At 68.2% G+C, this 54,513-nt stretch carries 57 protein-coding genes, 1 tRNA gene and 1 pseudogene (1 of these 59 only partly in view); 40 read left to right on the top strand and 19 right to left on the bottom strand.

Going from position 1 to position 54,513, the window contains the following annotated elements; all coding sequences use genetic code 11:
• Positions 1–348: 348 nt before the first annotated feature.
• Positions 349–1,296: an integron integrase gene (locus tag AAIL17_RS12415; RefSeq protein ID WP_424683160.1), complete on the top strand. Its 948-nt coding sequence runs from the start codon at positions 349–351 to the stop codon at positions 1,294–1,296.
• An 80-nt stretch (positions 1,297–1,376) separates the two neighbouring features.
• On the opposite strand, the gene mfd is transcribed toward AAIL17_RS12415, so the two are convergent.
• The 5 genes from mfd to AAIL17_RS12440 all read right to left on the bottom strand — a co-directional run bounded on the left by mfd (position 1,377) and on the right by AAIL17_RS12440 (position 8,386).
• Positions 1,377–4,832: a transcription-repair coupling factor gene (gene mfd, locus AAIL17_RS12420; protein WP_424683227.1), complete on the bottom strand. Its 3,456-nt coding sequence runs from the start codon at positions 4,830–4,832 to the stop codon at positions 1,377–1,379.
• A 91-nt stretch (positions 4,833–4,923) separates the two neighbouring features.
• Positions 4,924–5,526, bottom strand: coding sequence for an N-acetyltransferase family protein (locus tag AAIL17_RS12425; RefSeq protein WP_424683228.1), 603 nt, complete (start codon positions 5,524–5,526; stop codon positions 4,924–4,926).
• A gap of 200 nt (positions 5,527–5,726) precedes the next feature.
• Complete coding sequence (locus tag AAIL17_RS12430; RefSeq protein WP_424683161.1) at positions 5,727–7,109, bottom strand: PhoH family protein; 1,383 nt, start codon at positions 7,107–7,109, stop codon at positions 5,727–5,729.
• A 121-nt stretch (positions 7,110–7,230) separates the two neighbouring features.
• Complete coding sequence (locus AAIL17_RS12435) at positions 7,231–7,692, bottom strand: peroxiredoxin (RefSeq protein WP_424683162.1); 462 nt, start codon at positions 7,690–7,692, stop codon at positions 7,231–7,233.
• 136 nt (positions 7,693–7,828) lie between these two features.
• On the bottom strand, positions 7,829–8,386 hold the full coding sequence (locus AAIL17_RS12440; protein WP_424683163.1) for a glycine cleavage system protein R: 558 nt from the start codon (positions 8,384–8,386) through the stop codon (positions 7,829–7,831).
• A 133-nt stretch (positions 8,387–8,519) separates the two neighbouring features.
• On the opposite strand from AAIL17_RS12440, the gene dapA reads away from it, so the two are divergent.
• Both dapA and AAIL17_RS12450 read left to right on the top strand, forming a co-directional pair.
• Positions 8,520–9,413 carry a 4-hydroxy-tetrahydrodipicolinate synthase gene (dapA, locus tag AAIL17_RS12445; RefSeq protein ID WP_424683164.1) on the top strand — a complete coding sequence of 298 codons (894 nt, stop codon included), beginning with the start codon at positions 8,520–8,522 and terminating at the stop codon, positions 9,411–9,413.
• A gap of 41 nt (positions 9,414–9,454) precedes the next feature.
• Positions 9,455–10,033, top strand: a complete 579-nt coding sequence (locus AAIL17_RS12450; protein ID WP_424683165.1) for a hypothetical protein — start codon at positions 9,455–9,457, stop codon at positions 10,031–10,033.
• A gap of 182 nt (positions 10,034–10,215) precedes the next feature.
• On the opposite strand, the gene fdxA is transcribed toward AAIL17_RS12450, so the two are convergent.
• Together fdxA and AAIL17_RS12460 are read right to left on the bottom strand one after the other, a co-directional pair.
• Entirely contained in the window at positions 10,216–10,539 is a 324-nt protein-coding gene (fdxA, locus tag AAIL17_RS12455) for a ferredoxin FdxA (protein ID WP_424683166.1), read from the bottom strand.
• 179 nt (positions 10,540–10,718) lie between these two features.
• Positions 10,719–10,794 (bottom strand) — tRNA-Glu (locus tag AAIL17_RS12460).
• 178 nt (positions 10,795–10,972) lie between these two features.
• Between AAIL17_RS12460 and pcnB the strand changes: the two genes are divergently transcribed.
• From pcnB to panC, 4 genes are all read left to right on the top strand, one after another.
• Positions 10,973–12,316, top strand: a complete 1,344-nt coding sequence (gene pcnB, locus AAIL17_RS12465) for a polynucleotide adenylyltransferase PcnB (RefSeq protein WP_424683167.1) — start codon at positions 10,973–10,975, stop codon at positions 12,314–12,316.
• A gap of 124 nt (positions 12,317–12,440) precedes the next feature.
• On the top strand, positions 12,441–12,923 hold the full coding sequence (folK, locus tag AAIL17_RS12470) for a 2-amino-4-hydroxy-6-hydroxymethyldihydropteridine diphosphokinase (RefSeq protein ID WP_424683168.1): 483 nt from the start codon (positions 12,441–12,443) through the stop codon (positions 12,921–12,923).
• A gap of 136 nt (positions 12,924–13,059) precedes the next feature.
• A complete protein-coding gene (panB, locus tag AAIL17_RS12475) occupies positions 13,060–13,890 on the top strand; it encodes a 3-methyl-2-oxobutanoate hydroxymethyltransferase (protein WP_424683169.1) in 831 nt (276 codons plus the stop codon).
• Positions 13,891–13,913: 23 nt separating this feature from the next.
• Positions 13,914–14,759: a pantoate--beta-alanine ligase gene (gene panC, locus AAIL17_RS12480; RefSeq protein ID WP_424683170.1), complete on the top strand. Its 846-nt coding sequence runs from the start codon at positions 13,914–13,916 to the stop codon at positions 14,757–14,759.
• Between the two features lie 52 nt (positions 14,760–14,811).
• Here panC and AAIL17_RS12485 read toward each other — a convergent pair whose 3' ends face one another.
• The gene (locus AAIL17_RS12485) at positions 14,812–15,258 is read right to left on the bottom strand and encodes a DUF2147 domain-containing protein (protein ID WP_424683171.1); all 447 of its coding nucleotides are present in this window, start codon (positions 15,256–15,258) and stop codon (positions 14,812–14,814) included.
• 156 nt (positions 15,259–15,414) lie between these two features.
• On the opposite strand from AAIL17_RS12485, the gene apbC reads away from it, so the two are divergent.
• The 4 genes from apbC to AAIL17_RS12505 all read left to right on the top strand — a co-directional run bounded on the left by apbC (position 15,415) and on the right by AAIL17_RS12505 (position 18,345).
• A complete protein-coding gene (apbC, locus tag AAIL17_RS12490) occupies positions 15,415–16,509 on the top strand; it encodes an iron-sulfur cluster carrier protein ApbC (RefSeq protein ID WP_424683172.1) in 1,095 nt (364 codons plus the stop codon).
• Positions 16,506–17,048: an NADPH-dependent FMN reductase gene (locus AAIL17_RS12495; protein WP_424683173.1), complete on the top strand. Its 543-nt coding sequence runs from the start codon at positions 16,506–16,508 to the stop codon at positions 17,046–17,048. Before apbC ends, AAIL17_RS12495 begins: the two co-directional genes overlap by 4 nt.
• Positions 17,049–17,191: 143 nt before the next feature.
• Positions 17,192–17,758, top strand: coding sequence for a dCTP deaminase (gene dcd, locus AAIL17_RS12500; RefSeq protein WP_424683174.1), 567 nt, complete (start codon positions 17,192–17,194; stop codon positions 17,756–17,758).
• Positions 17,759–17,853: 95 nt separating this feature from the next.
• A complete protein-coding gene (locus tag AAIL17_RS12505; protein WP_424683175.1) occupies positions 17,854–18,345 on the top strand; it encodes a hypothetical protein in 492 nt (163 codons plus the stop codon).
• A gap of 32 nt (positions 18,346–18,377) precedes the next feature.
• Here the strand turns inward: AAIL17_RS12505 and AAIL17_RS12510 are convergent, their stop codons facing one another.
• Entirely contained in the window at positions 18,378–18,797 is a 420-nt protein-coding gene (locus tag AAIL17_RS12510; protein ID WP_424683176.1) for an HIT domain-containing protein, read from the bottom strand.
• Positions 18,794–19,462 (bottom strand): dienelactone hydrolase family protein, encoded by a 669-nt coding sequence (locus tag AAIL17_RS12515; RefSeq protein ID WP_424683177.1) that lies wholly within the window; start codon positions 19,460–19,462, stop codon positions 18,794–18,796. Before AAIL17_RS12515 ends, AAIL17_RS12510 begins: the two co-directional genes overlap by 4 nt.
• A gap of 134 nt (positions 19,463–19,596) precedes the next feature.
• Between AAIL17_RS12515 and rimO the strand changes: the two genes are divergently transcribed.
• The 3 genes from rimO to AAIL17_RS12530 are packed head-to-tail and all read left to right on the top strand — an operon-like array spanning position 19,597 to position 22,228.
• Complete coding sequence (gene rimO / locus AAIL17_RS12520) at positions 19,597–20,934, top strand: 30S ribosomal protein S12 methylthiotransferase RimO (protein WP_424683178.1); 1,338 nt, start codon at positions 19,597–19,599, stop codon at positions 20,932–20,934.
• Positions 20,935–20,940: 6 nt separating this feature from the next.
• Positions 20,941–21,774, top strand: coding sequence for a DUF3025 domain-containing protein (locus AAIL17_RS12525; RefSeq protein ID WP_424683179.1), 834 nt, complete (start codon positions 20,941–20,943; stop codon positions 21,772–21,774).
• Positions 21,775–21,820: 46 nt separating this feature from the next.
• The gene (locus tag AAIL17_RS12530) at positions 21,821–22,228 is read left to right on the top strand and encodes a YidH family protein (RefSeq protein ID WP_424683180.1); all 408 of its coding nucleotides are present in this window, start codon (positions 21,821–21,823) and stop codon (positions 22,226–22,228) included.
• On the opposite strand, the gene greB is transcribed toward AAIL17_RS12530, so the two are convergent.
• Both greB and AAIL17_RS12540 read right to left on the bottom strand, forming a co-directional pair.
• Entirely contained in the window at positions 22,210–22,731 is a 522-nt protein-coding gene (gene greB, locus AAIL17_RS12535; RefSeq protein ID WP_424683181.1) for a transcription elongation factor GreB, read from the bottom strand. The two genes, AAIL17_RS12530 and greB, sit on opposite strands and share 19 nt — an antisense overlap.
• Positions 22,728–24,224: a helicase HerA-like domain-containing protein gene (locus AAIL17_RS12540; RefSeq protein ID WP_424683182.1), complete on the bottom strand. Its 1,497-nt coding sequence runs from the start codon at positions 24,222–24,224 to the stop codon at positions 22,728–22,730. Before AAIL17_RS12540 ends, greB begins: the two co-directional genes overlap by 4 nt.
• Before the next feature lie 140 nt (positions 24,225–24,364).
• Here AAIL17_RS12540 and AAIL17_RS12545 point away from each other — a divergent pair, with 140 nt between their 5' ends.
• Positions 24,365–25,864, top strand: a complete 1,500-nt coding sequence (locus tag AAIL17_RS12545; protein ID WP_424683183.1) for a transglycosylase SLT domain-containing protein — start codon at positions 24,365–24,367, stop codon at positions 25,862–25,864.
• Positions 25,865–25,945: 81 nt separating this feature from the next.
• Here the strand turns inward: AAIL17_RS12545 and AAIL17_RS12550 are convergent, their stop codons facing one another.
• The 3 genes from AAIL17_RS12550 to AAIL17_RS12560 all read right to left on the bottom strand — a co-directional run bounded on the left by AAIL17_RS12550 (position 25,946) and on the right by AAIL17_RS12560 (position 28,518).
• Positions 25,946–26,398, bottom strand: coding sequence for a hypothetical protein (locus tag AAIL17_RS12550; RefSeq protein WP_424683184.1), 453 nt, complete (start codon positions 26,396–26,398; stop codon positions 25,946–25,948).
• A gap of 89 nt (positions 26,399–26,487) precedes the next feature.
• A complete protein-coding gene (asd, locus tag AAIL17_RS12555) occupies positions 26,488–27,339 on the bottom strand; it encodes an archaetidylserine decarboxylase (protein WP_424683185.1) in 852 nt (283 codons plus the stop codon).
• A gap of 99 nt (positions 27,340–27,438) precedes the next feature.
• Complete coding sequence (locus AAIL17_RS12560; RefSeq protein ID WP_424683186.1) at positions 27,439–28,518, bottom strand: FG-GAP repeat domain-containing protein; 1,080 nt, start codon at positions 28,516–28,518, stop codon at positions 27,439–27,441.
• 145 nt (positions 28,519–28,663) lie between these two features.
• Here AAIL17_RS12560 and prmB point away from each other — a divergent pair, with 145 nt between their 5' ends.
• The 9 genes from prmB (at position 28,664) to AAIL17_RS12605 (ending at position 37,781) form a co-directional block, all read left to right on the top strand.
• Complete coding sequence (gene prmB / locus AAIL17_RS12565; protein ID WP_424683187.1) at positions 28,664–29,584, top strand: 50S ribosomal protein L3 N(5)-glutamine methyltransferase; 921 nt, start codon at positions 28,664–28,666, stop codon at positions 29,582–29,584.
• Positions 29,585–29,606: 22 nt separating this feature from the next.
• Positions 29,607–30,149 carry a GNAT family N-acetyltransferase gene (locus tag AAIL17_RS12570; RefSeq protein ID WP_424683188.1) on the top strand — a complete coding sequence of 181 codons (543 nt, stop codon included), beginning with the start codon at positions 29,607–29,609 and terminating at the stop codon, positions 30,147–30,149.
• Between the two features lie 130 nt (positions 30,150–30,279).
• Entirely contained in the window at positions 30,280–31,368 is a 1,089-nt protein-coding gene (gene aroC / locus AAIL17_RS12575; protein WP_424683189.1) for a chorismate synthase, read from the top strand.
• Positions 31,369–31,390: 22 nt separating this feature from the next.
• The gene (locus AAIL17_RS12580; protein ID WP_424683190.1) at positions 31,391–32,398 is read left to right on the top strand and encodes a 2-hydroxyacid dehydrogenase; all 1,008 of its coding nucleotides are present in this window, start codon (positions 31,391–31,393) and stop codon (positions 32,396–32,398) included.
• Positions 32,399–32,427: 29 nt separating this feature from the next.
• Positions 32,428–33,459 (top strand): aspartate-semialdehyde dehydrogenase, encoded by a 1,032-nt coding sequence (locus AAIL17_RS12585; RefSeq protein WP_424683191.1) that lies wholly within the window; start codon positions 32,428–32,430, stop codon positions 33,457–33,459.
• Complete coding sequence (locus AAIL17_RS12590) at positions 33,459–33,761, top strand: hypothetical protein (RefSeq protein ID WP_424683192.1); 303 nt, start codon at positions 33,459–33,461, stop codon at positions 33,759–33,761. Before AAIL17_RS12585 ends, AAIL17_RS12590 begins: the two co-directional genes overlap by 1 nt.
• 161 nt (positions 33,762–33,922) lie before the next feature.
• Positions 33,923–36,184 (top strand): FimV/HubP family polar landmark protein, encoded by a 2,262-nt coding sequence (locus tag AAIL17_RS12595; protein ID WP_424683193.1) that lies wholly within the window; start codon positions 33,923–33,925, stop codon positions 36,182–36,184.
• 203 nt (positions 36,185–36,387) lie between these two features.
• A complete protein-coding gene (gene truA, locus AAIL17_RS12600; protein ID WP_424683194.1) occupies positions 36,388–37,155 on the top strand; it encodes a tRNA pseudouridine(38-40) synthase TruA in 768 nt (255 codons plus the stop codon).
• A complete protein-coding gene (locus AAIL17_RS12605) occupies positions 37,152–37,781 on the top strand; it encodes a phosphoribosylanthranilate isomerase (protein ID WP_424683195.1) in 630 nt (209 codons plus the stop codon). The genes truA and AAIL17_RS12605 overlap by 4 nt, the downstream gene beginning before the upstream one ends.
• Before the next feature lie 112 nt (positions 37,782–37,893).
• Here the strand turns inward: AAIL17_RS12605 and AAIL17_RS12610 are convergent, their stop codons facing one another.
• Entirely contained in the window at positions 37,894–38,778 is an 885-nt protein-coding gene (locus AAIL17_RS12610; RefSeq protein WP_424683196.1) for a LysR family transcriptional regulator, read from the bottom strand.
• A 104-nt stretch (positions 38,779–38,882) separates the two neighbouring features.
• On the opposite strand from AAIL17_RS12610, the gene trpB reads away from it, so the two are divergent.
• The 3 genes from trpB to accD all read left to right on the top strand — a co-directional run bounded on the left by trpB (position 38,883) and on the right by accD (position 41,846).
• Positions 38,883–40,094, top strand: a complete 1,212-nt coding sequence (gene trpB, locus AAIL17_RS12615) for a tryptophan synthase subunit beta (protein ID WP_424683197.1) — start codon at positions 38,883–38,885, stop codon at positions 40,092–40,094.
• Entirely contained in the window at positions 40,091–40,891 is an 801-nt protein-coding gene (trpA, locus tag AAIL17_RS12620; RefSeq protein WP_424683198.1) for a tryptophan synthase subunit alpha, read from the top strand. The genes trpB and trpA overlap by 4 nt, the downstream gene beginning before the upstream one ends.
• A gap of 82 nt (positions 40,892–40,973) precedes the next feature.
• Positions 40,974–41,846: an acetyl-CoA carboxylase, carboxyltransferase subunit beta gene (accD, locus tag AAIL17_RS12625; protein WP_424683199.1), complete on the top strand. Its 873-nt coding sequence runs from the start codon at positions 40,974–40,976 to the stop codon at positions 41,844–41,846.
• Between the two features lie 300 nt (positions 41,847–42,146).
• Here accD and AAIL17_RS12630 read toward each other — a convergent pair whose 3' ends face one another.
• Both AAIL17_RS12630 and AAIL17_RS12635 read right to left on the bottom strand, forming a co-directional pair.
• Positions 42,147–42,698, bottom strand: a complete 552-nt coding sequence (locus AAIL17_RS12630; protein WP_424683200.1) for a phosphatase PAP2 family protein — start codon at positions 42,696–42,698, stop codon at positions 42,147–42,149.
• Positions 42,673–43,833: a glycosyltransferase family 4 protein gene (locus AAIL17_RS12635; RefSeq protein WP_424683201.1), complete on the bottom strand. Its 1,161-nt coding sequence runs from the start codon at positions 43,831–43,833 to the stop codon at positions 42,673–42,675. The genes AAIL17_RS12630 and AAIL17_RS12635 overlap by 26 nt, the downstream gene beginning before the upstream one ends.
• Positions 43,834–43,965: 132 nt before the next feature.
• On the opposite strand from AAIL17_RS12635, the gene AAIL17_RS12640 reads away from it, so the two are divergent.
• The 13 genes and pseudogenes from AAIL17_RS12640 (at position 43,966) to AAIL17_RS12700 (ending at position 53,575) form a co-directional block, all read left to right on the top strand.
• Positions 43,966–44,409 (top strand): DUF4399 domain-containing protein, encoded by a 444-nt coding sequence (locus AAIL17_RS12640; RefSeq protein WP_424683202.1) that lies wholly within the window; start codon positions 43,966–43,968, stop codon positions 44,407–44,409.
• Between the two features lie 20 nt (positions 44,410–44,429).
• The gene (locus AAIL17_RS12645) at positions 44,430–44,753 is read left to right on the top strand and encodes a hypothetical protein (RefSeq protein ID WP_424683203.1); all 324 of its coding nucleotides are present in this window, start codon (positions 44,430–44,432) and stop codon (positions 44,751–44,753) included.
• 102 nt (positions 44,754–44,855) lie between these two features.
• A complete protein-coding gene (gltX, locus tag AAIL17_RS12650) occupies positions 44,856–46,256 on the top strand; it encodes a glutamate--tRNA ligase (protein WP_424683204.1) in 1,401 nt (466 codons plus the stop codon).
• Positions 46,257–46,273: 17 nt separating this feature from the next.
• Entirely contained in the window at positions 46,274–46,540 is a 267-nt protein-coding gene (locus AAIL17_RS12655; protein WP_424683205.1) for a hypothetical protein, read from the top strand.
• A 120-nt stretch (positions 46,541–46,660) separates the two neighbouring features.
• Positions 46,661–47,098, top strand: coding sequence for a hypothetical protein (locus AAIL17_RS12660; protein WP_424683206.1), 438 nt, complete (start codon positions 46,661–46,663; stop codon positions 47,096–47,098).
• Positions 47,095–49,641 carry an XVIPCD domain-containing protein gene (locus AAIL17_RS12665; RefSeq protein WP_424683207.1) on the top strand — a complete coding sequence of 849 codons (2,547 nt, stop codon included), beginning with the start codon at positions 47,095–47,097 and terminating at the stop codon, positions 49,639–49,641. Before AAIL17_RS12660 ends, AAIL17_RS12665 begins: the two co-directional genes overlap by 4 nt.
• Positions 49,642–49,731: 90 nt before the next feature.
• Positions 49,732–50,199, top strand: coding sequence for a transcriptional repressor (locus AAIL17_RS12670; RefSeq protein WP_424683208.1), 468 nt, complete (start codon positions 49,732–49,734; stop codon positions 50,197–50,199).
• Positions 50,200–50,442: 243 nt separating this feature from the next.
• The gene (locus AAIL17_RS12675) at positions 50,443–50,865 is read left to right on the top strand and encodes a MerC domain-containing protein (protein WP_424683209.1); all 423 of its coding nucleotides are present in this window, start codon (positions 50,443–50,445) and stop codon (positions 50,863–50,865) included.
• Between the two features lie 47 nt (positions 50,866–50,912).
• Positions 50,913–51,848, top strand: a complete 936-nt coding sequence (locus AAIL17_RS12680) for a cation diffusion facilitator family transporter (RefSeq protein ID WP_424683210.1) — start codon at positions 50,913–50,915, stop codon at positions 51,846–51,848.
• Between the two features lie 143 nt (positions 51,849–51,991).
• Positions 51,992–52,153 (top strand): 30S ribosomal protein THX, encoded by a 162-nt coding sequence (locus tag AAIL17_RS12685; protein ID WP_424683211.1) that lies wholly within the window; start codon positions 51,992–51,994, stop codon positions 52,151–52,153.
• A gap of 140 nt (positions 52,154–52,293) precedes the next feature.
• Positions 52,294–52,761, top strand: coding sequence for a hemerythrin domain-containing protein (locus AAIL17_RS12690; RefSeq protein WP_424683212.1), 468 nt, complete (start codon positions 52,294–52,296; stop codon positions 52,759–52,761).
• Between the two features lie 13 nt (positions 52,762–52,774).
• Positions 52,775–53,299: pseudogene (locus AAIL17_RS12695) on the top strand (cysteine hydrolase family protein); the annotation flags it as partial.
• A gap of 87 nt (positions 53,300–53,386) precedes the next feature.
• Positions 53,387–53,575, top strand: coding sequence for a hypothetical protein (locus AAIL17_RS12700; protein WP_424683229.1), 189 nt, complete (start codon positions 53,387–53,389; stop codon positions 53,573–53,575).
• A gap of 92 nt (positions 53,576–53,667) precedes the next feature.
• Here AAIL17_RS12700 and hutI read toward each other — a convergent pair whose 3' ends face one another.
• Positions 53,668–54,513 carry the 3' portion of an imidazolonepropionase gene (hutI, locus tag AAIL17_RS12705; RefSeq protein WP_424683213.1) on the bottom strand. It continues 384 nt past the right edge of the window, so only the last 846 of its 1,230 coding nucleotides appear in the window; its start codon lies off the right edge, out of view; it ends in the stop codon at positions 53,668–53,670.

Consider the following 54,513-nt stretch of genomic DNA (forward strand, 5'->3'; position numbering starts at 1 on the left):
TAGCAGCTTTGGGAGCCTGTAGCTTGCCGCACCGCTGCAAAGCTCGCGGCCAAATGCGAAGGACTGGAAGCTGGCGAGAGCCGGCCGAAGCAGACGCTGCGAGAGAACAACCAAGCAAGGGCCTAACTCAAAGTAGGTTTCAGATTGGGATGTAATCGCGCAGCCTAACCGCTGATGACCTACACCTTGGTTCTGGCCGAGCCTACAACAATCAACGACTTCCGCGCCTGTTCGCAGCCTAATCCCGCAGCCTAATCTCGCCACCTCAAGTTTGGCGGGAGTAGTTGCTTGGCATCCTTTCACGAGGTAGATGGCGCTGCAAGCTTGGCGCCTGCGCAGCCCCCACGTTTGCTGGACCAAGTCCGGCAGCGTATCCGGCGGCTGGGTTTGGCACGCAGGACGGAGGAGGCGTATGTCGGTTGGACCCGGCGGTTCATTCTTGCCAATGACAAACGGCATCCGACCGAAATGGGGGCGCCGGAAATCGAGCGCTTCCTCACGAGCCTGGCGGTGGATGGGAGCGTTTCGGCATCCACCCAGAACCAGGCGTTGTCGGCTTTGCTGTTCCTCTACAAGCAGGTGCTTGGAGTCGAATTGCCATGGCTGGATGGAATCGAGCGGGCGAAGAAGCCGCAACGGTTGCCGGTGGTGCTGACACGGCCGGAGATCGCCGCGCTGCTGGGCGAGCTCACGGGAACGCCATGGCTGATGGCGAGCCTGCTCTATGGTGCGGGTCTACGGCTGATGGAGTGCGTGCGTCTGCGCGTGAAGGATGTCGACTTCGGTAAGGGGGAGTTGATCGTGCGACAGGGCAAGGGCGGGAAGGATCGCCATACGATGCTGCCGGGCACGCTGGTGGCGCCGTTGCAGGCGCAGATGGAGGAGGCCAGGCGGATCCATCAGCGCGACCTGGATGCGGGATTCGGGCGGGTGTGGCTGCCGGATGCGTTGGTGCGCAAGTATCCGCGGGCCAATGCCGAATGGGGATGGCAATACGTGTTCCCCGCGTCGGTGCGCAGTTGCGACCCGCGCGACGGAGAGGAGAGGCGGCACCACCTGGACGAGTCGCGGCTGCAGCGCGCGGTCAAGCAGGCGCGCGTGCGGGCCGGGCTGGCCAAGCCGGCAACCTGCCACACGTTGCGGCACTCGTTTGCCACGCATTTGCTCGAGGACGGGTATGACCTGCGTACCATCCAGGAGTTGCTGGGGCATGCCGACGTGTCGACTACGCAAATCTATACGCACGTGCTCAATCGGGGCGGACGGGGAGTGATGAGTCCGTTGGACCGGGGATAGAAGAGTTTCCCGCGAGCCCCGGCCCCTCACCCCAGCCCCTCTCCCCGAAGGGGAGAGGCAGCATAGCCTCGCGGGCCCGGTCAGGCGGGGCGGCGGGCGCCGAGTAGGACGAGCACTTCCTGGGCGGCGCGGATGCGTTCGGCGGCGCCAGGGAGGTCGAGGGTGATCTTGAGCTTGTCCTGGCCGTCCAGCTTGTAGACGCGCGGCTGGCCCTGGATCAGGCGGATCAGCGCCATCGGGTCGACGTCGGGCTTGTCGCGAAAGGTGATGCGGCCGTTGCTGGCGCCGATGTCCAGCTTGCGGATGCCCAGCGGCGTCGCCATTAGCTTGAGGCTGGAGAGCGCGAACAAGGTCTTGGTCGGCTCGGGCAGCAGCCCGAAGCGGTCGATCATTTCCACCTGCAGGTCACGCAACTGGTCCTCGTTCTTCGCGCTGGCGATGCGCTTGTAGAGGGTTAGCCGGGTGTGCACGTCGGGCAGGTAGTCGTCCGGGATCAGCGCAGGCAGGTGCAGCTCCACTTCCGTTTCGTGCTCGGAGGAAAGGTCGAAGTCGGGCATCTTGCCGGATTTCAATGCACGCACGGCGCGGTCGAGCAGTTCGGTGTAGAGGCCAAAGCCGATTTCCTGGATCTGGCCGGATTGCTCCTCGCCCAGCAGTTCGCCGGCGCCGCGGATTTCCAGGTCGTGGGTGGCCAGGGTGAAGCCGGCGCCCAGTTCCTCCAGCGAGGCGAGCGCTTCCAGGCGCTTCTCGGCGTCGGCGGTCATGGCCTTGCGGTCGGGCACGACGAGGTAGGCGTAGGCGCGGTGGTGCGAGCGGCCCACACGGCCGCGCAATTGGTGCAACTGGGCCAGGCCGAAGCGGTCGGCGCGGTCGATGATGATGGTGTTGGCTGTCGGGATGTCGATGCCGGTTTCGATGATCGTCGTGCACACCAGCACGTTGAAGCGCTGGCGGTGGAAGTCGGCCATCACGCGCTCGAGTTCGCGTTCGGGCATCTGGCCGTGGGCGACGCCGATGCGTGCCTCGGGGATCAGCTCCTCCAGTTCGCGCGCGGTGCGTTCGATCGAGTCGACCTCGTTGTGCAGGAAGTACACCTGGCCGCCGCGCGAGAGCTCGCGCTGGAAGGCCTCGCGAATGGTGGCGGGGTCCCAGGTGCTGATGAAGGTGCGCACGGCCATGCGGTGCGCCGGCGGCGTGGTGATCAGCGAGAGATCGCGCAGGCCGGCCATCGCCATGTTGAGCGTGCGCGGAATCGGCGTGGCGGTCATGGTGAGCAGGTCGACTTCGGCGCGAAGCTTCTTCAGCTGTTCCTTCTGGCGCACGCCGAAGCGCTGTTCCTCGTCGACCACGACCAGGCCGAGGTTCTTGAACCGGATGTCCGGCTGCAGCAGCTTGTGCGTGCCGACGATCACGTCGATCTGGCCGTCGGCCAGGCGCTTGAGGGCGTCGTTCACTTCCTTGGTGGACTTGAAGCGCGAGAGCACGTCGACCTTCACCGGCCAGTCGGCGAAGCGGTCGGCGAAATTGCGGTAGTGCTGCTGGGCGAGCAGGGTGGTGGGCACCAGCACGGCCACCTGCTTGCCGGCGGTGGCGGCGGCGAAGGCAGCACGCAACGCGACCTCGGTCTTGCCGAAGCCGACGTCGCCGCAGATCACGCGATCCATCGCGCGCGGCGCGGCCAGGTCGGCGAGCACGGCATCGATGGCCTGCTCCTGGTCGACGGTTTCCTCGAACGGAAAGCTGGCACCGAATTCCTCAACCATGCCGCGGTCGATGGCGATCGACTCGCCGCCGCGCGCCTCGCGCTGGGCGTAGATGGCGAGCAGTTCGGCGGCCACGTCGCGTACTTTCTCTGCCGCCTTCCTGCGCGCGCGTTCCCACGCGTCGCCACCGAGCGAGTGCAGCGGCGCGAGTTCGGGCGCGGTGCCGGAGTAGCGGCTGACCAGGCCGAGCTGCGCCACCGGAACGTAGAGCTTGTCGCCCTTGGCGTACTCGATGACGAGGAACTCGCCCTCCATGCCGCCGAGTTCCATCGACACCAGGCCCTGGTAGCGGCCCACGCCGTGGTCGACGTGCACGATGGGCGCGCCGACCGAGAGCTCGGTCAGGTCGCGGATGATCGCGTCCGGATCGCGCGCAGCGCCGCGACGGCGCTTGCGGTCGGTACGCACGCGTTCGCCGTAGAGCTCGCGTTCGGTGAGGACGGTGAGCGCCGGTTGCTTGAGGGCGAAGCCCTGTTCGAGCGGGGCGACGCTGATCGCCAGCCGCGTGGCCGTGGTATCGAGGAAGCCTTTCCAGCCATCCACCGCATCGGGCCTGAGCCCGGCGCCGGCGAGCGTTTCGGCGAGCGCCTCGCGGCGGCCGGCCGAATCGGCGGCGATCAGCACGCGGCCCGGGTAGCTCGCGAGGAAATGCCGCAGCGACGTGCCCGGCTCCTCGCCCTTGCGGTTGAGCGGCACCTCGGGCGCGGGCAGGGTGCCCGAGTCGACGGCGTGCTCGTGCCCCGATGGGACCACTTCCACGCGCAACCGCCTGTTCAACTGCTCGCGCAATTGTTCGGGCGAGAGGTACAGCTCGGCGGGTGGCAGCACCGGCCGTTCGATGTCGTGCGCGCGCTGGTCGTAGCGCTCGGCAGTGTTCGTCCAGAACTGGTCGGACGCCTCGCCGGCGCCTTCGCCCAGCACGAACAGCGCGCCCTCGCCGAGGTAGTCGAACAGCGTTGCCGTCTGCTTGAAGAACAGCGGCAGGTAGTACTCGATGCCGCCGGGCGTCACGCCTTCCTTCATGTCCTGGTAGAGCGGGCATCGGCGGATGTCGATCGGGAAGCGTTCGCGCAGGTTGTTGCGGAAGTCCTTGGCCGCCTCGTCGGTGAGCGGGAATTCGCGCGCGGGCAGCAGTTCGACCTTCTCCACCGGCTGTTGCGAGCGCTGGGTTTCCGGATCGAAGCTGCGGATCGAATCGACCTCGTCGTCGAACAGTTCGATGCGGTAGGGCTCGGCAGTGCCCATCGGGAAGATGTCGATCAGCGCTCCGCGCACCGCATAGTCGCCCGGTTCGGCTACCTGCGGCACGTGGCGATAGCCGGCCGCTTCCAGCCGGCGCTGCTCGGCGGCCAGGTCCAGCTTCTGGCCCTTGGCCAGCACCAGCCCCGAACCGGTGACGTGCGAACGCGGCGCGATGCGCTGCATCAGCGTGGCCACCGGCACCACCAGTACGCCGCGCTGCACCGAGGGCAGGCGGTAGAGCGTGGCGATGCGCTGGGAGACGATCTCCGGATGCGGGCTGAAGATGTCGTAGGGCAGCGTTTCCCAGTCGGGGAAATGCAGCACCGGCAGGTCACCGGCGAACAGGCGCAACTCGTCTTCCAGCGCCGAGGCGCGCTGGGTGTCGCGGGTGACCGCCACCAGCAGGCCGGCGTGGTCGCGGGCCGCTTCGGCGATCAGCAGGGCGCGCGAGGAACCGTGGGGCGGGGTCCAGAAGCGGCGCTGCTTGGGGGAGGTGGGCAGGGGCGGGTGGGGAATCTGGGGCATCGGGATCGCTTGTCGCGCGGCCGGGTGCCGCGGCGGGAAAGCGAAGAAGTTTAGCGCGGCAGGTGGCGCTCCCCGCAGGGGCGCGTGCCTCGGCGCCTCAGAGCCGCAGGGTGATCTGGGCGATGCCCGGTTCGTCCGGCAGCATCCGCGAGGTGAAGCCCAGTTCGTTGCACAGAGACAGCATCGGGCGATTCTCCACCAGCACGTAGCCCCAGAGTTCCGCCAGCCCGCGTTCCCGGCAGGTGGCGACCAGGCGGCGCATCAGTTCGGCGCCCAGGCCCAGGCGGGTCCATTCGCGCTCGACCAGCACGGAGAATTCGGCGCTGTCGGTCGCCTCGTCGATGAAGACGCGGCCCACGCCGCGCAGCTCCGCCGGCGTCACGCTGTCGTCCACCAGCACGAAGGCCGCTTCGGTCGCCGGGTCGATGTGGCACAGACGCCGGGCCATAGGTTCGGGCAGCTCGGTCAGGGTGTGCAGGAAGCGGCGGCGGATGTCTTCGGCCGGCAGGCGCGTGAAGCAGCGGCGCAGCGCGGCGACGTCGCCGGGCTCGATGGAACGCAGATGCAGGACGCGGCCATCACGGGTGGTGACCGGATCGGCATTGGACGGCGCCGACTGGGTGCGCGCAAAGCGCTGGTTGGTGCGCGGCGGCAGCGGCGCGTTGCGGATCGGGCTGGCGAAGTCGATGGCAGGCTGGATGGTCATGTCCATACTCTAGCGTATTGTTTGCGCTGCAGCATGAACGGGCGGCGCAACGAGGGCGCCGTTATGGGCCAGGCGGTGCGCAGTTGGCGTGAACAGGCAGGCGGGTGGCTGCCGTGCGTCTGCGGCAGTGCGGCAAGGGCGCGTGAAGATGGCGCTCCGACAGGGGCGGGCGCGTGGCCCGCCCCTGGCTTGGCTCAGAGCGCCTCGGAGGCGAAGTCGGCCAGCCGCGAGCGCTCGCCACGGCGCAGCGTGATGTGCGCCGAATGCTCCCAGCCCTTGAAGCGGTCCACCGCGTAGGTGAGACCCGAGGTCGTCTCGGTGAGGTAGGGCGTATCGATCTGCTCGACGTTGCCCAGGCAGACGATCTTGGTGCCGGGGCCGGCACGGGTGATCAGCGTCTTCATCTGCTTGGGCGTGAGGTTCTGCGCCTCGTCGATGATCAGGTAGCGGCTGAGGAAGGTGCGCCCGCGCATGAAGTTGAGCGAGCGGATCTTGATGCGCGAGGCGAGCAGGTCGTTGGTCGCCTGGCGTCCCCACGAACCGCCTTCTTCGGGATTGGCGAGCACCTCCAGGTTGTCGGTGAGCGCGCCCATCCACGGCGTCATCTTTTCCTCCTCGGTGCCGGGCAGGAAGCCGATGTCCTCGCCGACCGACACCGTGGCGCGGGTCATGATGATCTCGCGGTAGCGCTGCTGGTCCATCACCTGCGCCAGGCCGGCGGCGAGCGCGAGCAGCGTCTTGCCGGTGCCGGCGGTGCCGAGCAGGGTGACGAAGTCGACATCCGGGTCCATCAGCACGTTGAGCGCGAAGTTCTGCTCGCGGTTGCGCGCGGCGATGCCCCACACGCTATGGTTGGGGTGGCTGTGGTCGTCCAGCAGCACCAGCGTGGTCTGCGCATCGTCGACGTGCAGCACGCGCAGCTCGACGGCGTTGTCGCCGGGCAGGAACAGGCACTGGTTGGGATGCCAGTCCTCGTCCTCGCGGTGGTCGAGCTTGTAGAAGGTGCGGCCGCGTTCGGTCCAGGACTGCACTTCCGGGTGGCGGTCCCAGAAGTCCTCGGGCAGCCCGGTCGAGCCGGTGTAGAGCAGCGCGAAGTCATCCAGCGCGCGGTCGTTCTCGTAGTCCTCCGCGTCGATGCCGTAGATCTTGGCCTTGATGCGCAGGTTGATGTCCTTGGTGACCAGGATCACCGCGCGGTCCGGATTCTGGTCGCGCAGCTCGATGACCGCCGCGAGGATCAGGTTGTCCGCCTTGCTGTGCCCGTTGGCGGAGGTGCGCTGCTGGAAGTACAGGCGGCCCACCGCGCCGCCGCGCTTGAGGTTGACGCCCTTGGGGTTGGACAGCTCCAGTCCGTTGCTGATGCCGTGGCCGTTGCCGCGCTCGATCAGTTCGTTGAGGAACCGGCTGACCTGGCGGCCGTTGCGCGAGACTTCCGATGCGCCCTTCTTCTTTTCGTCCAGTTCCTCCAGCACGGTCATCGGGATGAAGACGTCGTGTTCCTCGAAGCGGAACAGCGAGGTGGGATCGTGCAGCAGCACGTTGGTGTCGAGTGCGTAGATACGCTTGCTTCCGGTCATGCGGAAGAGGCCTCGCTTTTGTCGGACCAAAGAAAAGCGGCCTGGACCACGAGGGTCGCAGGCCGCCGGAGAGCACGGCTGCGCGCCGTGCAAAGGGAGTGCTCGAAGATGCGAAGGTGCGTCACTTGGCGGGGATGGCGTCCAGTACGGCCTGGGCGTGGCCGGCGACTTTCACGCCGCGCCATTCCTGTGCGAGGTGGCCCTTGGGATCGAGCAGGAAAGTGCTGCGCACGATCCCAAGGTGCGTCTTGCCGTAGAGCACCTTCTCGTGGATCACGTCGAAGGCCTTGCACCAGCTCTCGTCGGTGTCGGCGATCAGCGGGAAGGGCAGGGCCTGCTTGTCGGCGAAGTTGGCGTGCGAGGTGACCGAGTCGCGCGACACGCCAACGATCTCGGCGTTGCGCTTCCTGAAGTCGTCGTAGAGGTCGCGGAAATCCTGCGCCTCGGTGGTGCAGCCGGGGGTGGAATCCTTCGGGTAGAAGTACACCACCACCCAGCGGCCCTGGAGTTGGGAGAGCTCCAGTTCGGTGTCGTCGCCGGTGGTGCCGATCAGGGGGGGAATCGGTTTGCCGATATCGGGCATGGGTTCTCCGCGAGGTCATCGATGAATCGATTGGGGAAGCGCGCCGGCGTGGCGCTTCTTCGGCCCTCGGGGGAAAGACTAGCGCGCTGCGCGCGGCGTGCAACAGGCTTGTCGAACGGCGCGCGACGCGCGATGCTCAGAACTTCACCGGGTCCATGATCGCGTCGAGGTTGAGCCCGTCGCAGAGCTCCAGGAAATCGTCGCGCAAGGTGGCGAGGTGGATCTGGGACGGAATGCCGATGGTGATCTGCGCCTGGAACATCTGCGCGCCGGTCTGCATGGCCTGGTAGCGCATCGAGCTCAGCTGTTCCACGCGGATGTCGTGGCGGCTGAAGAATTCGACCACCTTCACCAGGATGCCGGCGCGGTCGGCCGCCACCACTTCGACCAGGTAGGGCAGCAGCGTGCCGCTCTGCTCGCGCGGCCCGGTGCGGTAGTGCGACAGGCGCAGTTCCTCGTCGCGGCCGAGCTTGGCCAGCGCGGTTTCCAGCTTTGCGATCGCGTCCCACGCGCCGGTGGCGAGCATCAGCAGCGAGGTGTCGTTGCCGATGGTCGAAACGCGCGCGTCGGACAGGCTGCAGCCGGCGTCGGCGATGCGCTTGGTCAACGTGAGCAGCGGCGTGCGCGGCGCCGGGGTGAGGGTGTGGATCAGCAGCTGGTTGTCGGTGCCGGCGCGCGCGGAAGGACGGTTCAAGGGGAGGCCACCTTTGGTAACCCGGGCAGCTTAGCTTAGGACGCTCCGGAAATCGCAGGGTGAGGACTCTCCCTTCCACTGTGCACGGGCCACCAGTACCATCCCTTGCTTGCCTTCAAGCCGGAATAGCGTCTTGGATATTCGTGGAAGCATCTGCGCGCTGGCGACACCGTTTGCCGCCGATGGCTCGCTCGACCTGCCGGCCTTCGGGCGCCTGCTCGACTACCAGCTCGCCGGGGGCACGCAGGCGCTGGTCGTGGCCGGCTCCACCGGCGAGGCGCACATGCTCGAGCATGACGAGTTCGAGCGGCTGCTGGCTTATGCGGTGGAGCGTGTCGCCGGCCGCGTGCCGGTGATCGCCGGTACCGGCGAGGCTGCCACCGCGCGCACCGTCGCGCAGACCCGCCGTGCCGGCGCGCTGGGTGCCGATGCGGCGCTGGTGGTTGCACCGTATTACGTGCGGCCCACCCAGGAAGGTCTGCGCCGGCATTTCCTGGAGGTGGCCGAACACGGCGGCGTGCCGGTGCTGCTCTACAACGTGCCCACGCGCACCGCCTGCGACCTGCTTCCGGAAACCGTCGCGCAGTTGCGCGACCATCCGGCGATCCTGGGCATCAAGGAGGCGGTGGCCAGCGAGGAGCGCATCCACGCGCTTGCGGAACTTGTGCGCGCGGATTTCGTCTACCTATCCGGCGACGACGGCACGGCAGGCAAGGCCATGCTGGCTGGCGCGGCCGGTACCGTTTCGGTGGTGGCGAACCTGGTGCCGCAGGCGTTCCGCGCGTTGTGCGACGCGGCCACGGCGGGCGATCGGGAAGCTGCCGGCCGTGCCCACGACCGGCTCGACCCGCTGGTGCAGGCACTCAATTGCGCGCCCAACCCGATCGCGGTGAAGGCCATGCTGCCGGCGCTGGGACTCGGTTCGGCGAAGCCCCGGTTGCCGCTGGTCGAGCTGGCCGACGGCCCGGACCGCGCCCGTCTGCACGAAGCCCTGGCTGCTCTGGCATCCTTGGCGGCCGTCGCCTGATCTTCCGGCTGCCGCTTGATCCCTTTTTCGGAAAACCATCCATGAAGAAATCCTCGCTCGTCGTCGCCCTTCCGGCCCTGGTCCTGAGCGGCCTGCTGCTTTCCGGTTGCGGCATGCTCCGTTCGCACAAGGCCTGGGACACCGCACGCCAGGAATCCCCGCTGGAGATCCCGCCGGGCCTGGATACGCCGGCGGCGACCGACGCGCTGGTGATCCCGCCGCCGGGCGCGAACAACCCGACCTCTGCGGGCGTCACCGCCGACGTGGGCGGGGCAGGCGGCATGATCGCCGACGGTTTCGTGCTGGCCGACAGCGCGGACAACACCTATCGCCGCGTCGGCGAGGTGCTGGGCAGCGTGGGCCAGGTCACCGCGCACGACGACGGCGCGCACAGCTACACGGTGAACGTGGTAGCCGCGCCGGCGAAGAAGCGCGGCTTCTTTGGCCGCCTGTTCCATCGCAACGGCAAGGGCGATGCGGCCACGCCCGGCAAGGCCGCGCGCCAGGTGCAGGTGACCGTCACCGCCAGCGGCGACAACGCCAGCGAAGTGCGTGCGCAGGGCCAGGCGGCGGCAGTGGCCAAGGTGGTCGACACGCTGAAGGCGAAGCTCGGCGGCTGATCGTCGGGATCCCTTCCGGTTTGCCAGACGCCGCCTTCGGGCGGCGTCTGCTTTTGCACTGTAGGGTGGGCTTCAGCCCACCATGCCGTGCATGGATGGTGGATTGGAGCTACCCCGCGACGTCCGGGTCCCGCAAACAAGAACGCCGCCCGAAGGCGGCGTCGCAGAACCAGGCGGATGGCTCAGCGTTCCAGCAGCTTGAGCTTGTCCGGCTTGCCTTCCCACTCCTTGGCGTCCGGCAGGCCGTCCTTGCGCTCGGTGATCACCGGCCACTCCCGCGACAGCTCGGCATTGATCGCCACGAACGATTCCTGGCCGGCCGGGACGTCGTCCTCGGGATAGATCGCGTTGATCGGGCATTCCGGCTCGCACAAGGTGCAGTCGATGCACTCGTCCGGATTGATCACCAGGAAGTTCGGGCCTTCATGGAAAGCATCGACCGGGCAGACCTCGACGCAATCGGTGTACTTGCACTTGATGCAGTTGTCGGTAACGACAAAGGTCATGGGCGGCTTCGAGTCGGCTGTAGAAAACGCGCTGTCTGCTCGAGATGCCGAGCCGGAGCGCTGCTTCTTGTGAAAAGTGCGGCCATGGATGGCCGCTTCTAGTCTAGCCGATAGCCAGGAGCTAAGGGTTTACCGAGGCCCTTCCAGACAGCGGCAATCATGGACGATTGCAAAAATAATGGCGCTCCCTACGAGGTTCGAACTCGTGTTCCCGCCTTGAGAGGGCGGTGTCCTAGGCCACTAGACGAAGGGAGCGCAGAGCTGCGAGGCGCGCTAGTATAGCGGAATTGTTTCGCCCGGCAATGCCTCGTGAAGACCCTTCGCGCTGCCGTCCGGAACAGGCCGCCGGCACGCCTGCCGCGCGGACGGACGCAGCGCATTGCGCCGCGATTGTTGCACCGGCGCCCGGCGCGCCGCCAAGGATCCAGACCGCTTGAACCCAGAAGCAAGGACTTCCGTCACGCCCGTGCCCGCGATCGTTCCGCGCGAGCAGCACGTGATCTCCCGCAAGAACATAAGCAAGGCCGCATTGCGCGTGCTCTACCGCCTGCACGACGCCGGCTACGACGCCTTCCTGGTCGGCGGCGCCGTGCGCGACCTGCTGCTCGGCGGCCATCCCAAGGACTTCGACGTGGCCACCAACGCCACGCCCGACGAGGTCAAGAAGCTGTTCCGCAACTGTCGCCTGATCGGCCGGCGCTTCCGCCTCGCGCACGTGGTGTTCGGTCCGGAGATCATCGAGGTGGCCACGTTTCGCGGCACCGGCGAAGAAGAGGGCGGGGAGGGCGATCGCCACATCGTCGACGGGCTGATCGTGCGCGACAACGTATGGGGCACCATCGAGGAAGACGCGGTGCGCCGCGACTTCCGCGTCAACGCGCTGTACTACGACATCAGCGATTTCTCGGTGCGCGACTACGTCGGCGGCATGCAGGATCTGGAGAACCGCGTGCTGCACCTGATCGGCGATCCGGCCAAGCGCTATCGCGAGGATCCGGTGCGCATGCTGCGCGCGGCGCGGCTGGCGGCCAAGCTGGGCTTCACCATCGACCGCAAGGCCTCCGCGCCGTTCGAGGAACTGGGCCCGCTGCTGTGTGATGCGGCGCCGGCGCGGCTGTTCGACGAGTCGCTCAAGATGTTCCTGGCCGGCAACGGCCTGAAGAGCTTCCGCATGCTCGAGCAGTGCGGGCTGCTGAAGTTCCTGTTCCCGGCCACGGCGCGCGCGCTCAAGCGCGGCGACGAGGCGCTGCGTTCGCTGATCGAGCAGGGCCTGGCCAATACCGACCAGCGCATCGCCGAGGGCAAGTCGGTGACGCCGGCCTTCCTGTTCGCCGTGCTGCTGTGGGGCGAGGTGCGCGACCTGGCGCATGGCTGGATGGCCAAGGGCGTGGACGGCAACGAGGCCTGGGCGCGCGCGGCGGCGCACGTGGTCGGCGAGCAGTGCCAGCGCGTGGCGATCCCGCGCCGCTTCACTCTCACCATGGAAGAAATCTGGTCGCTGCAGCCGCGCTTCGAGCAGATCCAGCGCAAGCGGGTGTTCCGCCTGATGGCGCATCCACGCTTCCGCGCCGCGTTCGATTTCCTGCTGCTGCGCGCGGCCGAGTCGCCGGCGATCCGCGAACTCGGCCAGTGGTGGGCACACGCGCAGCAGTTGCCGCAGGAGGTGCTGGCCGCAGCGCTGCCTGCCGGCACGGCGGCACCGGCCGGCGCGGCCGCCACCGCAGCCCCGCGCAAGCGCCGCCGGCGCAAGCCGGCGGGCAAGTCCGGCTCGGCCTGATCCTCAGAGAGCCTGTCATGACCCCCAGTAGCCTGTGTTGCCTGCCGGCTGGCCTCAGGTGGTGGCGCATGGCGCACCGCCTGACCGCACGTCAGGTCAGGCCGCGCGCTGCCGCCTTTCGCGCATGACACGGGCCTTCGTCGCGCTGGGCGGCAACCTGGGCGACACGCATGCCATCCTTCGCCAGGCGCTCGATGACCTGGCCGCGTTGCCGAGCACACGCCTGCTGGCACGCTCGCGGTTCTACCGCACGCCGCCGTGGGGGTTGCGCGAGCAGCCACCGTTCCTCAACGCCGCCGCCGAGCTGGAAACCGCATTGGCGCCGCACGAGTTGCTGGATGCGCTGCTCGACATCGAGCGCGCCGCCGGACGCGTGCGCGAGGGCGAACGCTGGGGACCGCGCACGCTGGATCTGGACCTGTTGCACATGGAGGGTGTGACGCTGCGCGACGAGCGCCTGACGTTGCCGCACCCCCGCATCGGCGAGCGCGCCTTCGTGCTGTTGCCGCTGGCCGAGCTGGCGCCGGAACTCGAGCTGCCCGGACAGGGCCGGGTGGATGCGCTGCTGGCCGCTGCCGACGCCGCCGGTTGCGTCGTCGAACCATAGGCAGCCCGGGCCGGGCTGCCGGTATCGCTTTGTCGAAGAGCCCGGCTGAAGCCCGCCCGACAGCGTTTCCCGCCAGCGCTTGGCCTGCGCGACCGGGGGCCGGATAATCGCCTGCCCGCTCCCGCAAGGAACTGCCGTGTACGTCGACAACGCCAGCGTTCCCGCCCGCAAGCCGGTCACCGTGCCGGGCCTGCGCGCGATGAAGGCGCAGGGGCGCAAGATCGTGATGCTGACCGCCTACGACGCCAGCTTCGCCTGGCAACTGGAGGCTGCGGGCGTGGACGTGGCGCTGGTCGGCGATTCGCTGGGCATGGTCGTGCAGGGCCACCGCAGCACGTTGCCGGTCACGCTGGACGAAATGGCCTACCACACCCGCGCGGTGGCGCGCGGGCTCAACGCCACGCTGCTGATCGCCGACCTGCCGTTCATGGCCGACCGCGACGTGTCGCACACGCTCGAGGCCGCCGCGCGCCTGGTCGGCGAGGCGGGCGCTGCCGCGGTGAAGATCGAAGGCGCCGCACCGCACATCCTCGATGCCATCGCTACCCTCGGCGCGCGGGCGGTGCCGGTATGCGCACACCTGGGGCTCACTCCGCAGTCGGTGCACAAGTTCGGCGGCTTCCGCATCCAGGGGCGCGAGCAGGAGGCGGCCGACCGCGTGCTGTCCGAGGCGCTCGCGGTGCAGTCCGCCGGCGCCGACCTGCTGGTGCTCGAGGGCGTGCCCAGCGCGCTCGGCGAGCGGGTCACCCGCGCCCTGGAGATCCCTGTGATCGGCATCGGTGCCGGGCCGCACTGCGACGGCCAGGTGCTGGTGATCTACGACCTGCTGGGCATCACGCCGGGCAAACGGCCGAAGTTCAGCAAGGATTTCCTTGCCGGCCGCCATTCTGTCGCAGCGGCTCTTGCCGCCTTCGCCGAGGACGTGCGCAGCGGCGCCTTCCCGGCGCCGGAACACAGCTTCGACTGATCCCCTTTCCGGGAACCAACGCCATGCAGACAGTGCAAGACGCCGCCGGTTTGCGCGCGACCATCCGCGGCTGGCGCATCCAGGGCCAGACGGTGGGCTTCGTGCCGACCATGGGCAACCTGCACGAGGGCCACCACTCGCTGATCAAGCTGGCGCGCGCGCGCGCCGATCGCGTGGTGGCGAGCGTCTTCGTCAACCCGACCCAGTTCGGCCCGAATGAGGATTTCGAGCGCTACCCGCGTACGCTCGCGCAGGACCAGGCCGGACTCGCCGAGATGGACTGCGACCTGCTGTTCGCGCCCGATGTCGCCACCATCTATCCGTTCGGTGCGGCACAGAGCGTGAGCGTGCACGTGCCGGGCATCACCGACACGCTGGAAGGCGCGCACCGTCCCGGCCACTTCGACGGCGTGGCCACCGTGGTGTGCAAGCTGTTCAACCTGGTCCAGCCGGACGTGGCGGTGTTCGGCCAGAAGGATTTTCAGCAGTTGAAGGTGATCGAGCGGATGGTGCGCGACCTGGCGCTGCCGCTGAAGGTGGTCGCCGCACCGACCCTGCGTGCCGCCGATGGCCTGGCGCTGAGCTCGCGCAACCAGTACCTGTCCGTCGGCGAGCGCGCGCTGGCGCCGCAGATCCACGAGACGTTGCTGAAGATGCGCGAGCTGCTGGAGAAGGGCCACGCGCGCAGGGTGATCGAGCAGGCCGCGGCGTCGACGCTGGAACGCGCGGGGTTCGCGCCGGACTACGCGGTGATCCGCCGTGCCGAGGATCTAACCGAACCGGCCGACGACGAACGCCAGGGCCTGGTGGCGCTGATCGCCGCACGGCTGGGCGGCACGCGGCTGATCGACAACATGGCGTTCGATTGAACGACGTGGGCGACGGGATGGGGCGTGGCCCGTCCCGCCGCCCGGAGCGGGTTTATTCCTGGCGCTCCCAGACCTGGCTGCGGCCCAGCAGCGCGAAGCCGATGTAGCCGTGCACGTCGAGCTTCTGTCCACCCTCGAGCATGCTCAGCTTGACCTTGTAGGTCTTGCCGTTGTGCGGGTCGAGGATCTTGCCGCCGTCCCACACGTCGCCGTCGCGGGTGACGCCCCACATGATGGTCATGCCCTCGACCGGCTGGTCCTTGCGCTCGCCGTCGCACTTGCGGCAGATCGGGTTCGGGCCTTCGTCCGACTGCAGCACCTTGAGCACCTTCGCCTGCAGTTCGCCGTTCTGTTCGGTGATCTGCACGATCGACTTGGGCTTGCCGGTGGTGTCGTCGATGGTCTTCCAGGTGCCGACCGGGGTGTCGTTGGCGGCGTAGACGGCGGCGCTGCCGAGCAGCAGGCCGGTGAACAGCGCCAGGCGGAACAATGGCTTCATGGTTGCCCTCCCGTACGAAAGCGTACGGTAGTGAGACTGACGAGCGCCCGCGGGGCCGTCAAGCTGCGTTGCGCAACGCTTCGTGGCTGACCTGCATCAGGCGGGAAAGGTGCCGCGGCTGGCATAATCGGCGACCCACGAACGAAGTGCTTTCCCATGAGCGAAGTGAACGAAGCGCGCGTGCGCCAATTGCTCGGCGGCCTGATCGACCCGCATACCGACGCCTCCATGGCCGATGCCGTGCGCGCGGTGGGCGTCGATGGCGCGCGGGTGTCGGTGGACATCCAGCTCGGTTACCCGGCCGCTTCGGCCATCGACGAGCTGACCAACCGCGTGCGCCAGGCGCTGGAGGCCGATCCGGCGATCGAAGCGGCCAGCGTGTCGGTCGCCAGCCGCGTCCAGCCGCACAAGGTACAGGGCGTGCTGGCGCCGCTGCCAAACGTCAAGAACATCATCGTGGTGGCCTCCGGCAAGGGCGGCGTCGGCAAGTCCACCGTCTCGGCCAACCTGGCGCTGGCGCTCAAGGCCGAGGGCGCGCGCGTGGGCGTGCTGGACGCGGACATCTACGGCCCCAGCCAGCCGCGCATGCTGGGCATCGAAGGCAAGCCGCAGTCGCCCGACGGCAAGAGCATCATTCCGATGCAGGCGCATGGCCTGCAGGCGATGTCGATCGGCTTTCTGGTCGATCCGGAAACGCCGATGATCTGGCGCGGCCCGATGGTCACCCAGGCGATGATGCAACTGCTCAACGACACCCGCTGGGACATGCTCGACTACCTGGTCATCGACCTGCCGCCCGGCACCGGCGACATCCAGCTCACCCTCTCGCAGAAGGTGCCGGTGGCCGGCGCGGTGATCGTCACCACGCCGCAGGACATCGCGCTGCTCGACGCGATCAAGGCGCTGAAGATGTTCGAGAAGGTCGAGGTGCCGGTGCTCGGCCTGGTCGAGAACATGTCCACCCACGTGTGCTCGAACTGCGGCCACGAGGAGCACGTGTTCGGCGCCGGCGGCGGCGCACGCATGGCCGAGAAATACGCGGTGCCGTACCTGGGCTCGCTGCCGCTGGACATCCGCATCCGCGAGCAGGCCGACGGCGGCACGCCCACCGTGGCCGCGATGCCCGATTCGGACCTGGCCGCGCGCTACCGCGAGATCGCGCGCAACGCGGCCGGGCGGCTGTCGCGCCAGCCGCGCAACAAGTCGCTGGGGCTGGGCAAGATCGTGGTGCAGAACGCGCCTTCGGCATGAGCGCCGCCCGCAAGACGGTGCTGTGCCTTTCCGGCAGCCTGCGGCAGCGCTCGGCCAACACCGCGGCCTTGCAGGCGGCGCAGGCGCTGGCGCCATCGACGTTGGAACTGGTCATCTACGACGGCCTGGGCGATTTGCCGCCGTTCAATCCGGATGTCGAAACCGTCGCCGTTCCTGCGGTCGTGCTCGCACTGCGCGAGAAGGTGGGGCAGGCGGACGCCTTGCTGATCGCCTGCCCGGAGTACGCCCACGGCGTGCCGGGCGTCTTCAAGAACCTGCTGGACTGGCTGGTCGGCAGCCTGGAACTCCCGGACAAGCCGGTGGCGCTGCTCAACGCCTCCGGCCGCGGCTCGCATCACGCGCAGGACGCGCTGGCGGAGATCCTGCAGACGATGTCGGCGCGCGTGCTGGGCGGAGCCTCGGGCAACGTGGCGCTGCCCGGTGCCGGCTGCACCCGCGAGGACGTGCTGGCCAGCCCCGAGCGCTGCGCCGAACTGCATGGGTTGCTGGCCGCGCTGGAGCACGCGCTGTTCGCGTAAGTGGCGTCGGCCGGTCCCCCTTGCCGCCGCCCAATAGTTAATGCCCGCCCTGCAGCCTTTCGTACCGGCTGGCGCCGAGCCTGCCGGACCGTGTATTTTTCCCGCTTTGCGCCCGGCGACCGGGCCATCGATGGAGCGCAAGCGTGAGCATCAAGTCCGACAAGTGGATCCGCCGCATGGCCGAGCAGCACGGCATGATCGAGCCGTTCGAGCCGGGCCAGGTGAAGCTGCGCGGCGGCGACAAGCTGGTGTCCTATGGCACCTCCAGCTACGGCTATGACGTGCGTTGTGCGCGCGAGTTCAAGATCTTCACCAACATCAACTCGACCATCGTCGATCCGAAGGCGTTCGATCCGACCAGCTTCGTCGACATCGAAGCGGACGTGTGCATCATCCCGCCCAATTCCTTCGCGCTGGCGCGCACGGTGGAGTACTTCCGCATCCCGCGCAACGTGCTGACCATCTGCCTGGGCAAGAGCACCTACGCGCGCTGCGGCATCATCGTCAACGTCACGCCGCTGGAGCCGGAGTGGGAGGGGCACGTGACGCTGGAGTTCTCCAACACCACGCCGCTGCCGGCGAAGATCTACGCCAACGAAGGCGTCGCACAGATGCTGTTCCTGGAGTCCGACGAGGAATGCGAGACCAGCTACCGGGACCGCGGCGGCAAGTACCAGGGCCAGCAGGGCGTGACCCTGCCGCGTACCTGAGCGGCTGCATGAACCGCGTCGGCCGGGACCGGTCGGTGCGCCCCCGCCGGCGCTACACTGCGACGGTTCCCCAAGGTTCGACCCAGGAGATCCGCATGACCCGCTTCACGACGATGTTCCACCGCGCCGGCGCGGCGCTCCTGCTGGGCACCCTGCTGGTGCTGGGTGGTTGCCACCGCGGCAGCGTCAAGGACGAGGCTGCCATCGCGCAATCCAAGGGCGAATTCGATACCACCATCGAGGCCTACAAGAGCGGCCAGTTCCTGGTCGACGGCGCCGTACTCTCCGCACTGGATACCGGCAGTCACTTCGCCTATCTGAAGGATGTCGGCAAGCTGCCCAAGACCGTGCTGCTGATGCCCAGCGACGACTCGAAGATCCGCAAGGCGCACCTGCAGTTCATGGCACGCATGCAGCTGGACTACGGTTTTGTCGTGTACTACGACGACGGCGGTACGCTGAAAAAGATCAACCCGGTCGAGACCAAGGCGCGTGCGCTGGAGGACTACCACGCCCCGGTCAAGATGAGTGACGAGCTTCAGGGCAAATCCGCCGCGGGCAGCAGCATGGACCAGGACCAGCACTGAGGTCCGGGAACTCCGGTAGCACGCTCCGCGTGCTACGGGCTCGACAGGGCGGTCTGCAGTTCCCCGACGAGCGACATGCGTGCGGCTTCCGGATAGGGCTCGGCCGGCCCGTTGCCCCACACGGGCCCCGGCCACGCAGCGTCGCCCTCGCGCCGCGCCACCACGTGCACGTGCAACTGGCGCACGATGTTCCCCAGCGCGCCCAGGTTGAGCTTGTCGCACGGCGCCACCGCGCGCAGCGCGGCGCCCGCACGCTCGACCTCGTGCCACAGCAGCGTGCGCTCCGAGGGCGTCAGGTCGGCGATCTCGACCAGCCCCGCGCGCTGCGGCACCAGCACCAGCCAGGCGAAGCGCTCGTCGTTCATCAGACGTAGTTCGCACAGGTCCAGCCGCGCCACCGGAAGCGTGTCGGCCGCCAGGCGCGGGTCGAGCAGGAAGCCGATGCTGCTCATGCGCCCGCCAGCTCCCTGTCGAGAAAGGCCAGCGTGCGCTGCCAGGCCAGCGTGGCACTGGCTTCGTCGTAATGCGGATCGTGGTCGCGGTTGAAGGCGTGCCCGGCCGGGTAGGTGAAGACGTCCATCTGCGGCAGCCGCTCGCGATGCTTGGCGACAGCTTCGGGCGGGATGCTCCTGTCGCGTTCGCCGAAATGGAACATCACTGGCGCCTTGGGCGTCTCGCCGAGGAAAGCGAGGTTGCGCGCGCCGTAGTAACTCACCGACGGCAGCCCCAACCGCAGCGCGGCGAGCAGCGCCACGGTGCCACCCCAGCAGTAGCCGACCGTGCCGATGCGGCCGGCCGAGGCGATCGCCTCGGCGGCGCTGGCGACGTCTTCCACCGCGCGCTCCAGCCCCAGCTCGGTGACCAGGTTCTTGCCGCGTGCCATGCCACTGTCGTCGTAGGGCAGTTCCAGCCCGCTTTCCAGATGATCGAAGAACGCCGGCGCGATCGCCGTGTAGCCGGCGCCCGCGAAGCGGTCGGCCACGTCGCGGATGTGTGCGGTGACGCCGAAGATCTCCTGGATCACCACCACGCCGCCCTTGGGCTTGCCTTCGGCCCTGGCGAGGTAGCCGCCGATGCACTGCGTGCCGCTGGTGGGAATGTTGATCGACTGGCCCATGGCTGGACGGCTCCTGCATGTTGCTGAAGCGCCAAGCATACCGGCCCGGTGGTGAGCCGCCCGCTCACGTATAATTGCCCGTTTTCACGGCCGGGTTTCCGGCTGGTTTTCCTGGCATTTTCCGGTAGCAATCCATGTCGCAGGCTTCCCCCAAGATCGGTTTCGTCAGCCTCGGCTGCCCCAAGGCGCTGGTCGATTCGGAGCGCATCCTCACCCAGCTCAAGGTCGAGGGCTACGAGATCGTGCCCAGCTACCAGGCGGCCGACGCGGTGGTGGTCAACACCTGCGGCTTCATCGATGCGGCGGTGCAGGAATCGCTGGACGCGATCGGCGAGGCGCTGCACGAGAACGGCAAGGTGATCGTCACCGGCTGCCTGGGCAAGCGCTCGGAGCTGATCCGCGAAGCCTATCCGGAGGTGCTCTCGATCAGCGGCCCGCAGGACTATGCAAGCGTGATGAGTGCGGTGCACACGGCGCTGCCGCCGCAGCGCAATCCGCTGCTGGACATCATCCCCGACACGGGCGTCAAGCTGACGCCCAGGCATTACGCGTACCTGAAGATCTCCGAAGGCTGCAACCACCGCTGCAGCTTCTGCATCATCCCTTCGATGCGCGGCGACCTGGTCTCGCGTCCGGTCGACCAGGTGCTGCTCGAGGCCGAGAAACTGGCCAGGGGCGGCGTCAAGGAACTGCTGGTGATCTCGCAGGACACCAGTGCCTACGGCGTGGATCTGAAGTACGCGGAGCGCGAGTGGCGCGGCAAGGCCTACCGCACGCGCATGACCGAGCTGTGCCAGGGCCTGTCCGAGCTGGGCGTGTGGACGCGCCTGCATTACGTCTACCCGTACCCGCACGTGGACGAGGTGATGCCGCTGATGGCCGAGGGGAAAATCCTTCCCTACCTGGACATCCCGTTCCAGCACGCCAGCCCGCGCATCCTCAAGCTGATGAAGCGCCCCGGCAACATCGACAGGACGCTCGAGCGCATCCGCAGCTGGCGCGCCGCGGTGCCGGACATCACCCTGCGCAGTACCTTCATCGTCGGCTTCCCCGGCGAGACCGATGCCGAGTTCGAGGAGCTGCTCGACTTCCTGCGCGAGGCGGAGCTCGACCGCGTCGGCGCCTTCGCCTATTCGCCGGTGGAGGGCGCGCGCGCCAACGAGCTGCCCGATCCGGTCTCCGAGGAACTGAAGGAAGACCGGCTGGAGCGTTTCATGGCGGTGCAGGCGGAAATCTCCGCCGCCAAGCTGCAGCGCAAGCTCGGCCGCACGCTCACCGTGCTGGTCGACGAGGCCGGTGCCGACGGCGCGGTCGCGCGTTCGTCGGCCGACGCGCCGGAGATCGACGGCGTGGTGCACATCGCCGACGGCCAGGGGCTCAAGCCCGGCCAGTTCGTGCAGGTGGTGGTCGAGGACGCCGACGAGCACGACCTGCACGCGTGCCTGGCGCAGCCGCTGCTCAAGGTCGTCTAGCCGCCCATGCGCCACGTCGCGCCGGCGCGCGAGGCGATCGATCCGGCGGTGTTCGCGCAGTCGCCGTTGGCCGGGTGGAGCGCGTACGCGGACCTGCTGCACGGGCCGGACTGGCCTTCCATCGAGGCTCTCGATGCGCGCTGGCCGCCGGGCTCGCGTGAGCGTTTCGTGGCGCAGACGCCGGCGCTGCTGGCCGATGGCCGCCATTACGAACAGCGCATCGCCGAGACCGGCGCCATCGCCACCCGCGAGCGCAACTGGCACGACCTGTTCAATGCACTGGTGTGGCTGTGCCATCCGGCGCTCAAGCGCGCGCTCAACGCGCAACAGGTCGCCGAGTTGGCCCAGGCCGGGCCGAAACGGCGCACGCGCCCGCAGTGCGCGCTCACGCATTTCGACGAGGCGGGCGTGATCCTGTCCCTGCGTGATCCCGCGCTGCTGCCGCTGTGGGATGCGCATGACTGGCACGGCCTGTTCTGGCGTCACCGCGACGCATGGCTGGATGGTTCGCTGGAACTGGTGGTGTTCGGCCATGCCTTGCTCGAACACGCGCTCTCGCCGGACCGGCTGCTGGTGGGCAAGGCGATCGCGGTGGTCGGCGATGCGCGGTTTGCCCGCGACCGGGTCGCCTGCGCGATTGCGGACGGGCGCTTGCTGCGCGATCCGCAGGAGCTGCGGCCGTTGCCGCTGTCGGGCATTCCCGGCTGGCATGGTGACAACGGCAGCGAGGCGTTCCATCTAACGACGCCGTGTTACCAGCCGTTGCGCGCCGGGCGGGCCTATCCCCAGCCGTTGGTCATCCAGGGCCGGCCACGATGGAGCCGCCCCACGGGCTCTTGACGCCGCCGCCTGCACAGTGGCCGTCCCCATACCGTGGAGCGACCGCGTGATTCCGCGCTTCAACGACCACGCCGCCAACGAACGCACCTACCTGGCCTGGGTACGCACCGCGATCGCGGTGATGGCGTTCGGCTTCCTGGTCGAGCGCTTCGACCTGTTCCTCACCTACGCCTCGACCAACGCCTCGCGCGCGGCGCACCGGCTGCATCTGCACCTGCGCACCACCGAATGGGTCGGCCTGCTGCTGATCGTGTTCGGTGCGCTGATCATCCTGCTCGCCTCGGCGCGCTTCCTGCGCAATCGCCGCGACATCGCGCAGGAGCGCATGGAGGCTTACGCCGGTCCGGTCGGCGAGAAGCTGCTGGCGGCGATCCTGGTGCTGCTGGGGCTTTTCCTGGTCGTCTACGTGGGCCAGGAGCTGGCCGCGCTCGGCTCTCAGCCCGACCTGGGGTAATCGAACGTGTAGTCCACCGCAATCACCGCGAAGCGCGTGCGGCCGGCCGGAAGTTCGGCTTCGAACTCGTCATCCAGCTTTTTCTTCAGCAGCGCGCGGGCCAGCGGCGAATCGACGCTGATCCAGCCGCGCCTGGCGTCCGTTTCATCGGGACCGACGATGCGGTAGCGCACCGCTTCGCCGCTGTCGACGTTCTCCAGTTCCACGCTGGCGCCGAAGAACACCGTCCCGCGGTCCGCCGGCGCACCTTCGGCCACCTTCAACAGGGGAATGCGTTTGCTGAGGTAGCGCACGCGCCGATCGATCTCACCCAACTGCTTCTTGCGGTAGGTGTACTCGGCGTTTTCCGAACGGTCCCCCTCGGCCGCGGCCGCGGCCAGTGCCTTGACCACCTCCGGGCGCAACGTATGCCACAGGTGGTCGAGCTCGGCCTTGAGCTTCTCGAAACCCTCCCGCGTGACGATCGCGGTGGAGGATGGCGCGGGTGGGCGCCAACGGCTCATCGGCGCCCGCCGAGCAGGCCGCCGAGCACGCCGCGCAGGATCTGCCGGCCGAGCTGGCTGCCCATCGTGCGCACGACCTGCTTGCCCATCGTCTCGATCATGCCCTGGCGGCGTTTGGTGCCGAACAGTGCGTCGTGCACGGCGCCGCCCCAGGCGCCATCGTTCTGCGCGCCTGCCGGCGCCGTTGCGACAACCGCTGCATCGGCGGTCTTGGCCTGGGCACGCTGGGCGAGCATCTCGGCCGCCGAATCGCGGTTGATGGGCGTGTCGTACTTGGCGCCGACGGGCGAGCGCTGACGCACCATGCTGCGCTCGGCGTCGGTGATGGCGCCGATGCGGCAGCGCGGCGTGGTCACCATCACCTGCTCGACCGGGCTGGGCACGCCGCCCTCGCGCAGGGTGGAGGCCAGCGCCTCGCCCACGCCGAGCTGGCCGATCGCCTGCGCCACGTCGAGCCTGGGATTGGGCGCGAAGGTTTCGGCGGCCGCGCGTACCGCCTTCTGGTCGCGCGGGGTGAACGCGCGCAGCGCATGCTGGATGCGGTTGCCGAGCTGGCCGAGGATCTCCTCCGGCACGTCGTCAGGGTTCTGCGAGCAGAAGTACACGCCCACGCCCTTGGAGCGGATCAGGCGCACCACCTGCTCCACGCGCTGCTGCAGCGCGGGCGGGCAGTCGTCGAACAACAGGTGCGCCTCGTCGAAGAAGAACACCAGTTTGGGCTGCTCCAGGTCGCCCACTTCCGGCAACTGCTCGAACAGCTCGGACAGCAGCCACAGCAGGAAGGTGGCGTAAAGCCGGGGCTTGAGGATCAACTGGTCGGCGGCCAGCACGTTGATCACGCCATGCCCGCTCATGTCCTGGCGCAGCAGGTCGGCCAGCTCCAGCGCGGGCTCGCCGAAGAAGCCTTCGCCGCCGGCCTGTTCCAGCGCCAGCAGCGCGCGCTGGATCGCGGCGATGCTGGTCCTGCCGACCAGGCCGTAATGGGTGGAGATGTCCTTGGCGTTGTCCGCGGCGAAGGCGAGCAGGGCACGCAGGTCGGCCAGGTCCAGCAGCAGCCAGCCGTTGTCGTCGGCCAGCTTGAACACGATCTCCAGCACACCCTGCTGGGTGTCGTTGAGTTCCAGCACGCGGCCGAGCAGGGTAGGGCCCAGCTCGCTCATGGTGGTGCGCAGCGGATGGCCGCGCTTGCCGTAGAGGTCCCAGAAGATCACCGGGTTGGCCTGCGGCCGCCAGTCGGCGAGACGGAGTTTCGACAGTCGCGCCTTGATCTTGTCGCCGGGCTCGCTCGCCGGCAACGCGAGCCCGGCCAGGTCGCCCTTCACGTCGGCCAGCACGCAGGGCACGCCCAGCTGCGAGAAGCCTTCGGCCAGCACCATCAGCGAGACCGACTTCCCGGTGCCGGTGGCGCCCGCGACCATGCCGTGGCGGTTGCCGTAGCGCGGTTGCAGGCTGACGTCGGTGGTGTCGTTGCGGCCGATCAGGATGTCGGACATGCGAGGCGCTCCGTGCAGTGGAGGCCGGATTGTAGCCAAGCGGACGCCGGTCGCAGTTCGTGTGCCGGGCAGGCATCGCGGCTTTGGCATCGTGGCTGCATGCGCTATGGTGAATGTATTCCTGCCGTCAAGCTTTCGTCATGCCGTTGTCTACCCTTGCCCACCGTTTCCGCCTGGCGCCGCTGGCTGCCGGGCTCGTTCTGCTGACCGCCTGCGCCACCGGCGGGGGCGGACGCACCTCACCTGGCGTCAACGCGCTCTACGCGCAGTTGGACCAGTCCAGCAAGGGCTACGAGACTGCGCTGCAACAGGCGCGCGAAGGTGACGACCAGGCCTCCGAGCAGAGCCTCAAGCAATCGCTGGACAGCCTCAAGCAGGCGGCTGCGCGCTGCGGCAACACGTCCGGCTGCGACCCGCAGCGCTTCTTCTCGGTGTTCGACCGCCTGCTGCGGCTGAAGGATGGCGGCTTCTTCGCCGGCGACGACCTGGCCACGGTCGGCGAGGAAGGCCCGGACGAAACGGTCGCCGGTGAAGCCGGTGAGACCGGCGGCGCGGCGGCGCTGCCGCAGGCCCAGCGCAGCGTGACCCTGCTGCGCGGGCACAAGCTCTCCGAGCTGATCGCCATGAACGGCGCGGTGAAGGCGGCGCTGGAAATGTGGCTGACCCAATGGCGCTCCAACCTGGTCGACACCTGGATCAACTACCAGTACATGCGCTACGAGATGTGGCCGCAGTACGAGAAGGCGGACCTGCCCGAGGCGCTGCTGTTCGGCATCATGGCCAAGGAATCCGGCGGCAAGGTGCATGCGGTGTCGCGTTCGGGTGCCGCCGGCCCGCTGCAGTTCATGTACGCCACCGGCCTGCGCTTCGGCCTCAACAGCCAGGACGGCTTCGACACGCGCTTCGATCCGGCTCAGGCCGCGCGCGCCAACGCCGAATACATGGACGAGCAGCTGAAGGCGTTCAACGACAACCTGGAGCTGTCGCTGGCCGCCTACAACGGCGGCGAGGGCCGCATGCGCCGGATGGTCAGCGGCGAGACCGGTGTGAGCTTCTACGACCCGAAGATCTACAGCCAGCTTTCCGAGGAAACCCGCGAGTACGTGCCGGCGGTGCTGGCGGCGGCCTGGCTGTTCCTGCACCCGGACAGCTACAACCTGCATTTCCCGAAGATCGACGGCGTGCCCGGCACGATCACGCTCAAGCGTCCCGCCTCGCTGTCCGAGCTGACCATCTGTCTGGGTTCGGCCCAGGGCATGGACGACGGCTGGTTTCGCACCCTGCGCAACCTCAACCCGCGGCTCGATCCGCAGGTCGCACAGCCCGCCGGCAGCCAGTTGCAGGTGCCGAAGGAACTGGAGGCGGCGTATGCCTCGCGCTGCGTCGACGGGCCGTGGCCGATCCTGGCCAGCGACCTGCATTCGGCGGTGGTGCCGGTGGTGGTCAAGCCCGATCCGCCGGCGCCGCGCCACACCGTGCGCCCGCATTCGCGCTACATCGTGCGCCGCGGCGACACGTTGCTGGGCATCGTGCACAAGCTCGGCTGCTCGGACGTGCGCGAGCTGTCGGACATCAACGACCTGAAGCACCACAACATCCGCGCAGGACAGGTGCTGCGCTTGCCATCCTGCAGGCGTTGAGGGTGGCCGGGCAGGGCAGGCTGAAGTCCACTCAGCGGGCCGGCGGGAAGTCGTAGGGTGGGCTTCAGCCCACCAACCCGCTCACGCCGCCGCGCTGGACTGCATCCAGCTGTCCACCACGTCCTCGCGTTCGCGGGCGGCGCTGCCGTGCAGGTCCTTCAACTCCCGCACCACGCGCAGCAACTGCCGGTGGCGCGAGCGCACGAAGGCGTAGGGCGAATCCTTGGTCTCGTGGTACGCCACCGCCAGCCACAGCGCGATGCCGCGCAGGGCCACTTCCGGGTTGTCGGAACAGGCGCGGGTGAAGCCGATGGCGGTGCCGCGGCCCCAGGGCAGGTAGCGGTCCTGCGGCGGGGTGCCATAGAGATGGGGAAATTCGCCGCGCGCGGCCTGGCCGATCTCGCGCAGGGTCAACAGGCTCAGCCGTGCGCGGGCAGTGCCTGGCAGGGCCTCCAGGCTCTTTCCGATGCGGCGGAACTGGCGTTCCAGTTGCTGGCCGCGCACGAAAGCGATGAGCGGTACGATCAATCGCATGGGTTTTCCCCCGAGCCTGTGACTCGGCGGAGCATAGCCAAGCGTCGCGGCCCGGATACGCCTAAAACGTCACAGAATGACGTTTTGCGTCAGCCCTTCGGCAACGGCCGGCGGCCCAGGCGCTGGCCCAACTTGACCGTCTGCTGTGGCTTGAGCTCGTCCAGCTCGACCATGCCGGGCGGCAGCAGCAGGATCACCGTCGAGCCCATGTTGAAGCGCGCCATCTCGGCGAATCGCGCCAGGGTGATGCCCTGGCCGGCGAACGACTTGCGGCGGATGTGCGCGGCGTAGGGCGGGATCACCAGGCCGTCCCACACGGTCGCCACGGAGGACACCAGCACGGCGCCGACCATCACCGCCACGAAGGGGCCGTGCGGACTGTCGAAGTGGCACACCAGCCGCTCGTTGCGGGCGAACAGCCGCGGGATCGCCTCCACGGCGAAGGGGGCCACGCTGAAGATCCGCCCGGGCACGTGCACCGTCTCGCGGAGCGTGCCGCCCAGCGGCATGTGCACGCGGTGGTAGTCGCGCGGGGACAGGTAGATGGTGACGAAATCGCCCTCGCGATATGGCGCCGCCGCGGCCTCGTCGCCGAGCAGCTCGGCAGCCGTGTAGTTCTGGCCCTTGGCCTGGAAGATGCGCCCGTCGACGATGCGCCCGGCCTGGCTGATGCGCCCGTCCGCGGGCGAGACCAGTGCGGTGGGATCGCCGTCCTCGTGCCGCGCGTTGGGCTTCAGCTTGCGGGTGAAGAACGCATTGAAGTGCTGGTAGGCGAACGGATCCGGCTGTGCGGCCTCGGCCATGTCGACCTTGTAGCGGTCCACGATCTGGCCGATCAGGAAGTTCTTCCACGGCCGCCAGGTCCAGCGGGTGGCCCAGTAGACCACCCGCGACAGGGCGCGGTGGGGGAGCAGGTATTGGAGCAGAACCTTCGGAGTCATCGTGAAAGTATGAACGAAGCCCGCCCGCCGCGCCTCCCGTTGCAGGAGACGCGGCGTTCCGCTAGGCGGCGTACGTCACGTTGTCTGGATCTTGCGCAATCAGTGGCCGCTGCCGACCAGAGTCCATCCTGCCGGGTAGCTGGCCAACGCCGAGGTGTAGTTCCACCCGGTTCCATCCGAAAACGTCTCGGAGTACCACGACAGGCTGCCGGGGGTGGAAGGGGTGACGCTCGCGTTGAGGGTATCGTTGGCCCACACCAGGACGGCCTCGTTTCCCTGGTCGAAGTTGCCAGTGGCTGCGAGGTAGTTGCCGTCGGTGACGGGAAAACTCTGGACCACGCCGAACGTATCCATGGTTTCGGTGTCGCCCGAAAAATACTGCCGCCAGACGTACTGCGTAAACTGGCCGGCGCCGTTCTCGGTATAGACATTCAACCCGCCGAAATCGCCCGCCTCGGCCGCAGCCACGACATACTCCTGGGAGCCGTACGAACCGATCTGTCGCGATCGGAAACCGTTTGCGGTGCCCACCCACAGATAAAGGTCGCGGGCATCGCTCGTCCAGAGCAGGTCGACGTGCGTGCTTTGCTGAAAATGGCCGATGGCCGCGATGCGGTAGCCGCACGCGACGCTCATGGTGCGCGAATCGATACGTTTCGCTCCGCGCATCAACCAGTAGCCGAACTGGCAGCTGCTGGCGTTGGACCACAGAAGGTCCGCGTCACCGTCGCCGTTGACGTCCGCCGCACCCACCAGCTTCCAGCCGTCGGGATAGGTGCCGATGTAACTGGACTGGAAGCCGTTGCCCGAGGCCGTCCACAAGTACAGGTCGCGGCGGGCACTGGTCCACACCAGGTCCGCTCTCTTGTCGGCGTTGAAGTCGCCTACGCCGCTGATCCGATAGCCTGGGGTGATGTTGAATACCCGGTAAGAAGTACGCGCATAGAAATGGGAAGTGTCCTGCTGGCTGGATATCCAGTACGCGAACTGGCTCGTTTGCGCGTTGAACCAGAGCAGGTCGCTCAAGCCGTCGCCGTCGACGTCATTGGGTGCGACGTAGTAGTTCGAATAGAAGACTTCGTTGGGTTCCTGTAGAAAATTCGATGTGCCGACAGCGCTGGCTGTCATGGGCATCAATGCGATCGCTGCAAGCAGCGCGCGAAAACGCGATCCGGCCATGTTCCCTTCCCCTAATTGACAGCCCCCCTCCGGGGCCGGCGTATTCTGCTGCTCAGAACGGCGACCGCCAAGGCCGCCGGGTCCTGGACGCACCCGTACCGCTGATTCGACCGGCTATCATGTCGTTTTGCCGCCATCTGCCGCCGTGACCATCGAACTGTCCTCCATCATCGACTTCATACGCTACGGCGCCAGCCGCTTCTCCGCCGCCGGGCTGACCTTCGGTCATAGCCACGACAACCCGATCGATGAGGCGACCCATCTGGTGCTGGCCAGCCTGCACCTGCCGCCGGACATCCCGCCGGCCTACGGCGCCGGCCGGCTTACCGCCGACGAGCGCGAGCGCGTGCTGGAGCTGATCGAGCGGCGCGTCAACGAGCGCCTGCCGGTGGCCTACCTGGTCGGCGAGACCTGGTTTGCAGGGCTCAAGTTCAAGAGCGACCGTCGCGCGCTGGTGCCGCGCTCGCCGATCGCCGAGCTGATCGAATCGGGTTTCGTGCCATGGCTGGATGGCCGCCACGTGGAGCGCGCGCTGGACCTGTGCACGGGCTCCGGCTGCATCGGCATCGCCATGGCGGAGTACAACCCGGACTGGCAGGTCGACATCGTCGACATCAGCGACGAGGCGCTGTCGCTGGCGCGCGAAAACATCGTGTTCCAGCACGTCCAAGGACGGGTGGAAGCGGTCAAGTCCGACCTGTTCGACGGGCTCGATGGCCGGCGCTACGACCTGATCGTCTCCAATCCGCCCTACGTCACCGAGGACGAGTACGCCGCACTGCCGGGCGAGTACAGCCACGAGCCCAAGCTCGGCCTCACCTCGGGCGAGGACGGCCTGGACATCTGCCTGCGCATCCTCGACCAGGCCGCCGACCACCTGGCCGACGACGGCCTGCTGATCGTCGAAGTGGGCGAGAGCGAGCATGCGCTGGCCACGTTGTTGCCGCAGGTGCCGTTCGTGTGGATCGAGTTCAAGGTCGGGCCGATGGGCGTGTTCGCGCTCGAGCGGCGCGACCTGGTCGAGCATGCGGCAGCGATCCGCGCCGCGGCCGCCGCGCGCCGCTGACGCCGTGCGGCGAGAGAGCTGCATGGAACTGATCACCGCCCGATTGTCGATCGATCGCCTCCGCGCCGAGGATGCCGACGATCTGTTCGCCTGCCGCGCCGATCCGGCAGTGGCGCGCTACCAGGGCTGGCGGCCGGCGCGCGTCGCGGAGGCGCGCGCCTTCATCGACGCGCAGGCGGAACCGGCGCCGGGATTATGGTTCCAACGGGCGATCCGCCTGCGTGGGGACGGAGCGCTGATCGGCGACCTGGGCGTATGCCTGCCGGCCACGCCGGGCGAGTCGGTGGAGTTCGGCATCAGCCTGGCGCCCGCGCACCAGGGCCGCGGCTACGCGCGCGAGGCGCTGCAGGCGCTGTTCCACCAGGGCTTCGACGCACTGGGCTGGCGCCGCATCCACGCCTCGGTCGATCCGCGCAACGCCAGTTGCATGGCCTTGCTGCAGTCGCTTGGCATGCGCCAGGAGGCGCATTTCCGCGAGAGTCTGTGGCTGCATGGCGAATGGGTGGACGATGTGGTGTTCGCCATCCTGGTCCGCGAGTGGAAGACGCAGGCGGGCGCCTCGTAGGAACGCCCTTGAGTGGGACCGCCCCACTCGCTCCTGCGACATGGGCGCCGCTCACAGCCGCGACCAAGGTGTTCCTACAGCGGCAACGGCGAGCCGTTATGCTTCGGCTTCCCAGCAGCGGGCACGCGGCATGTCCAGCAATTCCTTCGGCAAGCTCTTCACTGTCACCACCTTTGGCGAAAGCCACGGGCCGGCGATCGGCTGCGTGATCGACGGGTGCCCGCCGGGCCTGGCGATCGCACCGGAAGAATTCCGCCATGATCTCGACCGCCGCGCCACCGGGCGCAGCCGGCACACCTCGCAGCGGCACGAAGCCGACGAGGTCGAGATCCTCTCGGGCGTCTACGAAGGCCGCACCACCGGCACGCCGATCGCGCTGCTGATCCGCAACACCGACCAGCGCAGCAAGGACTACGGCGACATCGCGCAGACCTTCCGCCCCGGCCATGCCGACTACACCTACTGGCAGAAGTACGGCATCCGCGATCCGCGCGGCGGCGGGCGCGCCTCGGCGCGCGAAACGACCATGCGCGTGGCGGCTGCGGTGATCGCGAAGAAATGGCTGGCCGAACGCCATGGCGTGCGCGTACGCGGCCATTTGGCGCAACTGGGCGACATCGTGCCGCGCGGCTTCGACTGGGAGGCGGTGGAAGCCAACCCGTTCTTCTGGCCGGACGCAGGGCAGGTGCCGGAACTGGAGAAGGCCATGGACGCGCTGCGCAAGTCCGGCGATTCGGTCGGCGCGCGCGTCAATGCCGTGGCCCAAGGCGTGCCGCCGGGTTGGGGCGAACCGGTCTACGGCAAGCTCGACGGCGACCTGGCGGCAGCCATGATGTCGATCAACGCGGTCAAGGGCGTGGAAATCGGCGCGGGCTTCGCCGCCGTTTCGCAGCGCGGCACGCAGCATCGCGACCAGATGCATTTGGACGGCTTTACGTCCAATCAAGCCGGTGGCATCCTTGGCGGCATCAGCACCGGCCAGCCGGTGACGGTGTCGGTGGCGTTCAAGCCCACGTCCAGCATCCTGGTGCCGGGCGACAGCGTGAACCTCGCCGGCGAAAGCGTGCAGGTGGTCACCAAGGGGCGACATGATCCCTGCGTGGGCATCCGCGCTACGCCCATCGTCGAGGCGATGCTGGCGCTGGTGCTGATGGACCATGCGCTGCGCCATCGCGCCCAGTGCGGCGACGTGGGGCCGGTGGCCCCGCGCATCGCCTGAGCTCTCGTTTACGGAATTTCCCATGACCGGCAAGCCGCGGGTGTGGATCTCGCGCCCCACCTTCCCTGATGTCGTCGCCCGGCTTGAGCCGCATTTCGAAGTGGCGGCCGAGCCGGAGGAAACCGTGTTCTCCGGCGCCGGACTGACGGCGAAACTGGCCGGCTGCGATGCCGCCATCGTCGGCCTGAAGGAGCACGTCGGCGCCGCCGAGGTGGCCGGCGCCGCGCGGCTGCGCATCGTTGCCAACCTGGCGGTGGGCTACGACAACCTCGACCTGGCCGCACTGACGGCCGCCGGCATCCTCGCTTCCAATACCGCCGACGTGCTCAACGAGAGCGTCGCCGATTACACCTGGGCGCTGCTGCTCGGGGCCGCCAGGCGCATGGGCGAGGCCGAGCGCTGGCTCAGGGCAGGGCACTGGCACGGCACCGAATTCAGGGCCTGGCTGGGGCTGGACACGCGCGGCCGCACGCTGGGCATCCTTGGCATGGGGCGCATCGGCCAGGCGATCGCGCGCCGCGCGGCAGGCTTCGGCATGCAGGTGGCCTACCACAACCGCTCGCGCCTGCCGCCGGCGATCGAGGGGGCGTGCGCCGCGCGCTACGTGGACAAGCCCACGCTGCTGGCCGAGTCCGATTTCCTGGTGCTCGCCGTCCCGCTGACCGCCGAAAGCCGCCACGCCATCGGCGCGCCCGAACTGGCGCAGATGAAGCTCACCGCCGTGCTGGTCAACATCGCCCGCGGCGGCGTGGTGGACGATGCGGCGTTGGCCGCCGCGCTGGGCGAGGGCCGCCTGGCCGCCGCCGGGCTGGACGTGTTCGAGGGCGAGCCCGGCGTCCATCCGGCCCTGCGCGCGCTCGACAACGTCATCCTCAGCCCGCACATCGCCAGCGCCACCTGGGACACTCGCCGCGCGATGACCGCGATGGCGGTAGACAACGTGCTGGCGCTGTTCGGCCATGGTCCGCATGCCGGGCGGCCACCCTCACTCCTCAATCCCGAAGTGCTGGCCTTGCGGCCGGCGCCCTGAACCCCGAAGACACAGGCATTACGCATCCCATGAGCAAGAAGAGCAGCTACAAGGTGGCCATGGTCGGCGCCACCGGCGCGGTCGGCGAGACCCTGCTGGGCATCCTGGCCGAACGCGATTTTCCCGTCGGCGAACTGGTACCGCTGGCCAGCGAGCGTTCGGCCGGCGAGAAGATCTCCTTCGGCGGCAAACAGGTGACCGTGCGCAACCTGGCCGACTACGACTTCGAGGGCGTGGACATCGCCTTCTTCTCCGCCGGCGGTTCGGTCAGCCGCGAACACGCCCCGCGCGCGGCGGCGGCCGGCGCGGTGGTGATCGACAACACCTCCGAATTCCGCTACCAGGACGACGTCCCGCTGGTGGTCGCCGAAGTCAATCCGCACGCCATCGCCGACTACACCACGCGCGGCATCATCGCCAATCCCAACTGCTCGACCATGCAGATGCTGGTGGCGCTCGCGCCGATCCACCGGGCGGTCGGCATCGAGCGGATCAACGTGGCGACCTACCAGTCGGTTTCCGGCGCCGGCCGCAGCGGCATGGAGGAGCTCGGCCGCGAGACCGCGGCGCTGCTGAGTTTCCAGGATGTGGAACCGGGCAAGAAATTTCCCAAGCAGATCGCTTTCAATGTGATCCCGCACATCGATGAGTTCCAGCCCAACGGCTACACCAAGGAAGAAATGAAGATGGTGTGGGAGACGCGCAAGATCCTGGAGGACGACTCCATCGCGGTGAACCCCACTGCCGTACGCGTGCCGGTGTTCTACGGCCACGCCGAGGCGGTGCACGTGGAGACCCGCGACCGGATCGGCGCCGACGAGGCCCGCGCGCTGCTGGAACAGGCCGAGGGTGTGGTGGTCATGGACGAGCGCAAGCCGGGCGGCTATCCGACCCCGGTGGGCGATGCCGCCGGCAAGGACCCGGTGTTCGTGGGCCGCATCCGCGAGGACATCTCGCACGAGCGCGGCCTGGATATGTGGATCGTGGCGGACAACATCCGCAAGGGTGCCGCGCTGAACGCCGTGCAGATCGCCGAGCGGCTGATCGAGGACTATCTCTGATGCAAAAAGCCTGGTTCCTGCTGCCGCTGCTGCTCTGCGCCACGTCGCCGGTCCTGGCCGACGGCGGCCCGGAGCAGGCCGCAGTGGCGGGAACGCAGGCGCCCGCCAAGTCCCGGCTCAGGCAGCAGCTGCAGGCCCGTGGCGCCCAGGTCACGCAACTGCAGCAGGCGGTCTCCGAGCAGGAGCTGCACAGCCGCCAGGCCAGTCAGCGCCTGACCGAACAGGACCTCGAAATCGCCCAACTGCAGCGCCAGCTCGAGGCGTTGCGGGACCGCCGGCGGGGGGGCGATCCGGGTCACTGACCCCTGTCCGGAACGAGAACATGCCGCAGCAATATGCGCTAAGCGGTCGCCGCAGCTATTGTTGATTGGCTTTTATATAACTAAAGTGACGCGCGTTCCGGTGTCGCCGCAGCCTGCGGCGATGGCATGAAGCGTCTCGGGCGTTTGGGGGAATCGAAGCGATGAATCGTTCGTTGAAACTGTCGATGCTGCTGGCATTGGCCTTGGGCAGTACCCAGGCGGCCGCGCTCGAGATGGGCCAGATCCAGGTCAAGTCGGCGCTGGGCCAGCCGCTGCTCGCGGAGATCCCGCTCACACCCGACAGCCCGGCGGAGCTGCGCAACCTCACCGCCCGCCTCGCCTCTCCGGAGGATTTCGCCCGCGCCGGTCTCGCCGGATCGCGGCCCGACGTCCCGCTGCAGTTCAGTATCGTCGACGTGGGCGGTCGCAAGGTCATCCGCATCACCAGCGCGGTGGCGGTCAACGATCCGTACCTGGACCTCCTGGTCGAGGTGGACAACGCCTCCGGCCGCAGCCTGCGCGAGTTCCCGATCCTGCTCGATCCACCAGGCACTGCGCCGTCGGCGCCCAGCGTGCGTGCGCCGCGTAGCGGTGCGCCGCGCGGGGTTCAGCCCGCGACGTCCGGTTCGACGGCCGCGGCCGGAAGCGCGGCGGCGGGCGGACAGTTCCAGGTCGAACGCGGCCAGACCCTTTCGGGCATCGCCCGCCAGGTCACCCCGGCTGGTATAGACGCCGCGCAGATGATGCTGGCGCTCAAGCAGGCCAACCCGGGCGCCTTCTACCAGGACAACATCAACGCGCTGAAGAGTGGCGCCGTGCTGCGCGTGCCGACCAGCCAGGAAGCGCAGGCGCTGAGCGTGGCCGCGGCGATGGCCGAGATCCGTCGCCAGAACAGCGACTGGCGCGCCGAGGCGGCCCGTTCGACCACCACCGTGGCCGATGCGGCGACCCGCGGCGAGGCCTCGAGCGCGCCCGGCGGCGAGACCTCCGCCGACCGGCTCGCGCTGGTGCCGGCGAAGGAAGGCGGCAAGGGTGCAGGCGTGCAGGGCGGCAGCGGCAAGGGCGACGCAGCCTTGCGCCAGGACCTGCTGCGCAGCCAGGAACAGCTCACCACCCTGCAGCAGCAGAGCGCCGACCTGAAGTCGCGCCTGAAGGACCTGCAGGACATCAACGACAAGAACACGCGGCTGCTCGCGCTCAAGGACAACGAGATCGCCGAGCTGCAGCAGAAGCTCGCCGACGCGCGCAAGAAGGCCGGCTTGCCGGCCGTGGCGTCGACCGCCGGCCAGCCGGCCCAGGTGGCGGCTGCCAGCACGGCCGCGACCGCGGCTCCGACTCCTGCCGCAGCCGGCAGCGTCAACCCGGCGCCGGCCGCGACCAGCCCGACGGCGGCACACAGCGTTGCGGCCCCGGCGATCGCCAAGCCGGCCGTCAAGCCGGCAAGCAAGCCGGCCAAGCCGACCGTGCGCAAGCCTGCGTCGGCGCCGGCCGAGGAGCCCTGGTTCATGCAGCAGTGGGTGTGGGCTGCGGCCGGTGGCGCCATCCTGCTGCTGATCCTGCTCGCGCTGATGGGCCGTCGCCGCAAGCCGGCCGCCACGCGCTCGCCTTCCGCCGCCCCGTCACTGGCGGACCGCTTCGGCGCCCTGCCGGACACGCCTGCAGCCAGTGCGGATCCGGACCAGGACGAACTGCTCGACCAACTGGCCGAGCATCCGGACGACATCGGTCTGCACCTGGAACTGGTGAGCCTGTATTACTCGCGCCGCGACGTGGAGCACTTCGAGGCCGCGGCCGAAGCGATGCATGCGCACATCGTCGATCCGCAGCAGGACGAGTGGCAGGACGTGCTCGCCATGGGCGAGGACCTGGTGCCGGGTCACCCGCTGTTTGCCCAGGCCGGCCATGTCGCGCCGGACGACTTCGCCTCGCATGACGACGAGGATCGACACGACCAGGACGCCTTGCGCTCGTTCGACCTCGACAGCTATGCCAGCGACGCCGAGGAGACCCCGGTGCCAGCCGACACAGGTAGCGCGCGGCCGAAGGTGAGCGAGTACCACTTCGACTTCAACCTCACCCCGCCACCGCTGCCGCAGGCCGGCGCATCGCATTCCGAGGCGCAGTCCGACGAAGCGGACGATGACCGCACCGTCATGCGCGATGTCGAGCCCGCAGCGGCGGAACCGGCGCCTTCGAGCTGGAACTTCGAGGAGCCGGTGAACGAAACCGGCGCTCCGGTCGCCGAACCGCAGGAGCTGGGCCAGTTCAGCGACGACCCGATCGACACCAAGCTGGATCTCGCCCGCGCCTACATGGACATGGGCGATGCCGACGGCGCCCGGGCCATGCTCGAGGAAGTGATGAACGAAGGCAGCCAGATGCAGAGGGATGCGGCACAGCGTCTGATCGACTCGCTCGGCTGATCGTCCTGCACAGCTTGTACGACGGGCCGGTCATGCCGGCCCGTTTTTTTGCGCTTCGCGGCCTACGTAGGGTGGGCTTTAGCCCACCGCAGCCGACGTGGGCTGGGCCAGCAGGGTGGGCTCAGTCTCCCATTCATTCTGGCTGGGTTGCGGTGGGCTGAAGCCCACCCTACGCTTTCGGGCTGTTCCGCAGGATTCCCCGCATGCGCATCGCCCTGGGCGTCGAATACGACGGCACCGATTTCCTCGGCTGGCAGCGCCTGACCCACGGCGCCACGGTGCAGGGCGCGCTGGAGCAGGCGCTTTCGCGCGTGGCCGCGCAACCGGTGGAGGTGACCTGTGCCGGGCGCACCGACGCCGGCGTGCACGGGCGCTGCCAGGTGGTGCACTTCGACACGCAGGTCGAGCGCGACATGCGCGGCTGGGTACTGGGCGCTTGTTCCAATCTGCCGACACGCGTGGCGGTGCTGTGGGCGCAGCCGGTGCCGGAAGCCTTCCACGCGCGTTTCTCCGCGCGCAGCCGGCGCTACCGCTACACCATCCTCAACCGTCCGGTTCGTGCCGCGCTGGACGCGCGCTACGTGACCTGGGAGCGGCTGCCACTGGACGCGGGGGCCATGCACGCGGCGGGGCAGGCGCTGCTGGGCGAGCACGACTTCTCCGCCTTCCGCGCGGTGTCCTGCCAGGCCGCGCATGCGCGGCGCTGCGTGCTGGGTCTGCAGGTCCACCGCGAGGGCGAGCAAGTGATGGTGGACATCGAGGCCAATGCGTTCCTGCATCACATGGTGCGCAATATCGTCGGTTCGTTGCTGCCGGTAGGCCGCGGGCAGCAGCCGGTCGGATGGCTGGCCGGATTGCTCGCCGGCCGCGACCGCGAGGTAGCCGGGCCGACCGCGCCGGCCTCCGGCCTGACGTTCCTGGGGCCGCGCTACGAAGCGCACTGGGGCCTGCCCGCGGAGGTGAGCGCATGACCCGCATCAAATGCTGCGGCATGACCCGCGTCGAGGACGCCGTGCTGGCTGCCGAGCTGGGCGCCGATGCGATCGGCCTGATCTTCACCACGCGCAGCCGTCGACAGGTAGGCATCGAACAAGCCCGCGCGATCGTGCGCGCGCTGCCACCGATGGTCACCGCCGTCGCATTGTTCATGGACGAGGATGCCGCGTTCGTCGATGAAGTGATTGCCGCGGTGCAGCCGGCCCTGCTGCAGTTCCACGGCGCCGAGCGCGACGACTGGTGCGCGCAGTTCGGCCCGCCTTACCTGAAAGCCATTGCGATGGGCGAGGGCAGCGAGGCGCTGCCGCGGCTGCGGGCGTTCCCGCAGGCCGCGGGGCTGGTGCTGGATGGCCATGGCCTCGGCGAGGCGGGCGGCAGCAGCAAGGCGTTCGACTGGTCGCTGATGCCACGCGACCTGGCGCAGCCGCTGATTCTCGCGGGCGGGTTGCATGCCGGGAACGTGGGCGAGGCGATCCGCGTTGCACGACCATGGGGCGTGGACGTCTCCAGCGGCATCGAATCCGCTCCAGGGATCAAGGACCCCACGCGACTGGCGGCCTTTCTGGCGGCGGTGCGCGCCGCGGATGCGACGCAGACCTGAGCGCATCGGTCTGCCGGCTGCGACTGCTTGCCGGCGCGCAGAATCGCAAACCGGATGTTTCCTTCGGGATCAGGCGCGGGCCGGCGCGATGGCGCCGTGCGCCAACCCAGCATCACTGCTTGGCCAGCTCGTTGCGAATCCACGTGGCCAGCGCCTCCACGCGGGCATCCCCCGCGCGCATCGTGGCGAGCACCCAGCGGCCGCCGGTATCGCGGAAGCCCCAGGGCGCCAGCAGGCGGCCGCTGGCCAGGTCATCGGCCACCAGCGGTTGTGGCGTGATCGCCACGCCCAGTCCTGCGGCGGCGGCCTCCAGCAGGAAGTACAGATGCGGCAGGGCCTGGGCCTGCCGCATGGATCCCGGTGGCAGGCCCATCGCCCGCGCCCAGTCCGGCCACGCCTGCGGACGCGAGGCGGTATACAGCAGCGGCTCCTCGCCCAGCGCCGCGGCAGGCAGTGTGCGCAGGCGCTCGACGTCCGGATGGCGCGGGCTGAGCACGGGACCGATGCATTCGGGCGCGAGGTCGTGCACCTGCCAGGCGGCCGGCCAAGGGGGCGTCACCAGCAACAGGGCGGCATCCACGCCCGCCAGGGCATCGGGCTCTTCCTGCGCGGCCAGGTGCAGCCTGAGATCCGGCAGCTCGTGTCGCAGGCGCTCCAGCCGCGGGATCACCCAGCGCGCCAGGACGCTGCCCGAGCAGCCCAGGACCAGGGCCGACTCCGCCTGCGCCTGGCGCAGCCGTGTCCAGCCGTCACGCAACTGCGCAAACGCGGCCTGACAGCTTTCCTGCAGTTGCCGCCCGGCGGCGGTGGGCTCGACGCCCCGTCCCTGGCGGTGGAACAGCGGATGGCCCAGGGCTTCCTCCAGCGCGCGCACCTGCCGGCTGACCGCCCCGTGCGTCACGTGCAACTCCTGTGCGGCCAGGCTCATGCTGCCCAGCCGGGCGGCGGCCTCGAAGGCGCGCAGGGCATGCAGCGAGGGCAGTTCGCGGTCAGGCATGCTGTGAGTTTAGCTCAAGTATGAGTGCGAACATTTCGCTTTTCGCCGCGCATGGCCGGCGCTAAGGTGTGAGGTCTGTTACGAAACTTCCGATGGGAGCCGTCATGCCCGAGATCCAGGATTTCCACCGCTGGCCCGACGAGCACGGCCGCTTCGGCGCCTACGGCGGCAGCTACGTCGCCGAGACCCTGATGGCGCCGCTGGCCGAGCTCACCGAGGCGTACCAGCGTCTGCGCCAGGATCCCGAGTTCCTGGCCGAGCTGGACCGCGACCTGAAGTACTACGTCGGCCGCCCCAGTCCGATCTATCACGCCGAACGGCTGTCCCGGCATGTTGGCGGCGCGCAGATCCTGCTCAAGCGCGAGGACCTGAACCACACCGGCGCGCACAAGATCAACAACACCATCGGCCAGGCGCTGGTCGCGCGCCGCATGGGCAAGCAGCGCGTGATCGCCGAGACCGGCGCCGGCCAGCACGGCGTGGCCAGCGCCACGGTGGCCGCGCGCTTCGGCATGCAGTGCGTGGTCTACATGGGCGCGGTGGACATCGAGCGGCAGAAGATCAACGTCTACCGCATGAAGCTGCTGGGCGCCGAAGTGGTGCCGGTGACCTCCGGCTCGAAGACGCTCAAGGACGCGCTCAACGAGGCCATGCGCGACTGGGTCACCAACGTGGCCGACACCTTCTACATCATCGGCACCGTCGCCGGCCCGCATCCGTATCCGCAGATGGTGCGCGACTTCAATGCCATCGTCGGCCGCGAGGCGCGTGCGCAGATGCTGGAGCGCTACGGCCGCCTGCCCGATGCGCTCACCGCCTGCGTGGGCGGCGGTTCCAACGCGATCGGCCTGTTCCATGCCTTCCTCAACGATGCGGGCGTGCGCATCGTCGGCGCCGAGGCAGCGGGGGAGGGCATCGCCACCGGCCACCATGCGGCGTCGCTCGCTGCCGGCCGTCCCGGCGTGCTGCACGGCAACCGCACCTACGTGCTGTGCGACGACAACGGGCAGATCACCGAGACGCACTCGATCTCCGCCGGCCTGGATTATCCGGGCGTCGGCCCCGAGCACGCCTTCCTCAAGGATGCAGGCCGCGCCGAATACGTCGGCGTCACCGACGACGAGGCGCTGGAAGCCTTTCATTTGCTGGCGCGTACCGAAGGCATTCTCGCCGCGCTCGAATCCAGCCATGCGGTGGCGCAGGCGATGAAGCTCGCGCGCGAGTATCCGAAGGACGCGCTGGTGCTGTGCAACCTTTCCGGGCGCGGCGACAAGGACGTGCACACGATCGCTGCGCGCGAGGGAGTCCAGGTATGAACCGCATCGACCGCCGCTTTGCCGCGCTCAAGGCGGCCGGCCGCACCGGCCTGATCCCGTTCGTCACGGCAGGCGATCCTTCGCCGGATCACGCCGTGGCGCTGATGCACGCGCTGGTCGCGGCCGGCGCGGACGTGATCGAGCTGGGCGTGCCGTTCTCCGACCCGATGGCCGATGGTCCGGTGATCCAGCACGCCAGCGAGCGTGCCATCGCCAAAGGCGTGGGCCTGGGCGACGTGCTGCGCTGGGTTGCTGAGTTCCGCCAGCGCGACGCGGACACGCCCGTCGTGCTGATGGGCTACCTCAATCCGATCGAAATGCACGGCTACGCGCGCTTCGCGCAGGACGCGGTGCAAGCCGGCGTCGATGGCGTATTGATCGTGGACTGCCCTCTGGAGGAATCGGGGGTGCTGCAGCCGCTGCGCGCCGCGGGCCTGCGGCAGATCCTGCTGGCTGCGCCCACCACCGCACCCGCGCGTATGGCGCAGTTGTGCGAGTCGGCCGAGGGCTTCCTGTACTATGTGTCGTTCGCCGGCATCACCGGCGCGGCGCGGCTGAGCACGGCGGACATCGCCGCGCGCGTGGCCGAGGTCCGCGCCGGAGCGAAGGCGCCGGTGGCGGTCGGTTTCGGCGTACGCGATGCGGCGAGTGCGAAAGCGATCGCGGGATTCGCCGACGCCGTGGTCATCGGCAGCGCGCTGGTCGAGCGCCTGGCCGGCACCACGGAAGCGGACGGGATCGCCGAGCGGGCAGGCGAGTTTCTCGCACCGGTCCGCGCGGCCCTGGATATGCCGTAACCCGGCTCCGTTTCCCCTCCGGGGAAGGTCGGGGTGAAGGGCCGGGGCTCGCGGGAAGGCAAGGTTTCCAAAGAGGTCTTTCATGAACTGGCTCCAGAAAATCATGACCCCGCGTGCGCGCACGCAAAGCACCACCACCGCCGGCAAGGGCAAGGTGCCCGAAGGCGTGTGGGAGAAGTGCGGCGGCTGCGGTGCGGTGCTGTATCGCCCGGAGCTGGAGCGCAACCTGATGGTCTGCCCCAAGTGCGGCCACCATCATCCGATCGGCGCGCGCGAACGGCTGCTGTCGCTGCTCGACGAGGGTTCCACGCAGGAGTTGTGGGCCAGCCTGGAACCGACCGATCCGCTGAAGTTCCGCGATTCGAAGAAGTACCGCGACCGCATCGTCGCCTCGCAGAAGAACACCGGCGAGAAGGACGCGCTGCTGGTGATGAACGGCCGCCTGAAAGGCCGCCCGCTCGTCGCCGCCGCGTTCGAGTTCTCCTACATGGGCGGCTCGATGGGTTCGGTGGTGGGCGAGAAGTTCACCCGCGCCGCCGAGCGCGCGCTGGCCGACCGCAGCGCGCTGGTGTGCTTCTCCGCCACCGGCGGAGCGCGCATGCAGGAGGCGCTGTTCTCGCTGATGCAGATGGCCAAGACTTCTGCCGCGTTGGCGCGCATGCGCGATGCCGGCGTGCCCTACATCAGCGTGATGACCAACCCGACCACCGGTGGCGTATCGGCGAGTCTGGCGATGCTCGGCGACATCAACATCGGCGAACCGAAGGCGCTGATCGGCTTCGCCGGCCCGCGCGTGATCGAACAGACCGTGCGCGAGACCTTGCCCGAAGGCTTCCAGCGTTCGGAGTTCCTGCTCGAGCATGGCGCGATCGACCTGATCGTCGACCGCCGCGAGATGCGCGACAAGCTCGCCGAGTTGTTCGGGCTGTTGATGAAGGCGCCGCGCGCTGCATAAAACCGCATCACTTCGTACGACGACGATGCCGCCGATGGGCGGCATCGTCGTATCTGCGGGAAGGTTTTCCACAGCCGGTGTGGATGTCTTAAGGATAAGCCTGTGGACAAGCCGACGAGGCCGCTTTGTCGACAGGCACTTGCGACGCGCTGGCGCCTTTTTACCCAGCGGCGACACGTCCTTCTCTTCTTTTCCACAGCGCTTGTGGAGGTGCCTGGGGTAAGCCTGTGGATAGGTGGCCTATCCCACTGATCGGCAAGCACCCGTGTACGCATTGCGCAGGAACTGAGCAGTGCTCTTTTAGAGGCAGGCGACGAGCCAGAGCGATACGCCGCCGAGCACACCACCAATACCGATCGCGGCGAGTACGTCGCTCGGGTAATGCAGGCCGAGGATGACCCGCGAGGCCGCGATCAACGCCGTGAACGGGACCAGCAGCACCGTAAGTGCGGGATACCAGGCCAGCGCGACGATGGTGAAGCCGACCGCCTGCAACGTGTGGCCGGATGGAAAGCTGAACTCGTCCAGCGGCGGCACGTGCGCGATCACGCCCGGACAGGCGCGGAACGGGCGCGGTCGGCGCGTCCAGCGCTTGAGCAGGCGGTAGAGCGCCAGTGCCACCAGCCCGGTCGCGGCCATGTGTGCTGCCGCTTGCAGGCCGCGCCAGCCATCGGCGATGGCCAGCGCCAGCATCAGCGCATACCAGAACACGCCGTCGCCGAGCCGACTGATCGCCCCGAAGAACCAGCCCACCGCGCGCCGTCCGCCCCAGCGGTTGGCCGCCACGCAGACATGGCGGTCGAAGGCGAAGCGCGGCAGTGCCGGGTCAGGCGTGGGCGATGCGGACGACATGCGTCTGGCGCTCCCCGCGGGACAGCCCGCGCAGCAGGTTCTCGAAATCGGACAGCACCGCCGCGGGCGACAACCGCTCGATGCTCGCCCGGGCCGCGCGTCCCACGTGCCTTATCAGCCCCGGGTTGCCGGCCAGGGTGACCGCGGCGGCGACGAACGCGGCCTCGTCGCCCAGCGCGATGCAGTAGCCGTTGCTCCCATGCTGCAGATGCTCGCGTGCGGCGCCCTGGTCGAACGCAACCACCGGCAGGCCGGCAGCGAGCGCCTCGATGACCACGTTGCCGAAGGTTTCGCTGAGGCTGGGGAAGGAGAACAGGTCGGCGCTGGCGTAGTGCCGCGCGAGCGCATCGCCCTGCTGCGTGCCCACGAACAGGAAATCCGGGTGCGCGGCGGCAAGCGCGGCGCGCGCGGGGCCGTCGCCGACCCATACGTAGCGTGCACCCGGGACCTGCTGCTGGATCGCGCGGAAGGTCTGCACCGCCAGCTCGAGATTCTTCTCCGGCGCGATGCGTCCCACGTAGAGCACCACCGGCGTGCTGCCATCGGCGCCCCAGGCGGTGCGCAGGCTGGCGTCGCGCAGCGCCGGGTGGAATCGCGCGGAGTCCACCGCGCGCCGCAGCACGCGTACGTTCGCCACGCCCAGGCCGCGCAGTTCGTCGGCCAGCGCGTTCGTCGGCACCAGCGTGGCATCACTTCGTCGGTGGAAGCGGCACAGGTAGCGACGCACGGCCGGTGCCAGTGCGCCGACACCGTAATGCGCGGCGTAGTCGTCGAAGCGGGTGTGGAAACCCGTGGCCACCGGAATGCCGAGGCGGCCCGCCGCCCGCAGTGCCGAGCGGCCCAGCGGTCCCTCGGTGGCGATGTACAGCGCATCCGGGGGCAGCCGTCGCCAGCGCTCGTGCAGCAGGCGACCCGCCGGCCAGCCCATGCGCAGGCCCGGATAGCGTGGCAGCGCCATGCCGCGTACTTCCTGTACCAGGACCCCGGGTTCCACCGGCGATCGCTGGTGCTGGCGCGGACGGACCAGTTCGATGGTGTGGCCGCGCGCGGCAAGCCCGATGGCCAGCCCCTGCACGGTAAGGGCGACACCGTTGATCTCGGGCGGATAGGTTTCGCTGACGATGCCGATGCGCATGGGCGCCCCCGTGGCTGTGCGCCAAGCATCGTGCGGCTGCGTTGCGCGCCCATGGCATGCCGGTGACGCGGGCATGACGAGGATCCGGGGGCAGGGCATACTGGCTGCTGTCCCCAGCCTGGAGAGTTGCCCATGAAACGGATGCTGTTCGCCGCCACGTTCGCCGCCTTCGGTGCCGTTGCCTTCGCACAGACGCCCTCGCAGGCGCCTGCGTTGCCGACCACCAAGGCTCCGGTCGGTGCCGAGGCCTACTTCATCGCACCCAGGGACGGCGCGACCGTCGGCCGCGAGGTGACCGTGCGCTTCGGGCTCAAGGGCATGGGCGTCGCCCCTGCCGGCGTGAGCAAGGAACACACCGGCCACCATCACCTGCTGGTGGACGCCAGCGACCTGCCGTTGGCCGGCCAGCCGATTCCCAAGGACGAGAAGCACATCCATTTCGGCGGCGGCCAGACCGAAACCGTGCTTCACCTAACGCCGGGGACGCACACCTTGCAGCTGGAGCTGGGCGACGCCAATCACATCCCGTTCGACCCGCCGGTCGTATCGAAAAGGATTACGATCCACGTGAAGTGAGCGCTCGCGGGAGGTGCCACATGAAATCCCTGCTGTTTCTCGTGGCACTGGCACTGCCGGCCACGGCTGCGGCGACCGTGGCGATGGAGTCGCAACGGGCCACCTCGTCGTCGCAGGACGCCACCCAGTCGGGGCCGGCCACGCACCGCCAACTGTTCATCGTCAAGTACGTGCTGCGGCGCCCGCCGGCGGACACGGCGCCGCAGGTCACCATGGACGACCCTGCGCCGCAGATCGTGCCGCCCTCGGCGGGCGGCTATCCCACCGCCGCGCTGGGGGCCTTGCCCCGCGATCCCAACACGATCCTTTGCTACGGCTGGGGGTGCGAAGGCTGGCATCGCTGACGGTGCGCGGCCTGCCAGGCTGGCCGGCAACCTGAAGCAGCAACAGCCGATGCTCGCGTATGGGCTAAAATCCCGCGTTTGCCCCCGCATCCGCAGATTCCCATGACCGTCCGCACCCGCTTCGCCCCCAGCCCGACCGGCTTCCTGCACATCGGCGGCGCCCGCACCGCGCTCTATTGCTGGCTGGAAGCACGCAGGCGTGGTGGCGAATTCCTGCTGCGCATCGAGGACACCGACCGCGAGCGCTCCACCGACGAGGCGGTGCAGGCGATCCTGGACGCCATGCAGTGGCTGGACCTGTCCGCCGACCAGGCGCCGATCTACCAGACCCATCGGCTGGCCCGCTACAAGGAAGTGGCCGATCGGCTGCTTGCCGAGGGCAAGGCCTACTACGCCTACGAGAGCAAGGACGAGATCGAAGCGATGCGCGAGTCGGCCATGGCCAAGGGCGAGAAGCCCCGCTACAACGGCTATTACCGCGATCGCAACGAGCCGTATCGAGAGGATCCCAACCGCGTCATCCGCTTCCGCAACCCGACCGAGGGTTCGGTGGTGTTCGAGGACAAGGTCAAAGGCCGCGTCGAATGGGCCAACGCCGAACTCGACGACCTGGTGATCTTCCGCTCCGACGGTTGGCCGACCTACAACTTCGCGGTGGTGGTCGACGACATCGACATGGGCATCACCGAAGTGATCCGCGGCGACGACCACGTCAACAATACCCCGCGCCAGATCAACATCTACCACGCGCTCGGCGCACCGGTGCCGGAGTTCGCACACCTGCCGATGATCCTGGACAAGGAGGGCAAGAAGCTCTCCAAACGCACCAACTCGGTCAGCGTGATGGAGTACCGCGATGCCGGCTACCTGCCGCACGCGATCCTCAACTACCTGGTGCGGCTGGGCTGGTCGCACGGCGACCAGGAGATCTTCTCGCGCGAGGAGATGATCGCGCTTTTCGATATTTCCGACGTCAATCGGGCCGCCTCGCGCTTCGACACCGAGAAGCTCGGCTGGCTCAACCAGCATTACCTCAAGAGCGACGACCCGCAGGTGCTCGCGCCCGAGTTCGAATGGCACCTCGCACGCGCCGGCGTGGACATTGCCAACGGCCCCGCGCCCGCCGACGTGATCGTGGCGTTGCGCGACCGCGTGCACACGCTGAAGGAGATGGTCGAGCGCGCCCGGATCTGGTACGCGCCCATCGCCGAGTGGGACGAGAAGGCTGTCGCCAAGCACCTGAAGAACGACAGTGCGGTCGCCGTGCTCACCGAGGCGAAGGCACTGCTGGCGGATGCCGAATGGAAGCCCGAGCCCATCCATCAGGCAATCGAGCAAATCGCCGCGAAGCTCGAGCTCGGCATGGGCAAGATCGCCCAACCGTTGCGTGTGGCGATGACCGGCACGCAGGTCTCACCCTCCATCGACCACACCATCTATCTGGCCGGCCGCGCCGAGGCGCTCAAGCGCATCGACGACGCGATCGCCCGCGCGCAGGGCTGAGCTGGGGACGGCGCGGCATGGACGAACTCCTTGCCCGCGCCATGCAGGGCGTCGATCCCGATGCTCCGGATGCGTTCTGGCGCCTCTTCCTCAACCTGATGGAGCTGGTCCCATGGACCGCGCTGTTCTGGTGGAACCTTTTCTTCCTGGCCGTCGGCGCGCTGCTGGGCTGGTGGCGCGGACGCCTGGCCGAAGGCATCGCCTGGGCGTTCGTGCTGGGCCCGATCGGCTGGCTGGTCATCCTGCGCAAGCCACGGCGCAGGATGCCGCCGCCTTTGCCGTGATGACGTAGTCGAACACGGAGAAAGTCGAATACATCCGTGTAGGAATGCGCCGATAGCACCCCGGCTCGCTTCAATGGAAGATGGGGGCACCGTCTGCGCCAATAAGATCACGGAGCGAATATGGAAGGTGACCAACAACCCTTTGGATGGGTCCGGTTCCCGGAAGGGCGAGCGCGGTTTTCGGGTGGCATCCGCGGTTGGGACGAAGCTGGGCATGACACGTTTGCGGTAGAGATCGCCGGACGTGAGTGGTTCGGCGAGATCGACAATGTGTTTCTGGACAACGGGAACGATTTCAATATCGAGGTCGTCTCTTTTGGGTACGCCGACAGGAGCAGCGTCGGCATGCCGCGGCCCTGTCTGGGTTCGACGACTTTCGACGTGGGCGAGCTCAAGACCATCCAGTCGCTGATCCTGCAACTGGTAAAGGCCGGTCTCGAGTTTGAGCCGAGGCCGTTTGTCTTGTCCGAACACCCCGGATCCCACTTCCAGGGAAAGGTGCTCTTTCGCGATGGATGGGCTCTGGAGTCTAACGGGCACAGGGGAAGTGCCCGGTGACCGCCTACGCGGGGGAGGTCAAGGAAATAGCCAGGGCCAACACACTCGAAGAAATCCGACGAGCGGCAAACGCCTTCCCAGCTACGGCCGAAAAATCGGGAGGCATCCTTTATAGCGGCAAAGTAGGCGGCACCAACGCGGAAGCGATTGCATTGGAATTGGCCGAAAAAACCGGACTTCCACTCGTAAATCATACTTCCCGCGCCAAATTTCTTATCGAGGCGGAGGGGGCGATCAGAGCGTCAGCGGAACGAATATTCAGATCGCAAGGGCAGGATACGGCCACCGCACGGCGGTCCGCAGCCGCGTTCCTTTATGGGGATTCGAAGGTTCCGCCCGACAGCCCCGTTTCCGTCGAAAATTGTCTCTGGGGTTCCACCTCGCGGGAATTTGCCAGTTCCCTGCGCGGTGATATTACGGTCGTGGCATCGGCGGCTGATCTCGAACGCGTGCTGGCGCAAGTGGAAGTTCCGGCTGTCCTGGAGTCGGGCCATGCTTTGTCCTTGGGTGGCCGCTCAGTTGCCGAGATGCACGTGTTGCGAGCCCGGGGCGGCATTAATGCTGTCCTGCCAGCTGTGCAGGCGCAATTCATCGACGCGGCGACAAAGGGCATCTTCGAACTGCCCGACCACAGTGAGCCTTCAATTACGAGAATTACGGTCTCTAAAGAAGTGGCTTCGGCCCTTGGGCTGGATGCCGCAAGGTTCATCAGCAGCGCCCACTTGGCGTCCGCCGGGCTCGTCACGGCGCCCATAGATCTACCGGCGGCGCGGACGGGCCTGCACCCTGGCGTGGCCAAAGGTATGGGTGTGGTGGCCGCCGCTGCAGTCGTCTACGACCTCGCCACGAGTGCCGACAAGGCCGCCGGAATGTGGGAGCAGGGCAACCATACCGGTGCCCGTTCGGAGGTACTCCACTTCGGCACACGCAACCTGGGTATGTGGGGCGGGGCGATGTTGGGCGCGGAAGTATTCGGCACGGCGGGTGCGGAAACGGGCCCGTGGGACATCGTGGTCGGTGGTGCGGGCGCCTTGGTCGGTGCGGTCGCCGGCGACCGGCTGGCCGATGCCGTGGACAGGCAGCGCATCTATCACCAGCGCGGGCCGGATGGGCGTGCCTGGACGTACGATCCGGAAAATCCCGAACGGGGCTGGACGCGTACCACCAGCGAACTGGATACCGGCGCGACGCACTTGAACGACGGGTTTCCGGTGTACCACGAGCACAGTGAGACCGCGGATGCGGCGCTGGCCGATCGGTTGAATTACCAGGCATCCCGTACCGCGGTCGAGCTCGCCATGGCGCATCCGCCGCGGCCAAAAGATCCCTACACGCAACCGGCCACGCCCGACGACACGCACAGCATTCGCGACGCGTTCTGGAACCGCGACCCGCAAACCCATGTGTGGACGCGCCGGGTCGTCCACGGGCTGCTCGAGCACGGCATGGTCAATGCCAGTATCGAGCGTGCGACGGAGGCGCGCGCGGCTGAACTGGATCGTGCTGCCGAAGAGACCGTTGCGGAGAACGCTGCACATTCGCCAACGGCCATCGCGTCGCGCTATGCGTCCGCCTATCGCGAATACGGTTGGGAAAAGTACGGTCCGCTGCCGGAGGCAGTGGCGGTCTTGCAACGCACGGCGGAGCACGGGACGACGACGCTGGCCGACACCGGCGCGAACCTCCCACGCGCGGAGCGGCCGGCCGCGCCACCCGCGCCAGTCCCGGCGCACCTGCTCGACTTCCGCCAGGCCGGCCATCCCTTGCACGCGTTCTACGAGCGGACCCTGGCCAAGGTGCACGACATGGAAGACCGCTACCGGATGCCGTACGGGGCGCACAGCGAGCGACTGGCCGCAGCGGTGACCGATGCGGTGGCGGCCCACAACATCGGCAAAACCCCGGACCAACGTTTCGGCGCCATCGAGCGAATCGAATTGCGTGGCGAAGGCGCCGACCGCCAGGCCGTGGCGATCGACCAGCGGGTGAACTACCACCTGCCACAGGTGCAGGTCAGCATTCCCGCGGACGAGGCGGCCAGCCGCAGCGTCGGGCAGAGTTCGCAGGATTGGGCGCGTCGCCACATGCCGCACCTGCAGACCGCAAGTCAAACCAAGGCAGCGGACCTGGCCGTGCCGCGCAACCACACATGGCCTGCCTACGACCCACGCAGTCCGGATCATCCCAGGCATGCGCAATTCGAGGCGCTGCGCGAAAAAGTGACCGAGGCCTATGCCCACGTCGGCATTCCCCGTACCCGGACGCAACTCGACGAGGCGACGGCGGTAGTCCTGCTGCACGCGGGGCAGGGCCGCCTCGACGCGGGCTCCACGCAGGTAAGCCTGCTGGCCGATCAGCGGACCGGCGTGATCGGACCGGGCAGCGATCTGCTCCTGCAGCAGAACCATGGAACCTTGAGTTTGCGGACCCGGATCCCGTCAGGGGAGCTGCAGGTCCCGCCCGACCAGGCATTTCGCCAGATGGCCCAGGCCGCATCCCAAGGCCTGCCAGGGCAGGAGCCGCAGCAGGCCCAGGCCAGGTAAAGGCACCGCCATGCCGCGCGTACCACGTACCTGCAAACGTGGCCGTCAGGCAAGCGGTATCATCGGGGGCAGCAACCGGATGGGTCGAACGTGTCAGCCAAGCTCCACTCACATCACGTCGAAGACGCCGAGAGTTTCGTCGCCGCGGTCGAGCAGGCCAGCGAGGACCGCGGCCTGCGGCTGACTCCGCTGCGCAAGGAAGTACTGGAACTGGTCGCCGCGGCGGGCAAGCCGGTCAAGGCGTATGACCTGCTCGATCACTTGCGCGAGCGCCACGGCAATGCGGCGCCGCCGACGGTCTATCGCGCGCTCGATTTCCTGCTCGAGCAGGGCTTCATCCACAAGCTCGAATCCATCAACGCCTATGTTTCCTGCCACCATCCGGCCGAGGCGCACCAGGTACCGTTCCTGATCTGCGACAACTGCGCCAGCGCCCAGGAAGTCTGCGATGCGCGTGTCGCCGAACTGATCGAGGCGCAGGCACGCGCCTTCGGCTTCCGGCCGCAGGCGCAGACGCTGGAAGTCCATGGCCTGTGCAAGCACTGCCGCAAGGGCTGAGCAGGAAAGCGAAAAAGTGCGGGGCGCGATACATCCCGTATCGCGCCCCGCGTTTTTCCGGCGTTGGCGGGGAGGGAACGTTGCCGCACCGGAAAACCGGATGTTCGGGAGAGCAGGCCCCGCGGCCTGCGTTCAGCCATTCTGGAACGCGGTTGCGACGGTCCGGTTGACCACCGGTTGCCGGTCCATGACAGGCGGACCGTTATAATGTAACATCACTTGCAGCCTCCACCGACCTCACCGATGGACCGACCTTCGACATCCCGCGCATGGCAGGCCGCCGACCGTCTCGGCGCGATCGCCTCGTTCCTGTGCGCGATCCACTGCGCGGCGCTGCCTTTCGTGCTCGCCATGCTGCCGCTGGTGGGACTGGAATTCCTTGCCGATCATCGCTTCGAACGGGCCTTCGTGGTGTTTGCGTGCGCGCTGGCGCTGCTCACCCTGGTCAACGGCTACCGGCGGCACCACCGACCGGCGCCGCTGCTTCTGGCGTTTCCCGGGTTGTTGCTGCTGCTGCTCGGCGTCACGGTGGCGGAACAATATCCGATCACGTTGCACAGCGTGCTGGTCACCTGCGGCGGCGTGCTGCTGGCAAGCGCGCATTTCGTCAACCTGCGGCTGGATCGCCGCCAGCCGCACGTGCATGCCCCCGGCTGCGCGCATTGAGCGCGCGGTGATTGTGTAACGCGAAGGGGCGTTCCTACGATGTCGCGATGATCGAGCCGCACGACCACCCGCACCCGCATCACGACGACGACCACGGGCACTCCGGCGCACGCGGACGCAAGCTGCTGGTCGCCTTCCTGCTCACCCTCTTGATGCTGCTGGCCGAGGCCGTCGGCGGCCTGTGGTCCGGCTCGCTGGCGCTGCTTGCCGATGCCGGGCACATGATGGTCGATGCGCTCGCGCTCGCGCTGGCCTTTATCGGGGCGCGGCTTGCGCTGCGCCCGGCCGACGCGCGTCGCAGCTATGGCTACGGACGACTGGAAGTGCTGGCGGGTTTCGTCAATGCCTTGACCCAGTTCGTGCTGGTCGGCTTCATCGCCTACGAGGCGGTAACCCGGCTGATGCACCCGGGCCCGATCCTGTCCGGCGTGATGTTGGCGGTGGCCGCGGTGGGCCTGTTGGTCAACCTGGTGGTGCTACGCGTCCTGCACGGCCATGCCCACGACGACGTCAACATGGCCGGTGCCAGCCTGCACGTGCTGGGCGACCTGCTCGGTTCGTTCGGCGCGGTGCTCGCGGCACTGGCGGTGCGCTTCATGGGCTGGAACTGGGCCGATCCGGTGCTCTCGCTGCTGGTCTCGCTGCTGATCCTGGGCGGCGCCTGGCGCTTGCTGCGCAAGTCGGCACACATCCTGCTCGAGGGCGTGCCCGAGGACCTGGACGTGGGCGAGGTCGAACAGGCCCTGCGCCAGGCCGACGCGTCCATCCGCGACATCCACCACCTGCACGTGTGGCAGCTGGCCTCCGGCTCGCGCATGGCGACCCTGCATGCCCAGGTGAGCGACGGCGATGGGGCCGGTGCCATCGCTGCGATCCATGGCCTGCTGCGCCAGCGCTTCGGCATCCTGCACGTGACCGTGCAGGTGGATGCGGGGCCGTGCACCGACCACGCGCGCGACTGTCTCGGGCACGGACACCATTGAGCGGACACGGCGGGCCATGCCCCGTCGATGGCGCGCACGGTGCCGGCCCGGCAGGACCTCGCGGGCACTGGAATCCCCTTGCGCTTTGCCCCTTCGCTGCTACGATGTCGGGCCATTCACGCATTACGAATCAAGGAGTTCCCATGGGTAAGGGCGATCGCAAGACCCGTCGCGGCAAGACCTATCGTGGCAGCTACGGCAACACCCGCGCGCACGATGCGCAGCCGGCCGTGGTCGGCGCCAAGACCAACGTGACTAAGCCGGCCGCCGCCAAGAAGGCCGCGCCGAAGAAGAAGTCCGCCTGAGCGAATCCGCTCGCGGTCCCGAAAGCCCTCGCCGAAAGCGGGGGCTTTTTTTTTGCATTCCGCGGCGATTAACCGGGGAAGACACGCGCTTCACCGCGGGCATGGAAACGTGCGGCAGGCAGGGGCGCAGCGGAGTTGGCATGAACGCAATCGAGCTTTTGAAGCAGGACCACAAGAACATGAAGGCGCTGCTGGAGGAACTGGCCGGCACCACCACGCGTGGCGTGAAGAAGCGCAAGGAGTTGCTGCAGAAGATCCAGACCAACCTCACGGTCCACAACGCCATCGAGGAGGAGATCTTCTATCCGGCGTTCAAGAAAGCCGGTGACGGCAAGGACGACGCCAAGATGTACTTCGAGGCGCTGGAGGAACACCGCGCAGCGGGCGAGCTGGTGTTGCCGGACCTGCTCCGGACCGAGGTCGACAGCGAGAAGTTTTCCGGTCGCGCCAAGGTGCTCAAGGAATTGTTCGAGCACCACGCCGATGAAGAAGAAAAGGAGATGTTCAAGCGCGCCAGGGCGCTGATGGGCAAGGAGGCGCTGGAAACACTGGGCGACCAGCTCGCCAGGCGCAAGGTCGAACTGAAGAAGCAGGCCGAAGCGGCCTGAGGTGGCAGAGAAGATGGCGGAAACAGGCCAGCGCGGTCACGAGGCGTCCTTCGAGCCGGAACGCAGCGCCCTGCTGATCGTCGACATGCTCAACGACCTCGAATTCGAGGGCGGCGAGGAACTGCTCGAACAGGCCATGCCGGTGGCCAGCGCGATCGGGCACCTGCGCGACTGGTACCACGCGCACGGCCTGCCGGTGATCTACGCCAATGACAACTTCGGCCGCTGGCACGCCGACCTTGCCAAGGTCATCGAGCACTGCCGGCGGGTCGGCTCGCGCGGCGGCGTGTTGAGCGATGGCCTGCTGCCGGGCGTAGAGGACTACTTAGTCCTCAAGCCGCGCCATTCGGCGTTCTACGAAACGCCGCTTTGCACGCTGCCGGAGAAGCTCGAGGTCGACGCGCTGGCCCTGGTCGGCATCGCCGGCGACGACTGCGTGCTGCGCACCGCGCTGGACGCGCAGATGCGCCGGTTTGCGCTATGGGTGCCGGCCGACGGTATCGCCTCGCAGACGACCTTGCGCAACCAGCGCGCGCTTTCCTGCATGCAGGAGGTCGCCAAGGCCGACATCAATCGCATCGACGCGCGCCTTCCGGAATGGGACAACACTCAGCGGAGCCAGAAGATGACCAGCCACGACCGCAAAGACATCAAGCATCCCGATTGCGTCAAGCCGCAGCGCCAGGAGACCGAGAACGAGCGGCAGGGCCGCAAGGCACACGAGAGCGAGCTGACCGACGAGGCGGTGGAGGAAACCTTCCCCGCCAGCGATCCGGTGTCGCCCTTCATTCCGGCCAAGACGCCGGAGGACTGAGCCCGGCGGACTGGCCGAGCGATCGCTTCCGACTGAGTGGCGAGGGAACTTGGAGAAGGCTCGCGTGGGGCCGCCGCGCCTGTGAAGATGAGTTACAGCGTCGCCGGCGCGCCGCCGATCCACAGCGCCCGCAGCAGGTCGCCACCGATCCAGTAGCAAAGCTCGGCGGGCGTGCGGGTGTTCCAGGCCGCCAGGTCCGCCCGCTGTCCCACCGCCAGCGTGCCGCGGTCGGACAGGCCGAGCGCGCGGGCGGCATTCACCGTGACGCCGCGCAGCGCTTCCTCGGGCGTGAGCCGGAACAGCGTGCAGGCCATGTTCGCCGCCAGCCGCAGCGAGAGCAGCGGGGACGTGCCCGGATTGCAATCGGTGGCGACCGCGATCGGCACGCCATGCGTGCGCAATGCATCGATCGGCGGCAGGCGGGTTTCGCGCAGGGCATAGAAGGCGCCGGGCAGCAGCACCGCCACGGTGCCGGCCGCCGCCATGGCGCGGATGCCCGATGCGCTGAGGTGCTCCAGATGGTCGGCCGAAAGCCCGCGATATTCGGCTACCAGTGCCGCACCGTCGAGGTCGGACAATTGCTCGGCATGCAGCTTGGCCGGAATGCCCCGCGTCCTGGCTCGCTCGAACACGCGCGCGGTTTCTTCGCGACTGAAGCCGATGCCTTCGCAGAAGGCATCCACCGCGTCGACCAGGCCTTCGGCGGCCAGGGCCGGCAGCATCGTGTCGCTCACCAGCGCGACGTAGTCCGCGCGCCGCTCGCGATACTCCGGCGGCAGCGCATGCAGGCCGAGGAAGCTGGTGCGCACGCCGATGCCCAACACCTCGCCGATGCGCCGCGCCACCCGCAGCATGCGCCGCTCGGCCGCCAGCTCCAGTCCGTAGCCGGACTTGATCTCCACGGTGGTCACGCCGTCGCGCAGCAGCGCCCGTGCGCG

Origin of the sequence: Frateuria sp. YIM B11624 (assembly GCF_049727805.1) — a bacterium.
Lineage (GTDB): Bacteria > Pseudomonadota > Gammaproteobacteria > Xanthomonadales > Rhodanobacteraceae > Frateuria_A.

Excerpts from the sequence above, each read along its gene's own strand:
- AAIL17_RS12435 (WP_424683162.1), bottom strand. The coding sequence starts at position 7,692 with ATGCCCGATATCGGCAAACCGATTCCCCCCCTGATCGGCACCACCGGC.
- AAIL17_RS12605 (WP_424683195.1), top strand. The coding sequence starts at position 37,152 with ATGACCCGCATCAAATGCTGCGGCATGACCCGCGTCGAGGACGCCGTG.
- aroC (WP_424683189.1), top strand. The coding sequence starts at position 30,280 with ATGTCCAGCAATTCCTTCGGCAAGCTCTTCACTGTCACCACCTTTGGC.
- AAIL17_RS12450 (WP_424683165.1), top strand. The coding sequence starts at position 9,455 with ATGAAGAAATCCTCGCTCGTCGTCGCCCTTCCGGCCCTGGTCCTGAGC.
- AAIL17_RS12700 (WP_424683229.1), top strand. The coding sequence starts at position 53,387 with ATGACCAGCCACGACCGCAAAGACATCAAGCATCCCGATTGCGTCAAG.
- trpB (WP_424683197.1), top strand. The coding sequence starts at position 38,883 with ATGCCCGAGATCCAGGATTTCCACCGCTGGCCCGACGAGCACGGCCGC.
- AAIL17_RS12505 (WP_424683175.1), top strand. The coding sequence starts at position 17,854 with ATGACCCGCTTCACGACGATGTTCCACCGCGCCGGCGCGGCGCTCCTG.
- rimO (WP_424683178.1), top strand. The coding sequence starts at position 19,597 with ATGTCGCAGGCTTCCCCCAAGATCGGTTTCGTCAGCCTCGGCTGCCCC.
- fdxA (WP_424683166.1), bottom strand. The coding sequence starts at position 10,539 with ATGACCTTTGTCGTTACCGACAACTGCATCAAGTGCAAGTACACCGAT.
- accD (WP_424683199.1), top strand. The coding sequence starts at position 40,974 with ATGAACTGGCTCCAGAAAATCATGACCCCGCGTGCGCGCACGCAAAGC.
- AAIL17_RS12560 (WP_424683186.1), bottom strand. The coding sequence starts at position 28,518 with ATGGCCGGATCGCGTTTTCGCGCGCTGCTTGCAGCGATCGCATTGATG.
- AAIL17_RS12540 (WP_424683182.1), bottom strand. The coding sequence starts at position 24,224 with ATGTCCGACATCCTGATCGGCCGCAACGACACCACCGACGTCAGCCTG.
- AAIL17_RS12590 (WP_424683192.1), top strand. The coding sequence starts at position 33,459 with ATGCAAAAAGCCTGGTTCCTGCTGCCGCTGCTGCTCTGCGCCACGTCG.
- folK (WP_424683168.1), top strand. The coding sequence starts at position 12,441 with ATGACACGGGCCTTCGTCGCGCTGGGCGGCAACCTGGGCGACACGCAT.
- AAIL17_RS12510 (WP_424683176.1), bottom strand. The coding sequence starts at position 18,797 with ATGAGCAGCATCGGCTTCCTGCTCGACCCGCGCCTGGCGGCCGACACG.
- AAIL17_RS12485 (WP_424683171.1), bottom strand. The coding sequence starts at position 15,258 with ATGAAGCCATTGTTCCGCCTGGCGCTGTTCACCGGCCTGCTGCTCGGC.
- AAIL17_RS12635 (WP_424683201.1), bottom strand. The coding sequence starts at position 43,833 with ATGCGCATCGGCATCGTCAGCGAAACCTATCCGCCCGAGATCAACGGT.
- AAIL17_RS12595 (WP_424683193.1), top strand. The coding sequence starts at position 33,923 with ATGAATCGTTCGTTGAAACTGTCGATGCTGCTGGCATTGGCCTTGGGC.
- AAIL17_RS12640 (WP_424683202.1), top strand. The coding sequence starts at position 43,966 with ATGAAACGGATGCTGTTCGCCGCCACGTTCGCCGCCTTCGGTGCCGTT.
- greB (WP_424683181.1), bottom strand. The coding sequence starts at position 22,731 with ATGAGCCGTTGGCGCCCACCCGCGCCATCCTCCACCGCGATCGTCACG.
- AAIL17_RS12495 (WP_424683173.1), top strand. The coding sequence starts at position 16,506 with ATGAGCGCCGCCCGCAAGACGGTGCTGTGCCTTTCCGGCAGCCTGCGG.
- AAIL17_RS12515 (WP_424683177.1), bottom strand. The coding sequence starts at position 19,462 with ATGGGCCAGTCGATCAACATTCCCACCAGCGGCACGCAGTGCATCGGC.
- gltX (WP_424683204.1), top strand. The coding sequence starts at position 44,856 with ATGACCGTCCGCACCCGCTTCGCCCCCAGCCCGACCGGCTTCCTGCAC.
- AAIL17_RS12655 (WP_424683205.1), top strand. The coding sequence starts at position 46,274 with ATGGACGAACTCCTTGCCCGCGCCATGCAGGGCGTCGATCCCGATGCT.
- AAIL17_RS12580 (WP_424683190.1), top strand. The coding sequence starts at position 31,391 with ATGACCGGCAAGCCGCGGGTGTGGATCTCGCGCCCCACCTTCCCTGAT.
- panC (WP_424683170.1), top strand. The coding sequence starts at position 13,914 with ATGCAGACAGTGCAAGACGCCGCCGGTTTGCGCGCGACCATCCGCGGC.
- AAIL17_RS12630 (WP_424683200.1), bottom strand. The coding sequence starts at position 42,698 with ATGTCGTCCGCATCGCCCACGCCTGACCCGGCACTGCCGCGCTTCGCC.
- AAIL17_RS12610 (WP_424683196.1), bottom strand. The coding sequence starts at position 38,778 with ATGCCTGACCGCGAACTGCCCTCGCTGCATGCCCTGCGCGCCTTCGAG.
- AAIL17_RS12585 (WP_424683191.1), top strand. The coding sequence starts at position 32,428 with ATGAGCAAGAAGAGCAGCTACAAGGTGGCCATGGTCGGCGCCACCGGC.
- AAIL17_RS12685 (WP_424683211.1), top strand. The coding sequence starts at position 51,992 with ATGGGTAAGGGCGATCGCAAGACCCGTCGCGGCAAGACCTATCGTGGC.
- AAIL17_RS12430 (WP_424683161.1), bottom strand. The coding sequence starts at position 7,109 with ATGACCGGAAGCAAGCGTATCTACGCACTCGACACCAACGTGCTGCTG.
- AAIL17_RS12690 (WP_424683212.1), top strand. The coding sequence starts at position 52,294 with ATGAACGCAATCGAGCTTTTGAAGCAGGACCACAAGAACATGAAGGCG.
- AAIL17_RS12570 (WP_424683188.1), top strand. The coding sequence starts at position 29,607 with ATGGAACTGATCACCGCCCGATTGTCGATCGATCGCCTCCGCGCCGAG.
- AAIL17_RS12675 (WP_424683209.1), top strand. The coding sequence starts at position 50,443 with ATGGACCGACCTTCGACATCCCGCGCATGGCAGGCCGCCGACCGTCTC.
- AAIL17_RS12660 (WP_424683206.1), top strand. The coding sequence starts at position 46,661 with ATGGAAGGTGACCAACAACCCTTTGGATGGGTCCGGTTCCCGGAAGGG.
- trpA (WP_424683198.1), top strand. The coding sequence starts at position 40,091 with ATGAACCGCATCGACCGCCGCTTTGCCGCGCTCAAGGCGGCCGGCCGC.
- AAIL17_RS12550 (WP_424683184.1), bottom strand. The coding sequence starts at position 26,398 with ATGCGATTGATCGTACCGCTCATCGCTTTCGTGCGCGGCCAGCAACTG.
- AAIL17_RS12545 (WP_424683183.1), top strand. The coding sequence starts at position 24,365 with ATGCCGTTGTCTACCCTTGCCCACCGTTTCCGCCTGGCGCCGCTGGCT.
- AAIL17_RS12525 (WP_424683179.1), top strand. The coding sequence starts at position 20,941 with ATGCGCCACGTCGCGCCGGCGCGCGAGGCGATCGATCCGGCGGTGTTC.
- truA (WP_424683194.1), top strand. The coding sequence starts at position 36,388 with ATGCGCATCGCCCTGGGCGTCGAATACGACGGCACCGATTTCCTCGGC.
- AAIL17_RS12645 (WP_424683203.1), top strand. The coding sequence starts at position 44,430 with ATGAAATCCCTGCTGTTTCTCGTGGCACTGGCACTGCCGGCCACGGCT.
- AAIL17_RS12680 (WP_424683210.1), top strand. The coding sequence starts at position 50,913 with ATGATCGAGCCGCACGACCACCCGCACCCGCATCACGACGACGACCAC.
- asd (WP_424683185.1), bottom strand. The coding sequence starts at position 27,339 with ATGACTCCGAAGGTTCTGCTCCAATACCTGCTCCCCCACCGCGCCCTG.
- apbC (WP_424683172.1), top strand. The coding sequence starts at position 15,415 with ATGAGCGAAGTGAACGAAGCGCGCGTGCGCCAATTGCTCGGCGGCCTG.